The 41,140-nt window shown below is 68.3% G+C and carries 39 protein-coding genes, 1 tRNA gene and 1 pseudogene (1 of these 41 only partly in view); 28 read left to right on the top strand and 13 right to left on the bottom strand.

The genetic code is table 11. From position 1 onward, the window contains the following. The 3 genes and pseudogenes from QO010_RS21305 to QO010_RS21295 form a co-directional block, all read left to right on the top strand. Nucleotides 1-195: pseudogene (locus QO010_RS21305) on the top strand (IS481 family transposase); the annotation flags it as partial. 271 nt (nt 196-466) lie between these two features. Continuing rightward, a complete protein-coding gene (locus QO010_RS21300) occupies nt 467-1,936 on the top strand; it encodes an OprO/OprP family phosphate-selective porin (protein ID WP_307352572.1) in 1,470 nt (489 codons plus the stop codon). Between the two features lie 17 nt (nt 1,937-1,953). Then, complete coding sequence (locus QO010_RS21295; RefSeq protein WP_307352571.1) at nt 1,954-3,003, top strand: sulfate ABC transporter substrate-binding protein; 1,050 nt, start codon at nt 1,954-1,956, stop codon at nt 3,001-3,003. 58 nt (nt 3,004-3,061) lie between these two features. Here QO010_RS21295 and QO010_RS21290 read toward each other — a convergent pair whose 3' ends face one another. Further along, nucleotides 3,062-4,951 carry a methyl-accepting chemotaxis protein gene (locus tag QO010_RS21290; protein ID WP_307352570.1) on the bottom strand — a complete coding sequence of 630 codons (1,890 nt, stop codon included), beginning with the start codon at nt 4,949-4,951 and terminating at the stop codon, nt 3,062-3,064. Nucleotides 4,952-5,245: 294 nt separating this feature from the next. Between QO010_RS21290 and QO010_RS21285 the strand changes: the two genes are divergently transcribed. Then, entirely contained in the window at nt 5,246-6,700 is a 1,455-nt protein-coding gene (locus QO010_RS21285) for an OprO/OprP family phosphate-selective porin (RefSeq protein WP_307352569.1), read from the top strand. A gap of 269 nt (nt 6,701-6,969) precedes the next feature. Here QO010_RS21285 and QO010_RS21280 read toward each other — a convergent pair whose 3' ends face one another. From QO010_RS21280 to QO010_RS21265, 4 genes are all read right to left on the bottom strand, one after another. Next, nucleotides 6,970-10,197 (bottom strand): error-prone DNA polymerase, encoded by a 3,228-nt coding sequence (locus tag QO010_RS21280; RefSeq protein WP_307352579.1) that lies wholly within the window; start codon nt 10,195-10,197, stop codon nt 6,970-6,972. 199 nt (nt 10,198-10,396) lie between these two features. Continuing rightward, nucleotides 10,397-11,944 (bottom strand): Y-family DNA polymerase, encoded by a 1,548-nt coding sequence (locus tag QO010_RS21275; protein WP_370873833.1) that lies wholly within the window; start codon nt 11,942-11,944, stop codon nt 10,397-10,399. After that, complete coding sequence (locus tag QO010_RS21270) at nt 11,862-12,641, bottom strand: ImuA family protein (protein WP_307352568.1); 780 nt, start codon at nt 12,639-12,641, stop codon at nt 11,862-11,864. Before QO010_RS21270 ends, QO010_RS21275 begins: the two co-directional genes overlap by 83 nt. A gap of 72 nt (nt 12,642-12,713) precedes the next feature. Then, a complete protein-coding gene (locus QO010_RS21265) occupies nt 12,714-13,052 on the bottom strand; it encodes a winged helix-turn-helix transcriptional regulator (RefSeq protein ID WP_307352567.1) in 339 nt (112 codons plus the stop codon). Between the two features lie 73 nt (nt 13,053-13,125). On the opposite strand from QO010_RS21265, the gene QO010_RS21260 reads away from it, so the two are divergent. Together QO010_RS21260 and QO010_RS21255 are read left to right on the top strand one after the other, a co-directional pair. Next, nucleotides 13,126-13,464 carry an NIPSNAP family protein gene (locus tag QO010_RS21260; protein WP_307352566.1) on the top strand — a complete coding sequence of 113 codons (339 nt, stop codon included), beginning with the start codon at nt 13,126-13,128 and terminating at the stop codon, nt 13,462-13,464. A 9-nt stretch (nt 13,465-13,473) separates the two neighbouring features. Then, nucleotides 13,474-14,055, top strand: a complete 582-nt coding sequence (locus tag QO010_RS21255; protein ID WP_307352565.1) for a hypothetical protein — start codon at nt 13,474-13,476, stop codon at nt 14,053-14,055. Nucleotides 14,056-14,286: 231 nt separating this feature from the next. On the opposite strand, the gene QO010_RS21250 is transcribed toward QO010_RS21255, so the two are convergent. Beyond that, nucleotides 14,287-16,104 carry a response regulator gene (locus tag QO010_RS21250; protein ID WP_307352564.1) on the bottom strand — a complete coding sequence of 606 codons (1,818 nt, stop codon included), beginning with the start codon at nt 16,102-16,104 and terminating at the stop codon, nt 14,287-14,289. An 87-nt stretch (nt 16,105-16,191) separates the two neighbouring features. Between QO010_RS21250 and QO010_RS21245 the strand changes: the two genes are divergently transcribed. Beyond that, the gene (locus QO010_RS21245) at nt 16,192-18,066 is read left to right on the top strand and encodes a glycoside hydrolase family 5 protein (protein WP_307352563.1); all 1,875 of its coding nucleotides are present in this window, start codon (nt 16,192-16,194) and stop codon (nt 18,064-18,066) included. 12 nt (nt 18,067-18,078) lie between these two features. Here QO010_RS21245 and QO010_RS21240 read toward each other — a convergent pair whose 3' ends face one another. The 3 genes from QO010_RS21240 to QO010_RS21230 all read right to left on the bottom strand — a co-directional run bounded on the left by QO010_RS21240 (nt 18,079) and on the right by QO010_RS21230 (nt 20,400). Continuing rightward, nucleotides 18,079-19,317, bottom strand: a complete 1,239-nt coding sequence (locus QO010_RS21240; protein WP_370873831.1) for a molybdopterin molybdotransferase MoeA — start codon at nt 19,315-19,317, stop codon at nt 18,079-18,081. Next, a complete protein-coding gene (locus QO010_RS21235) occupies nt 19,289-20,104 on the bottom strand; it encodes a ferredoxin--NADP reductase (protein ID WP_307352561.1) in 816 nt (271 codons plus the stop codon). Before QO010_RS21235 ends, QO010_RS21240 begins: the two co-directional genes overlap by 29 nt. A gap of 134 nt (nt 20,105-20,238) precedes the next feature. Beyond that, complete coding sequence (locus QO010_RS21230) at nt 20,239-20,400, bottom strand: hypothetical protein (RefSeq protein WP_307352560.1); 162 nt, start codon at nt 20,398-20,400, stop codon at nt 20,239-20,241. 136 nt (nt 20,401-20,536) lie between these two features. Here QO010_RS21230 and QO010_RS21225 point away from each other — a divergent pair. From QO010_RS21225 to rplA, 7 genes are all read left to right on the top strand, one after another. Beyond that, nucleotides 20,537-20,612: transfer RNA gene (locus tag QO010_RS21225), tRNA-Trp, on the top strand. Between the two features lie 67 nt (nt 20,613-20,679). Next, on the top strand, nt 20,680-20,991 hold the full coding sequence (gene secE, locus QO010_RS21220; protein WP_307352559.1) for a preprotein translocase subunit SecE: 312 nt from the start codon (nt 20,680-20,682) through the stop codon (nt 20,989-20,991). Nucleotides 20,992-20,996: 5 nt separating this feature from the next. Then, nucleotides 20,997-21,566 (top strand): transcription termination/antitermination protein NusG, encoded by a 570-nt coding sequence (gene nusG, locus QO010_RS21215; protein WP_307352558.1) that lies wholly within the window; start codon nt 20,997-20,999, stop codon nt 21,564-21,566. An 871-nt stretch (nt 21,567-22,437) separates the two neighbouring features. Next, entirely contained in the window at nt 22,438-22,965 is a 528-nt protein-coding gene (locus tag QO010_RS21210) for an XRE family transcriptional regulator (RefSeq protein ID WP_307352557.1), read from the top strand. Continuing rightward, entirely contained in the window at nt 22,962-23,414 is a 453-nt protein-coding gene (locus tag QO010_RS21205) for a DUF6941 family protein (protein WP_307352556.1), read from the top strand. The genes QO010_RS21210 and QO010_RS21205 overlap by 4 nt, the downstream gene beginning before the upstream one ends. Nucleotides 23,415-23,637: 223 nt before the next feature. Beyond that, the gene (rplK, locus tag QO010_RS21200) at nt 23,638-24,069 is read left to right on the top strand and encodes a 50S ribosomal protein L11 (protein ID WP_307352555.1); all 432 of its coding nucleotides are present in this window, start codon (nt 23,638-23,640) and stop codon (nt 24,067-24,069) included. Between the two features lie 5 nt (nt 24,070-24,074). After that, nucleotides 24,075-24,761 carry a 50S ribosomal protein L1 gene (rplA, locus tag QO010_RS21195; RefSeq protein ID WP_307352554.1) on the top strand — a complete coding sequence of 229 codons (687 nt, stop codon included), beginning with the start codon at nt 24,075-24,077 and terminating at the stop codon, nt 24,759-24,761. A gap of 65 nt (nt 24,762-24,826) precedes the next feature. On the opposite strand, the gene QO010_RS21190 is transcribed toward rplA, so the two are convergent. Further along, nucleotides 24,827-25,096, bottom strand: coding sequence for a hypothetical protein (locus tag QO010_RS21190; protein WP_307352553.1), 270 nt, complete (start codon nt 25,094-25,096; stop codon nt 24,827-24,829). Nucleotides 25,097-25,324: 228 nt separating this feature from the next. Here QO010_RS21190 and QO010_RS21185 point away from each other — a divergent pair, with 228 nt between their 5' ends. From QO010_RS21185 to QO010_RS21170, 4 genes are all read left to right on the top strand, one after another. Next, a complete protein-coding gene (locus QO010_RS21185) occupies nt 25,325-26,098 on the top strand; it encodes a tyrosine-protein phosphatase (protein WP_307352552.1) in 774 nt (257 codons plus the stop codon). Nucleotides 26,099-26,353: 255 nt separating this feature from the next. Beyond that, the gene (locus QO010_RS21180) at nt 26,354-27,850 is read left to right on the top strand and encodes an MFS transporter (RefSeq protein WP_307352551.1); all 1,497 of its coding nucleotides are present in this window, start codon (nt 26,354-26,356) and stop codon (nt 27,848-27,850) included. Between the two features lie 40 nt (nt 27,851-27,890). After that, nucleotides 27,891-29,249, top strand: coding sequence for an aminodeoxychorismate synthase, component I (gene pabB / locus QO010_RS21175; protein WP_307352550.1), 1,359 nt, complete (start codon nt 27,891-27,893; stop codon nt 29,247-29,249). Continuing rightward, nucleotides 29,246-30,154 (top strand): aminotransferase class IV, encoded by a 909-nt coding sequence (locus tag QO010_RS21170; protein WP_370873829.1) that lies wholly within the window; start codon nt 29,246-29,248, stop codon nt 30,152-30,154. The genes pabB and QO010_RS21170 overlap by 4 nt, the downstream gene beginning before the upstream one ends. On the opposite strand, the gene QO010_RS21165 is transcribed toward QO010_RS21170, so the two are convergent. Genes QO010_RS21165 through QO010_RS21155 form a run of 3 tightly spaced genes read right to left on the bottom strand, consistent with a single transcriptional unit; the run spans nt 30,147 to nt 31,783 of the window. Continuing rightward, nucleotides 30,147-30,677 carry a TadE/TadG family type IV pilus assembly protein gene (locus QO010_RS21165; RefSeq protein WP_307352548.1) on the bottom strand — a complete coding sequence of 177 codons (531 nt, stop codon included), beginning with the start codon at nt 30,675-30,677 and terminating at the stop codon, nt 30,147-30,149. The two genes, QO010_RS21170 and QO010_RS21165, sit on opposite strands and share 8 nt — an antisense overlap. Next, entirely contained in the window at nt 30,674-31,237 is a 564-nt protein-coding gene (locus tag QO010_RS21160) for a TadE/TadG family type IV pilus assembly protein (RefSeq protein WP_307352547.1), read from the bottom strand. The genes QO010_RS21165 and QO010_RS21160 overlap by 4 nt, the downstream gene beginning before the upstream one ends. A gap of 36 nt (nt 31,238-31,273) precedes the next feature. Next, nucleotides 31,274-31,783: a pilus assembly protein N-terminal domain-containing protein gene (locus QO010_RS21155; protein ID WP_307352546.1), complete on the bottom strand. Its 510-nt coding sequence runs from the start codon at nt 31,781-31,783 to the stop codon at nt 31,274-31,276. Between the two features lie 254 nt (nt 31,784-32,037). On the opposite strand from QO010_RS21155, the gene QO010_RS21150 reads away from it, so the two are divergent. From QO010_RS21150 to QO010_RS21105, 10 genes are all read left to right on the top strand, one after another. Continuing rightward, nucleotides 32,038-32,202, top strand: a complete 165-nt coding sequence (locus tag QO010_RS21150; protein ID WP_307352545.1) for a Flp family type IVb pilin — start codon at nt 32,038-32,040, stop codon at nt 32,200-32,202. Between the two features lie 270 nt (nt 32,203-32,472). Next, nucleotides 32,473-32,637, top strand: a complete 165-nt coding sequence (locus QO010_RS21145) for a Flp family type IVb pilin (RefSeq protein WP_307352544.1) — start codon at nt 32,473-32,475, stop codon at nt 32,635-32,637. A 582-nt stretch (nt 32,638-33,219) separates the two neighbouring features. Beyond that, nucleotides 33,220-33,384 carry a Flp family type IVb pilin gene (locus QO010_RS21140; RefSeq protein ID WP_307352543.1) on the top strand — a complete coding sequence of 55 codons (165 nt, stop codon included), beginning with the start codon at nt 33,220-33,222 and terminating at the stop codon, nt 33,382-33,384. A 155-nt stretch (nt 33,385-33,539) separates the two neighbouring features. Continuing rightward, complete coding sequence (locus QO010_RS21135; protein ID WP_307352542.1) at nt 33,540-34,070, top strand: A24 family peptidase; 531 nt, start codon at nt 33,540-33,542, stop codon at nt 34,068-34,070. Nucleotides 34,071-34,231: 161 nt separating this feature from the next. After that, nucleotides 34,232-35,116, top strand: a complete 885-nt coding sequence (gene cpaB, locus QO010_RS21130) for a Flp pilus assembly protein CpaB (protein ID WP_307352541.1) — start codon at nt 34,232-34,234, stop codon at nt 35,114-35,116. Beyond that, nucleotides 35,113-36,681 (top strand): type II and III secretion system protein family protein, encoded by a 1,569-nt coding sequence (locus QO010_RS21125; RefSeq protein WP_307352540.1) that lies wholly within the window; start codon nt 35,113-35,115, stop codon nt 36,679-36,681. The genes cpaB and QO010_RS21125 overlap by 4 nt, the downstream gene beginning before the upstream one ends. 4 nt (nt 36,682-36,685) lie before the next feature. Next, the gene (locus tag QO010_RS21120) at nt 36,686-37,363 is read left to right on the top strand and encodes a CpaD family pilus assembly protein (RefSeq protein WP_307352538.1); all 678 of its coding nucleotides are present in this window, start codon (nt 36,686-36,688) and stop codon (nt 37,361-37,363) included. Between the two features lie 4 nt (nt 37,364-37,367). Then, complete coding sequence (locus tag QO010_RS21115) at nt 37,368-38,831, top strand: CpaE/TadZ family protein (RefSeq protein WP_307352537.1); 1,464 nt, start codon at nt 37,368-37,370, stop codon at nt 38,829-38,831. Further along, nucleotides 38,832-40,358 (top strand): TadA family conjugal transfer-associated ATPase, encoded by a 1,527-nt coding sequence (locus QO010_RS21110; RefSeq protein ID WP_307352536.1) that lies wholly within the window; start codon nt 38,832-38,834, stop codon nt 40,356-40,358. 5 nt (nt 40,359-40,363) lie between these two features. Next, nucleotides 40,364-41,140 carry the 5' portion of a type II secretion system F family protein gene (locus tag QO010_RS21105; RefSeq protein WP_307352535.1) on the top strand. Its footprint extends 210 nt past the window's final position, so 777 of the gene's 987 nt are visible here — the first part of the coding sequence; the start codon lies at nt 40,364-40,366; its stop codon lies off the right edge, out of view.

Raw genomic sequence — 41,140 nt, 5'->3', positions numbered from 1 at the left:
TACGTCAGCTTCCAGGGCCAGCTGTGGTCCGTGCCCAAGGCCTTCTGCGGTGAGCGCCTAGCCATACGGCCCATGAACACCGACGGCCTCTACGGTGTCTTCTTCGCAAGCCATCAGGTCGCAACCATCGACTTGACCCAATCGAAAAGTGTCAGCCATGTCTCCGAACAGGTGTCCGCTATGTCCCCGGGCTGAACAACAAGGCCTAGGATGACGGTGGTGGGGAGGGGTGTCTGCTGAGCCAAAACCGCAAAGTGCCGGCTTGGCGACATCGCTGAATGTCGATTGGCCCTAGGATGACGGGGAGGTTGGGCTGGGGTGACTCAATCCCAACGCCCCCAGTTTCCTTGAAACCGTCTTCGCCTTTTCCATATTGATCCAATAGGAATTAGATGGATTAATCCTTCCAACGCCTGCGGGGCGATGGAGGGATCGATCTATGAACGGCAGAAACTTGCGTCGGTTGTTGGCCTTGGGCGCCGCGGCCGTTCCCCTGCTGATCGGCGCGCCGGCCTGGGCGCAGGAGGCTGTGACCTCGACCGCGGCCGCCCAGGACAGCCTGCCGCCGCCGGACCCCGCGTCCCTCACGGCGGACCAGCGCATCGCTCTCCTGGAGGCCCAGCTGTCGGCTCTGCAGGCCCAGATCGAGGACCTGAAGACCCAGGCCGCCAGCGGCATCGCCGCCGTGCGCTCCGACCAGCAGGCGACCACCCTCACCCTGAAGAACGGCCGGCCGACCTTCGCCACCGGCGATGGCCAGTTCACCGCCTCGATCCGCGGGGTAATGCAGCTCGACACCGCCCAGTATTTCCAGGACGACAACCTGCCGGCCAGCGTCACCACCGGCCGCGACCTCAACAGCGGGACCAACTTCCGGCGCGGGCGCCTGGGCGTCGAAGGCCGGCTGTTCGGCGACTTCTCCTACAATGTCCTGCTGGATTTCGGCGGCTCGGGCACGGACGGTTCGACCACCCTGCACGAACTCTGGCTGCAGTATGAGGGCTTCAAGCCCTTCAAGCTGAGGGTCGGGGCCTTCCCGCCGAACCTCGGCCTGGAGGACGCCGCCTCGACCAGCGGTTCGCTCTTCCCCGAACGGCCCTCCTCGGCCGAGATCGCCCGGTCGCTGGCCGGGGCGGACAAGCGGATCGGGGCCCAGCTTCTGGCCAACGGCGACCGCTGGCTGGTCGCCGCCGCCGTCACCGGCGCCAAGACCACCGATGCGGCCACCTTCGACGAGCAGCTGGGCTACACCTTCCGCGTCGCCGGCACGCCGCTGAAGGGCTACGACTGGCGCATCCAGGTCGGGGCCAACGCCTCGGTCGTGGCCCAGCCGGCCCAGACCGCGCTGCTGGGCGCCTATCCCGTCACCCTGACCGACCGGCCCGAGCTGCGGGTCGATGGGACCCAGCTGGTCTCCAGCGGCGCCATCGACGCCTCGGGGGCCCGGCACTGGGGCCTAGAGGCCGCCGGCCAATGGAAGGGCCTGCTGATCCAGGGCGAGTATTTCGACTACAAGATCGACCGCCGCAATCCCGCGCCGGGCGTCCATGATCCGGCGTTCGACGGCTGGTATGTCGAGGGCGGCTGGGTGCTGACCGGCGAGACCCGCAAGTTCAATCCCGAGACGGCGGCCTTCGACGCCCCGCCGGTCACCAAGCCCTTCAACCTGAAGGAAGGGACCTGGGGGACCTGGGAGCTGGCGGCCCGCTATTCGGTGGTCGATCTCAACTCCGACCCGTTCGCGGCCCTGGCCGCCAACCGGGTGCGCGGCGGCGAGCAGACCATCACCACCCTTGGCGTGAACTGGTTCCTCAACCCCTCAGTCCGGCTGTCGCTCGACTGGCTCGACGTCTCCGTCGACCGCCTGACCGCCGGCGGGCTGCAGGCCGGCCAGGACTACCAGGCGCTCAACCTGCGCAGCCAGTTCGCCTTCTGATCCGGAAAGCCATCACCATGACCACCGATTTCACCCCGTCGCGTCGCGGCCTGATCCTGGGCGCCGGCGCCGCCACGCTCGGAGGCCTCGCCTTGAGCAACCAAGCCCTGGCCGCGGCCCCCGCCGCCAAGCCCGTCACCCTGTTGAACGTCAGCTACGACCCGACCCGCGAGCTCTATGCGGCGATCAACCCGGCCTACATCAAGTACTGGAAGGAGCGCACCGGCCAGACCCTGATCATCAACCAGAGCCACGGGGGCTCGGGCGCCCAGGCGCGGGCGGTGATCGACGGGCTGCAGGCCGATGTGGTCACCCTGGCCCTGGCGGCGGACATCAACGCCATCGCCGACCGGGCCAGGTCGATCGCGCCGAACTGGCAGTCGCGGCTGCCGGACAACTCCACGCCCTACACCTCGACCATCGTCTTCCTGGTCCGCAAGGGTAACCCCTGGAAGCTGCGCGACTGGGGCGACCTGGTGAAACCCGGCATCCAAGTCATCACTCCCAACCCCAAGACCTCCGGCGGCGCCCGCTGGGCCTATCTGGCGGCCTGGGCTTGGGCCCTCAAGCAGCCCGGCGGCAGCCCGGACAAGGCCAAGGCTTTCGTCCAGCAGCTCTACAAGAACGTGCCGGTGCTCGACACCGGGGCGCGGGGCTCGACCACCACCTTCACCCGACGGGGCATCGGCGATGTGCTGCTCAGCTGGGAGAACGAGGCCTATCTGGCCCTGGCCGAACTGGGGCGCGACAGGTTCCAGATCGTCTATCCGTCGCGCTCGATCCTGGCCGAGCCGCCGGTCACCCTGGTCGACCGCACGGTGGACCGCCGCAAGACGCGGACCATCGCCGAGGGCTACCTGAACTTCCTCTACAGCCCGCTGGCCCAGGACCTGATCGGCAAGAACTACTACCGCCCGCGCAACGCAGCGGCGGCAGCCAAATACGCCGCCCAGTTCCCCAAGATCCCGCTGGACACCATCGACGGAACCTTCGGCGGCTGGCGCAAGGCCCAGGCGACCCATTTCGACGACGGCGGCGTCTTCGACAAGATCTACCAACCGCGCTGAGATCCTCCCCGAAGCGACGGTTCACTGGGGCGCGGCCGACGAGGTCGCGCCCCTTTTTCTAGAACTCCTGCCAGTCCGCCGCCGCGCGCCCTCCGCTGGCGGCCCGCCTTGGAGCGGGTGGCGTCCGGACCGGTTCCGGCGTCGCGGCCGCCGGCGCATCGCCGATGCGGAAGCGCGAGACCAGGCGGGCCAGCTGGTCGGCCTCCTGGGCCAGGCCATGGCTGGCCGCGGTCGATTCCTCGACCATGGCGGCGTTCTGCTGGGTGGTCTGGTCCATCTGGTTGACCGCGGAATTGACCTCGGCCAGGGCCGTGGACTGCTCCTCGATGGCGGCGGCCATCTCGACGACCAGATCGCTGATCCCGGTCACCTGGCTGACGATGCGCCGCAGGGATTCGCCGGTCTCGCCGACGACGCTGACCCCGGCCGAGACCTGGCGCGAGCTGGTCGAGATCAGGCCCTTGATCTGCTTGGCCGCGTCGGCGGAGCGCTGGGCCAGCGCCCGCACCTCGGACGCCACCACGGCGAAGCCGCGGCCGGCTTCCCCGGCCCGGGCGGCCTCGACCCCGGCATTGAGGGCCAGCAGGTTGGTCTGGAAGGCGATCTCGTCGATCACCCCGATGATCTGGCTGATCTGCTGCGAGGACTGCTCGATCTCGCTCATGGCCGTGACCGCGTCGCTGACCACCCGACCGCTGGTCTCGGCGTCGCCTCTGGTGGTCGCCACGGCGCTGCGGGCGCGGCTGGCCCCGTCGGCCGTGCGGCGCACGGTGGAGGTGATCTCGTCCAGGGCCGCGGCGGTCTCTTCCAGGGTGGCGGCCTGCTGCTCGACCCGGCGGGAGAAGTCGTCGGCGGCGCGGCTGATCTCGCCGCTGCCGGCCATCATCCCCCGGGCATTGCCGACGATAACCGTCATGGCTTCTTGCAGCTGGCCCATGGCGGCGTTGAAGTCGTCCTGCAGCTTGCGGTACTCGCCCGGGAAGGGCTGGGTCAGGCGGCAGGTCAGGTCGCCCGCGGCCAGGCTGGCCAGGCCGCCGGCCACGGCGGTGACCACGAACTGCTGTTCCTCGGCGGTGGCCTTGCGGGCCGCGTCATGGCGCTGGCGTTCCTCGGCGGTCTCGGCCTCGTGGCGGATCCTGTCGCGGTTGGCCTGGCCCAGCGCCAGGGCGTTGTCCTTGAACACCTGCACCGCCCGGGCCATGGCCCCGATCTCGTCGCGCCGGCCGCCGCCGGCCACGGCGGTCTCCAGATCGCCCTCGGCCAGACGGGCCATGGCCGAGGTCATCAGCCGCAGCGGCGTGGCGATGCCGCGGGTCAGCAGCCAGCCCAGCAGCATCGCCAGGCCGGCGGCGCAGACGACGCTGGCCAGGACGACGGTGGTCAGCAGGGCGACCTTGGCGTCGGTCTCCTGGCGGTGGGCGGCGCGGTCGGCCTTGGCGCGGGCGTCCACCTGGTCCAGGGCGTCTTCCACCGATCCCATCAGATCGTCGGCCAGGGCGTCGTGGCCGACCATGGCCACGGCCTGGCCGTGGCTGGCCGGGTCCTGGGCCAGGCGGATGGACTCCTCGGCGGCCTGGGCCCGCCAGGCGGCGTAGGCGGCCTCGACCTTGTCTATGGCCTGGGCGTAGCCGGGCTGGTCGGCGGTCAGCTTGCGCAGGTCGGCGGCGTCCTTGGCGAATTTGACCGCGTGGGTGTTGCGCAGGCGGCCGGTGTAATAGGCGTCGCCCGACAGCAGGAAGCCCCGCAGCGAGTTCTCCTGGCGCGCCAGGCGGAACTTGGCGTCGGCCACGGTCTGGACGATGGTCTCGTCCCGGTCGTCCCGGGCCAGGGCGTCCTTGGACACCCGCTCCTGGATCATCACCAACGCCGCCACGCCGATGACGAAGGCGCAGAGAACGGCAAAGCAAACAGCGATCTTGTGGGAGATCCGCAGGCGGTCCAGGGTCATCTCAGGGTCTCGAATTCTGGCGGACAGGCTGCGCCATCTCGCCGTTGGTGTTGTGTCCTTCGATTTGAGCCTGGTGTTGTCTCTGTAAAATTTGCCTTACGGTGGGTGCGACAAAATGCGCCATGCCGATGATTGGTCATCACAGTCCTGGCATCGGGCGGACAACTCAAATAGCGAGGTTATCTACTGTCGCCCGTCTGGGCGTCCAGACATTGTTCACCATTCTATCCCTTCCTGAGGCCCGGGCTTGCTGATCGCCGGACGCCGGCGCGGGGCTCCGGGGAGATTGGGCGGATGAAGAGGCGGACCCTGCAAAGCCTGCTGGCGACAGGCGTTGCGACCTGTGCGGTGCTGGCCGGTGTTCCGGCCGGGGCGCAGGAGACCGGCGACACCCAGGCGCGGATCGCGGCGCTGGAAGCGCAGCTGGCGGTCCTCAAGGGCCAGATCGACGACCTCAAGGGCCAGCTCCAGAAGCCGCCGCCCGCCGCCGCCGCGCCGGCCTCCGCCGACCCTTCGGCGGTCAAGGCCACCCTGAAGAACGGCCGCCCGACGCTGGCGACCGGGGACGGGCAGTTCACCGCCTCGATCCGTGGGGTGATGCAGCTGGATACGGCGCGGTATTTCCAGGACGACAATCTGCCGGCCAGCGTCACCATCGGCCGCGATCTCAACAGCGGCACCAACTTCCGCCGGGGCCGCCTGGGCGTCGAGGGCCGGCTGTTCGGAGACTTCAGTTACAATATCCTGCTGGACTTCGGCGGTTCGGGCACGGACGGTTCGACCACCCTGCATGAGCTCTGGCTGCAGTACGAAGGCCTCAAGCCCTTCAAGCTGAAGGTCGGCGCCTTCCCGCCGAACCTCGGCCTGGAGGACGGCGCCTCGACCACCGGTTCGCTGTTCCCCGAGCGGCCGTCCTCGGCCGAGATCGCCCGCGGTCTCGCCGGGGCCGACAAGCGGATCGGCGCTCAATTGTTGGCCAACGGCGACCGCTGGCTGGTCGCCGCCGCCGTCACCGGGGCCAAGACCACCGATGCGGCCACGTTCGACGAGCAGCTGGGCTACACCTTCCGCGTCGCCGGCGCGCCGCTGAAGGGCGCCGACTGGCGCATCCAGATCGGAGCCAATGCCTCCATCGTCGCCCAGCCGGCCCAGACAGCCCTGGCCGGGCCCTATCCGGTCACCCTGTCGGACCGGCCGGAGCTTCGGGTGGACGGCAGCCAGCTGGCCTCCACGGGCGCCATAGACGCCGGCGGCGCGCGCCACTGGGGGCTGGAGGCCGCCGGCCAGTGGGGGGGCGTGCTGATCCAGGGGGAATATTTCGACTACCGGATCGAGCGCCGCAATCCGGCCGCCGGGGTCACCGATCCCCGCTTCAATGGCTGGTATGTCGAGGGCGGCTGGGTGCTGACCGGCGAGGCCCGCAAGTTCAACCCCGAGACGGCCGCCTTCGACGCCCCGCCGGTCACCAGGCCCTTCAACCTGAAGAACGGTGGCTGGGGGACCTGGGAGCTGGCGGCCCGCTATTCGACGGTCGACCTGAACCATGACGAGACCGCCCTGCTGGCCGCCGACCGGGTGCGCGGCGGCGAGCAGTCCATCACCAGCCTGGGGGTGAACTGGTTCCTCAACCCGACCGTCCGCCTGTCGCTCGATTATCTGGACGTCTCGGTCGACCGCCTGACCGCCGGCGGCCTGCAGGCCGGTCAGGACTATCAGGCCCTCAACCTGCGCAGCCAGTTCGCCTTCTGATTGGGGGGATTCCCCCTTTAGTGCAGGGCCATCGCATAAGATGAGGAAGCGCGCTTAGCTCTCCTCACCCGTAGGGGGAGGTGGCCCGGAGGGCCGGAGGGGGGAGCACGCGCGGCACTTCGTTTCCGGACTTGGCGGTGCAGAAGATGGGGGCGTGCCTGAGAGGATGTGCCGGTGGCGCTCCCCCCTCCGTCGCTCCGCGACACCTCCCCCTACGGGTGAGGAGAGAGCAGAGCCGGCTGCTCTGCATAGGCGATGGCCCCGTCCTTTCAGTGGAAGTCCCGGCTCTTGATCAGCCGGTCCTTGATCTCCTGGCTGGGCATGGGGACGCGGCCCTCCTCGCGCATCTCGACCAGGTCGCCGCTGAGGTCGGTGAATTTCTCGGCCACCACATGGACCACCCCCTCGGCGATCTGCAGCCGGCCATGGACGACCAGGAAGGACGCGCTCATCACCGTGCGGCGGTTGGCCGTGAAGCGGTCCTGCCAGACCACGGCGTTGGCCGGGCCGGTCTCGTCCTCCAGGGTGATGAAGACCACGCCCTTGGCGGTGCCCGGCCGTTGGCGGATCAGCACCAGCCCGCCGACCTTGACCTTCTGGCCGTCGCGCATGCCGGCCAGGGCGTCGCAGGGCACGCAGCCCATCCGCTGCAGCTTTCCGCGGAAAAACGAGACCGGATGGGCCTTCAGCGACAGGCTGGTGGTGCGGTAGTCCTCGGCCACATGCTCGGCCAGGCCCATGCCCGGCAGGCTGGGCTGGCTTTCCGAGACATCGAGGCCCGCCAGCAGCGGCGCGTCCCGCTCGATGCGGCCCTCGCCGACCATGCCCTTGACCGCCCACAGCGCCGCCCGGCGGTCCAGGCCCAGCGAGCGGAAGGCGTCGGCCTCGGCCAGCAGTTCCAGGCTGCGCTGTGAGAGGCGCGCGCGCCGGGCCAGGTCCGACAGGCTGGCCGCGCCATGCCTGCGCGCCCACATCAGGGCCTCGACCTCGCTGTCCTTCAGCCCCTTGACCTGCCGCAGGCCCAGCCGGACGGCCTTGATCGGCGGCAGGACCTGGCCGGCCTCCCAGCCCTGGCGGGGCTTCGGCTGGCTGGGTTCCTCGAGCGTGCAGTCCCAGTCGCTGTGCATGACGTCGGGGCCGCGCACCTCGACCCCATGGTCGCGGGCGTCGCGGACCAGCTGGGCCGGCTGGTAGAAGCCCATGGGCAGGGAGTTGACGATGGCCGCGCAGAACACGTCCGGCCACCAGCATTTCAGCCAGGCCGAGACATAGACCAGGATGGCGAAGCTGATGGCGTGGCTCTCGGGGAAGCCGTAGGAGCCGAAGCCCTCGATCTGCTTGAAACAGCGCTCGGCGAAGTCCTGCTGATAGCCGCGCCGGGTCATGCCCTGGACGAACTTTTCCCGGTAGGTCCATAGCGTGCCGTCATTGCGGAAGGTGGCCATGGCCCGGCGCAGGCCGTTGGCTTCCTCGGGGCTGAACTTGGCGGCCTCGATGGCCAGCCGCATGGCCTGTTCCTGGAACAGCGGCACGCCGAAGGTCTTGCCCAGCACGTTCCTCAGTTCGTCCGGCGGTCCGTGCTCGGGCGAGGGCTTGGGGAAATCGACCGGCTCCAGCCCGTTGCGGCGCTTGAGATAGGGATGGACCATGTCGCCCTGGATGGGCCCTGGCCGCACGATGGCCACCTCGATGACCAGGTCGTAGAACTTCCTGGGCCTCAGCCGGGGCAGCATCGACATCTGGGCCCGGCTCTCGACCTGGAACACCCCGACGGAATCGGCCCGGCCCAGCATCTCGTAGACGGCGGGGCATTCCTGGGGGATGTCGGCGATGTCGGGGTAGTGCAGGCCATGCCGGTCCTTCAGCAGGTTCAGGGCCCGCTTGATGCAGCTCAGCATGCCCAGGGCCAGGATATCGACCTTCATCAGCCCGACCGAGTCGATGTCGTCCTTGTCCCATTCGATGAAGGTGCGGTCGGCCATGGCGGCGTTGCCGATCGGTACGGTCTCGTCCAGCCGGGTCTGGGTCAGCACATAGCCGCCGACATGCTGCGACAGGTGGCGGGGAAAGCCCATGATCTCCTCGGCCAGGGTGACGGCCTGCTTGATCTGCGGGTTGTCGGGATCCAGCCCCGCCTGGCGGATCTGCTCGCCGGGCATGCTGGAGCCCCAGCTGCCCCAGACGGTGCCGGCCAGGGCGGCGGTGATGTCCTCGGTCAGGCCCAGAGCCTTGCCGACGTCGCGGATGGCGCTGCGGGGGCGGTAGTGGATGACCGTGGCGCAGATGGCGGCCCGGTCGCGGCCATAGCGCTGATAGACATACTGCATCACCTCCTCGCGCCGCTCATGCTCGAAGTCGACGTCGATGTCGGGCGGCTCGTCCCGCTCCTTGGAGAGGAACCGGGCGAACAGCAGGTCCTGGTCGGGCTTGGTCGGATCGACCGCCGTCACGCCCAGGCAGAAACAGACCACCGAATTGGCCGCCGAACCCCGGCCCTGGCAGAGGATCTGCTGCTGGCGGGCCCAGCGGACGATGTCGTGCACGGTCAGGAAGTAGTGGGGATAGTCCAGCTCCTCGATCAGGCTCAGTTCGCTGAGGATGGTCTGGCGCACGTCCTCGCGGATGCCGTCCGGATAGCGCCATCTGGCCCCCTCCCAGGTCAGGTGGGTCAGCCAGGCCATGGCCGTCCAACCCTCGGGCACCGGCTCGTCGGGATACTGGTAGGAGAGCTGGCCAAGGTCGAAGCCGATGCGGTCGGCGATTTCCAGGCTGACGTCCAGCGCCGCCGGCCAGGGCTTGAACAGCCGGGCCATCTCCTGCGGGCTCTTCAGGCAGCGTTCGGCATTGGCCTCCAGCCGCAGGCCCGCCTGGGTGATCGTGCAGCCCTCGCGGATGCAGGTCAGCACGTCCTGCAGGGGCCGCCGCTCGGGGCCATGATAGAGGACATCGCCCACCGCGCACATCGGCGCGCCGCTGGAGCGGGCCAGGGCGTCCAGCCGGGACAGCCGCCGCAGATCGGTCGGGCCATAGCCGCGCGAGGCCGCCAGCCAGACCTTGCCAGTGAGCTCCCCGGCGAGGCGGGTCAGGTCCTGCTCGAAGGCCTCGTCCAGCCGGGCCGGAGGGACCACCAGCGCCACCTGCCCCTGCGCATGCTCGAGAAAGTCGCGCCAAAACAGGTGGCATTCGCCCTTCTCGGCCCGCCGCTGGCCCAGGGTCAGCAACCGGCTCAGCCGGCCATAGGCGGCGCGGTCGGTGGGGTAGCAGATCAGGCTGGGGAAGGGCTCGGCGAAGTCCAGGCGCGCGCCGGTCAGGGCGCGGATGGTCTTGCCCTTGGCCTCGGTCCAGGCCCGCACCACCCCGGCCAGGGTGTTGCGGTCGGCGATGCCGATGGCCTTCAGCCCCAGCGCCTGCGCCCCCAGCACCAGCTCGCCCGGATGCGAGCCGCCGCGCAGGAAGCTGTAGTTGGAGGTGGCCTGGAGTTCGGCGTAGGCGGTCATGAAGTAGGCCCGCCACATCTCTTGTTTCTCCCTTCCTCCTCGATGGAGGAAGGGCGGGGATGGTGGTGGTGGCAAAGCGCTTCCGGAAGAACGCGGGGGGGCGACCACGCCACCCTGAGTTTTTCACCCAGGCTCCGAGCGCACACCACCAACCCTGCCCTTCCTCCATCGAGGAGGAAGGGTTCAAGATAAAAGCTGATCATGCGAACAACCCGTGCAGCCACCAGCGGGGCATCGGCTCGCCGTCGACATAGAGGCCCTCGCGGAACAGCCAGTAGCGGCCGCCGGCCTCGTCCTCGACGCGGTAATAGTCGCGCAGGGCCATCGGGGTGACCTCGCCGATGGGCCGGCCCCACCATTCCTCGGCGATGCGCTCGGGCCCCTCGGCCCGGCTGACCCGGTGGGGGCGGCCACGCCAGGTGAAGGTGCGGGGCGGGTCGTCGGGCAGCTTGGCGATGACGGTGATCGGTTCGGGCCGGCGGAACAGCCGCAGTGGCCGGGGGCGGTCGGGGTCCCAGGCCGTCCCACTAACGACGCTGAGGGCCGGCCGCGTCGCCACGGCCTGTTCGGGCACATGGCTGGCCCGGGGCTCGGCCCGCCAGACCCGGTTCTCGCCCAGGCGGTTGGTCAGACGGTCGACCAGGGGGGCCAGGGTCTCCTCGCGGGCGGCGGCCCCATATCCGTTTTTGGCCCCTTCCAGCTGGCCCTGGCGGCCGGAGAGCGGCTCGACCTCATGGGCGGTCAGCGTCACCACCTCGATGCCGAAGCCGGGGTCGATGGCCTCCAGCTTGGGGGCCAGCAGCTTGACCAGGCGTTTGGTGTCGCGTCCGGCCAGCGAGAGCCGCACCTCCTGCGCCGGCGCCGCGCCGTCCAGCCGGTGGTAGGTGAAGACGAAGCGCCGGGCGCCCTGGCCCTCCAGCGCCATCCGGGCGCAGAGCTTTTCGGCCACGTCCTGGGCGGCGCGGACCAGGTCGTCCAGCACGCTGATCGGCTCGGCGAAGGCGACGCGGCCCCACCAGGGGCTGGGCGGGCGGCGATAGGTCAGGGCCTCCTCGGCCTGGCCCAGGGCCTGGTCCAGCCGCAGCATGACATGAGCGCCGAACCGCCGGGCCAACTGGCCGCGCGGCAGGTCGATCAGCCGGCCGATGCGGGTCAGGCCCAGCCGCGGCAGCTGGGCGGCGGCGGTCTCGTCCAGCCGCAGCCCCGCGATGGGCAGGCCGGCCAGCAGCGGCAGCTGGCCGCCGACCGGGGCGATGGTCCGGTCCGGGCCATAGCGGGCCAGGGCCCAGGCCGCCCCGGCGGTGTCGGCGATGGCGCCCCGGGCCGGGACGCCATTGGCCGCCAGCCGGGCCAGCAGGTCGTCCAGCATCGCCGCCTCGCCCTGCCACAGGTGCGAGACGCCGGTGATGTCCAGGATCAGGCCGTCGGGGGCGTCGACCGCCACGGCCGGCGAGAAGCGCACGCACCAGTCGGCCAGGGCCTGCAAGGCTTCCAGGTCGCCCTCCGGGTCGGCCTCGGCTGTGACCAGCTCCGGGCAGAGGGCCCCGGCGTCCGTGGCCTTCTGGCCGGGATACAGACCCAGGGCCGCCGCCCCGGCGTCGACCGCATAGAGCCGCCGCACGGCCCGTTCGGTAGTCAGCAGGGCGAACGGGGTCGGAAAGACCTCAACCGGCGCGACGCACGGGTTCCGCCGCCGCCAGGTCGCCACCGGCCAGGTCGGCGACCACACGGAGAGCATGCGGGCCATGGCTTTCGTCCTGTTCCAAGATCCATGCGCCGGGCCGCCCGCCCCGGCTGCGTTCCAGTTCCACCCGCCAGCAGGGCGGGCCCAGCAGGCCCAGCGCCTCGTCCGGCGAGCGGCTGGGGGCCGGGGCGATCCGCCAGCGGCTGGCCGCCGCCGAGCCGCCTTCCTGGGTGGTTCGCCCGGCCATCGAGCCATAGGGCCGGCGGCGGATGAGAAAGCCGGTTCCGCCCCGCTTCTCGCAGGCCAGCTGCAGGCGGCGCCCGGCGGTCAGGTCGATGGCGTCGACCTCGCCCAGCACCGCCGATACCCCCTGGGTCCCCAGGGCGTCCTCCATCACCGCCAGGGCCTCGGCGTCGTCCCGGGCCTGGACCTGGATCAGGGCCTGGGCCGCGAAGCCCAGTCCCTGCAGGCCCGGCGCATGCAGGTCGCCGCGCCGGAACACCCAGAGCGCCGCGCCCTTCGCCGCCAGCGGCCGGGCCATCAGGGCGGCGACGGCGGCCGGAGCGATGGCGGTCTCGATCTCCAGCCCCTCGCCGACCAACTCATGCCAGCGCCCCAGCGGCAGGCCGCCGCCGGCCAGGCAGTCGTCGATGCGGGAATCACCGAAAGCCAGGATGGAGGTTGGAGTCCGAGTCCCCGCTTCCAGAGCGGCGATCTGGGCCCGCATGGCCGCAAGTCGCACGGGGGGCGACACCGGCATTGTCTCACATCCTCTTTATGTTCCGCTTTTGTTCCACGTGAAACACTGCCGAGTCAAGACCGGTTCCGTCTTTCAGGCCTCGAAGCGCTCGATATGGCCCCGTCCCCAGGTCCGCACCGTCTCGACCAGCGGCAGCAGCGAGCGGCCATAGTCGGTCAAGGCGTAATAGACCGGGGCGGGGGCCGGGCCGGTCTCGTCGCGGCGGACGATATCGTCGGCCAGGAGTTCGTTCAGCTGCTGGGTCAGCACCTTGGCGGAGATGGAGGACATCTCCTGGCGCAGGCCGGCGAAGTGCCGCCGCCCGTCCGCCAGCCAGTAGATGATGATCAGCTTCCATTTGCCGCCCACCGCGGCCAGGGCGGCGGTGAGGGGACAGTCACTGATGGGATTGCGTCTGCGGATGGCGGGCATCGTTACCTGAAGGTGCCTTCTGGCGCCGCCCCGGGGCGCCGCCTAGGAGAGGCGTGCGGCCCGGGAGACGGCGATGATCGTGGAAATTCGAACATACCGGATCAAGCCCGGGTTCCGACAGCCGTTCCTGGACCTGTTCACCGCCCGCACCGGCCCGCTGCTGCGGAGCCTGGGCATGGGCGTCGTGGGTCCCTTCGTCGACCTGGAAGACGAGAACGTCTTCGTCTGGCTGCGCAGCTTCCCCAGCCTGGAGGCGCGACAGCGGCTGAAGGCGGCCTTCGACACCCACCCTGTCTGGAGCGGCGAGCTCGAACCCCAGCTGCTGCCCCTGCTGGAAGACTACCAGGTCATCCTGACCAGCCCGCCGCCGGGCTTCATCGACGCCCTGACGCCGCTTTCCATCGATTCATAGGACATGCCCATGCCTCCGCCCGCCCGACGCATCGCCCTGGCGCTTGCCGCGGCCGTCATCCTGACCGGCGCCCCGGCCCCGGCGGCGGAGCGGCCCCCGCCCGTCACCGCGCCGGCGGTCGCCGATCACAGCCATGACTTCGACTTCGAGTTCGGCGACTGGCGCGCCCATATCGCCCGGCGCCTGCGCCCGCTCACCGGATCGACCGACTGGGTCGAGTATGACGGCGATTCCATCGTCCGGCCGGTCTGGAGCGGCAAGGCCAACCTGGGCGAACTGAACGTCGAGGGCCCCGCCGGCCGCATCCAGGGGCTCAGCCTGCGGACCTATGACCCGGCCACCGGCCAGTGGTCGATCCGCTGGGCCAACGCCGCCGACGGCGACCTGGGCCAGCCGATGATCGGGGCGTTCAGCAACGGACGCGGCCTGTTCTACGACCGGGAAACCCTGGCCGGCCGGGCCATCCTGGTCCGGTTCATTTTTTCGGATGTGGGGGCCAAGTCCTTCCATCTCGAACAGGCCTTCTCCGCCGATGGCGGGGTAACCTGGGAGGTCAACTGGATCGCCGACTTCGAACGGCGGACGGTGTGAGGACGCTCTAAGCCGCCTCGACTTTCAGACGCCGAAGGCTCCAAACCACCCTTCAACCGTCATCGCCGGGCTTGTCCCGGCGACCCATAGACACCGGCAATGATGGTTGGCCGCGGGCCTGTCCGAGGGCGCCTTGACGCACCGAGTCTATGGGTGGCCGGCACTCCGGCCGGCCAGGACGGAATTTAGGTGGGAGCTTAGATCTCTGAGACCGATGAACGTCGATCAGCTCTAAGCCGCCTCGACCTCACGGGTCTCGGCCCGGTTCGCCGCCGCCCGGATCGCGCCGAACAGTTCGTCCAGGTCGATGGGCTTCCTCAGCACCCCGTCGGCGCCGGCGGCGCGGTAGCGGGCGACGTCTTCCTCGAAGACGTTGGCGGTCAGCATCCAGACCGGCGTGGCGGCCGTGAGCCCACCCCTGGCGCGGATGGCCTTCAGCGCGGTCAGGCCGTCCATCACCGGCATGTTGGCGTCCATCAGCACCAGGTCGAAGACGCCGGCGGCCATGGCCTCCAGGGCCTGGGCCCCGTCCTCGGTCAGCACCAGTTCGATCGGCAGCGGCTCCAGCAGGGCGCGCAGCACATGGCGGTTGGCGGCGTTGTCCTCGGCGGCCAGCACCCGAAGGGGCCGGCCTTCCTGCAGGTCGAGTTCGCTGTCGGCGGCGTCGGCCGTCGTCTCGGCCTGGGCGATCGGGGCCTCGAAGCTGAAGCCGAACAGGGCCCCGCCGCCGGGCGCCTCGCCAACCGAAATGGCCCCGCCCATCAGGGAGAGGTTGCCCGCGCAGATGGCCAGGCCCAGGCCCGCCCCGCCGGAGCCGCGGCCCAGGTCGGTCTGCTCATAGGCCTCGAAAATCCGCTCGCGGTCCTCGGCGGAGACGCCGGGTCCCTGGTCGGCGACACTGATGTCGAGGGCCAGGCCCGCCTCGGTTTCGCGCCCCGCCAGGGTGATGGCGATCTCGCTGTCGGCCGGGCTGAACTTGACGGCGTTGGAGACCAGGTTGACCAGGGCCTGCTCGATCTTGCCGCCGTCGGCCCGCACCACGCAGGGCTCGGGCAGGTCGGAAAGGTCCAGCACCAGCAGGATGCCGCGCTCGCTGGCCCGGGGCGTCCAGACCTTGACCAGGGTCTCAGCCATCCGCCGCACATCGAAGGGGGCGGCGGCCAGGGTCATCTTGCCGGCCTCGATCCGCGAGATGTCGAGCACGGCGTTGAGCAGGCGGGTCAGCAGGGCCCCGGCCTCATGGATGCCCTCGGTCAGATCGCGCTGGCGGCCGCTGAGCGTCTCGCGGCGCAGGGCCTCGGCCAGGCCCAGCACGGCGTTGAGCGGGGTGCGGATCTCGTGGCTGGTCACGGCCAGGAAGTCGGACTTGGCGCGGTTGGCGGCCTCGGCGGCGGCGCGGGCGGCCTGCGCCTCCGCCACCATCTCGGTCAGTTCCTGGTTCTTCTCCTCCAGCGCCATGCGCACGTCGGAGAGGGTGCGGTCGGTGGACTGCTGGCGCAGGGTGGCGGCGACCACGGCGATGACGAAGATCAGCAGGGCGCCGACCAGGCCATGTCCCGGGCCCTGGAACCGGCTGTCGATGCCGATCCACAGCATCGAGACGATCGAGGGGGCAATGGCGGCCAGGTAGTTCAGCCGGCTCATATGCACCTGCAGGGCGGTGAACATCAGCACCCCGATCAGCAGCAGGCCGGCCTCCATCCTGACCGCCCCGCTGGTGGTGTGGATGCGGACGTCCAGCGCCATCCAGCAGGCATGGATCGAGATCAGCGCCACGATCAGGCCGGTGCGCACCGTCAGGGTCTTCAGCGCCCGGGCGGCGTCCGGGTCGCGGGCCGCGACGGCCACCGCCCACATCAGCACGCCATAAAGCGAGGCGTGCAGCACCCCGAACCAGGCGACATAGGCCGGGCTGGCGACCCGGCTCAGGATGGCGACGATGCCGGCCACCATGCCGAACCGGACGATGGCCATGCCGCGATAATGGCGGATGAAGCCATCCAGCTTCATGGCTTCACGGGTGGTTCGGGGCGCGGCGGGCTGTGTCATCGCGCCGCACATCATCAGAATGAGGTGAAGATCGCCCTAAGCTTAACGGGGTGGCGGAGGCGGGCTTTTGGCGGCTAGGCTGGTGGCATGACCCAGCCCGACATCCGCGTCTCCGGACCCTATTTCCTCGACCGCCACGGCCGCCAGATGACCCTGCGCGGCGTCAATCTGGGCGGCGACTGCAAGGTGCCCTGGCCGGGCGGCGGCACCGAGAACCCCAGCGACTTCTCCGACCACCGGACCGTGTCCTTCATCGGCCGGCCCTTCCCGCTGGACGAGGCCGACGCCCATCTGGCGCGGATCAAGGGCTGGGGGTTCAACACCCTGCGGCTGCTGACCGTCTGGGAGGCGGTCGAGCACGCCGGGCCGGGTCAGTATGACGAAGCCTATCTCGACTATTTCGCCGCGGTCGTCCGCAAGGCCGGCGAGCATGGCCTGGCCGTCTTCATCGACTTCCACCAGGACGTCTGGGCGCGGATGAGCGGGGGCGATGGGGCGCCGGGCTGGACCTTCGAGGCGGTGGGGCTGGATTTTGGCCGCTTCCACGCCAGCGAGACGGCCATCGTCATGCAGAACGCCTACGACTACGGCGATCCGACGGGGCGGCAGGCCAGCTATCCGACCATGGTCTGGAGCTCCAACTACCGCCTGCCGGCCAACGGGGCGATGTGGAGCCTGTTCTGGGGCGGGCGGACCTTCACCCCGGAATTCGAGATCGATGGGGTCAATATCCAGGACCATCTGCAGGGCTGCTACCTGGGGGCCATGGACGCGGTGGCCGAGCGGGTGGCGGGCCTTTCCAACGTCATCGGCTTCGACAGCCTCAACGAGCCCGGCACAGGCTGGGTCGGCCTGCCCCTGACCCGCCGCCATCTCGAGCGCGACGCCATCAACCCGCTGCCCCCGCCGCAGGGGCCGGCCCTGTCGCCGCTGGATGGGCTGAAGATGCTCAGTGGACAGAGCGTCACCGTGCCGCTGATCGGCCGGGGCGAGGACGGCAAGGCCGCCGTGGTCGGCGAGCGGACGCTGAACGCGAAGGGTGTGCGGGCCTGGGCGGACGGTCGCGACTGCCCGTTCCAGGCGGCCGGGGTCTGGGAAAACGAGGAAGCCTTCCAGGCGGTCGACATTACCGAAGACGCCTATGCGCCCTTCTTCGCCAAGGTGGCGGCGACCTTGCGGGCCCGCAACCCGGGCTGGGCGCTGTTCGCCGAGATGGACCCCTATGCCAGCATCGTCGGCCGCACCTTCCCCAAGGCGCTGCCGGAGAACACCGTCAACGCCAGCCACTGGTACGACAGCCGCCTGCTGCATTCGAAGGACTACGACGCCTCGACCGACCCGGCGGTGACCTCGGCCCGCTACGTGCGGCAGATGAACCATTTCCGCCAGGAATCGACCGAGATGAACGGCGGCGCCCCGACCCTGATCGGCGAGTTCGGCATCCCCTACGACCTGGATCACGCCGAGGCCTACCAGGCCTGGGACCGCGGCGAGCGGGACGGCATCTGGGCCAAGCACGAGGCGGCGCTCAGCGCCATGTACGATGCGCTGGATCAGCTGCAGATCCATTCGACCCAGTGGAACTACACCGCCTCCAACGGCAACGATCTGCGGATCGGCGACCGCTGGAACCAGGAGGACCTGTCGATCTACTCCGCCGACCAGGTCGAGCAGGGCAAGGACGGGGCGCGGGCGCTGGCGGGCTTCTGCCGGCCGTATGCGCAGGCGGTGCAGGGGCGGCTGGTGGAGGTGAAGTTCGATCGGGCGACCGGGGAATTCCGGCTGACCTGGGACGCCGATCCGTCGATTGCTCAGCCTACGGAGGTTTACGTGGCGGCGGTGCAGTTTCCGCGCGGGTTTGAGCTTGAGGCGTCGGGGTGCGAGGCGAAGATCGAGGGGAACAAGGTGTTCGCGACCGCTTCGGGAGCCGGGCGAGCCGAGTTGGTGCTGCGGCGCAAATAAACCCCCGAAAAGTTAGCCCCGCTCCAGCCGCAGGATTTCCACCAACTCCCCTTCGCCCGCCGCCGGCGCATTGGCCGCACGGCGCAGCAGCGCATCGGCCTGGGCGAACACCGTGACCAGCGAACTGTCCTGGTCGGCGAAGGCGCGGACCCCCCCGGGCGTGATCCGGGCGCGGGCCCAGTGTTCGCGGGGACCATTGGCGGGGAGGGACTGGGCCAGGGCGATGAGTTCGAGGCGCGGCGCGGGATCGGCGCCCAGCATCGCCAGGACCAGGGACTTCAGGAACAGCTCGGCGCAGACGAAGGCCGAGGCGGGGTTGCCGGGCAGGCCCAGGACCCGCCGGCCCCCTCCTGGTGTTTTGGCGCCCAGGGTTCCGAACCAGGTCGGCTTGCCGGGGCGGATGTTGATGGTCTCGACCGCCAGGGTCAGGCCCAGGGTCTCCAGGGCCGGCTTGACCAGGTCGTGGTCGCCCACCGAGGCGCCGCCGACGGTGACGATCAGGTCGGCCTGAACCTCGCGCACGGCGTCGGCGATGGCGGCGATGTCGTCGCCCGTGGCGGCCAGTCGGTGCGGCTCGCCGCCCCAGCGCCGGATCATGGCGGCCAGGCCCACCCCGCCGGATTCGAAGATCTGGAAGGGGCCGGGGGTGTCGCCGGGCTGGGCCAGCTCCTCGCCGGTGGCCAGCAGGACGATGCGCGGTCGGCGCGCCACGCTGAGGGCCGCCTGGCCGGCGGCGGCGGCCAGGGAGAGGCGCCAGGGGTCGAGCTTGACGCCGGCGGCCAGCAGGGTCTCGCCGGTATGGAAATCGCCGCCGCGCGGCCGCACATGGTTGGGCTGGCCGGCGGGGCCCAGGCGCACGGTCTCGCCCTCGCGCACCGCCTCTTCCTGGATGACCACCAGGTCGGCGCCGGCCGGGATCGGAGCGCCGGTGAAGATGCGCACCGCCTCGCCGGCCTTGAGGGGCTGGACATAGCCATGGCCGGCGGCGCTCTCGCCGACGATGCGCAGGGTGGTCTCGGCGGCCAGGTCAGCGCGGCGGACGGCCCAGCCGTCCATGGCCGAGGCGTCGAAGGGCGGCTGGTCGCGATGGGCGATGACCGGCTGGGCCAGGACCCGGCCGTCGGCTTCGGCCAGGGCGATGCTCTCGGCGGGGAGGGGCGTGACGGCGGCCAGCATGCGGGCGCGCGCCTCTTCGACGGTGAGGCCCTTCAGGCGCGGCGTGCTAGCCGACAAAGGCCCGTTCCAGGACATAGGCGCCCGGATCGGCGTTGGAGCCCTCGGTCATGCCCTGGCTTTCCAGCACCGCGGCCATGTCCTTGATCATCTCCATCGAGCCGCACAGCATGGCGCGGTCGACCTCCGGATCGAACTTGACCTGGTCGAGGCCCAGATCGGCGAACAGCTTGCCGCTGGCGATCAGGTCGGTCAGCCGGCCCTGGTTGTGGAAGGGCTCGCGGGTGACGGTCGGATAATAGACCAGCTGCTTGGCGGCCTCCTCGCCGACCAGCGGGTCTTCGAAAATGTCCTGGGTGAAGAGCTCGCGATAGGCCAGCTCGTTCACTTGGCGCACGCCATGACAGACGATGACCTGCTCGAAGCGGCTGTAGGCGTCGGGGTCGCGGGCGACGCTCAGGAAGGGCGCCAGGCCCGTGCCGGTGCCGAACAGGAAGAGGCGCTTGCCGGGCTTGACGGCGTCCAACACCAGGGTGCCGGTCGGCTTCTTGCCCAGCAGCACCTTGTCGCCGACCTGGATATGCTGGAGGCGCGAGGTCAGCGGGCCGTCCTGGACCTTGATCGACAGGAACTCCAGCTCCTCGGCGAAGGCCGGGCTGGCGATGGAATAGGCGCGCAGGATGGGCTTGGTCTCACCCGGCAGCCCGATCATCACGAACTCACCCGAGCGGAAGCGGAAGCTGTCGGGCCGGGTGATGGCGAAGGAAAACAGCCGGTCGGTCCAGTGCTTCACCCACAGCACCGTCTCGACAAAGTTGTTGCCAACGTTGAGGACGGGCGCGTCGCTGGTGGCCGTGTCGGTCATCAAGTTAATCCCGAGAAGCGCGCCCACGCGCCGGTCAAGCGTCCCCAGGGACGATAGCCTAGCGACGGCTTGTCATTTGATGTTGCGGCGCAAAATGTCAACTTGCCGGCCTGCCAGGATGCCTGACAGCGGCCTTAGTTTTCGCCGGAGCCAGGATCGCTTTCGGTCTTTTGGTTGCGCGTCGAGCCCGCTGAACCGGGCGGCTCGGTCGCTGGCCGGGGCGGCTTGCCGTCCGTTCCGGGACGCAGGTTCTCGTTCTCGACTTCGCGGTTTTTCGGGCGGGGGTCGTCGGCCATGCGCTAGGCTCCTTCGGCATGGACAACGCACCGCTCTCCGCCTTGCTCCAAGCCATCGTCCCTGCTAAACGGCCCGGCTCTGGTCATGGCCATGCGCGCTGGTGGGTTCCCCTCCGGCGTTCTGGTCATTGGCTGAAGGAGTGTAGCTCAGCTGGTAGAGCGTCGGTCTCCAAAACCGAAAGTCGTGGGTTCGAGTCCCTCCACTCCTGCCACCCTATATACAGTGTCCCGGACGCGATGGTCGCGGCCGGATGCGTGAAGAAAGAGCCGACCGGTCCGATGGCCAGAAAGAAGAGCGACCTCGCCGCCATGAAGTCCCGCGCCGCGCGTAGCGCCGTGGTGGCTGGTGGGCCGGCGGCTGCCGCCCCGGCCAAGCCGGCGGCGCCCAAGAAGCCGTTCAATCCCGCCCGGTTCTTCCGCGAAGTGCAGGCCGAGGGTCGCAAGATCTCCTGGACCACGCGCCGGGAAACCTGGATCACCTCGGTGTTCGTGCTGATCATGGTGCTGGTGGCTTCGATGTTCTTCTTCGGCGTCGACCTGGTCCTGTCCTGGGCCATCAACCAGCTGCTCAAACTCGCTACTGCCGGATAATGCCGATGCCCGCCGAAGCCGCCGAAAAGCCCGTCTCCAATCCCCGCCACAAGTGGTACATCGTCCACGCCTACTCGAACTTCGAGAAGAAGGTGGCCGAGCACATCCGCGACCAGGCCAAGGCCCAGGGGCTGGAGGACTGCTTCTCGGAAATCCTGGTGCCGACCGAGGATGTCGTCGAGGTCCGCCGCGGCCGCAAGATCAACGCCGAGCGCAAGTTCTTCCCCGGCTATGTGCTGGTGAAGATGGAGCTGTCGGACGAGGCCTACCACCTGATCAAGAACACCCCCAAGGTGACCGGCTTTCTGGGTTCGGGCTCCAAGCCCATGCCGGTCAGCGAAAAGGAAGTTCAGCGCATCGTCGGCGCCATCGAGGAGGGGGTCGAGCGTCCGCGTCCGACCATCAGCTTCGAGATCGGCGAGAACGTCCGCGTCACCGACGGCCCCTTCGCCAGCTTCAACGGCTCGGTCGAGCAGGTCGACGAGGAACGGGCCCGCCTGCGCGTCACCGTCTCGATCTTCGGCCGCGCCACGCCCGTCGAACTGGAATACGCCCAGGTCGAGAAGGTCGTCTGAGCTACCGCCGCTTAGACGACGGGACCCTCGAGATTCACTACGAGCCGACCCGGGCAGAGGGCCGACGATTTTACGTCGTGGTCTGATTGCACGCGGCTGAAGAGGCGGCTGATTTTATCGCCATCGCGCGCAAAGGAATCGCCACCCTCCTACGCCTGCGCGGGGTAGGTGGCCTTCGCGGGGGTTGTAACCCCAAACCTCTAGCGCCATATTCGCAGGAAGGTCGACGTTCTGGGGGCCAACCTGGAAAGTTGAACTTAGGGTCGGAGGCGGTTGCCTTCGCCCCGACTTGGTGGAGCTAGTCGGAATCGAACCGACCGGGTGACGTTGGTAAGGCGCTGTCCCGGCGACCTGCTAGCCCCGCCGATCCAGTTGGGAGGCCCGCTTTCGTTGCCGCGAGGGCGGGCCTTCTTGTATGAGTCGGTGCCCAAATATCGCAAATTTGCGATACGACTTCAATGGCTTTCTGCTGGATTTATCGCAAAAAAGAGATACTCTTTGCCGGTCCTTTGGAGTTTCCGCTATTACGCCCCGGCGACCGGCAAGAGTGACGTGCGCGAAACTTATGAGTCGGGCAGTGCCCAACTCCGCGCCAGGTTTCGCTCTCGCATCACGGCGTTAGCGCAAATTCCTTGGCACGAATGGAATGAGGCTTTTCGGAAGTCTCTCAAGGGAACCTGCGCAGGCTTGGATGAGCTTCGGTTTAAGGCCGACAATGTTCAACAGCGCCCCCTTGGGTTTCGATCCGGCCATGCTGAGTTCACCATCTTGTATTGGGCGACAGAGAAGGGCGGTAAGTTTGTTCCTCTCTCGGCCTGTTCAACCGCCCTTAGCCGGAAGGCTGAGGTCTTAAGCGATCCGGAGCGATCAGATGCCCTTTGGCTTGCCTTGGAGTGAACAATTTATCGAGGAGCTTTCCGACAAGGAGCTTCGCGATGAATATGTCGCCGATCAGGTGCGTTCGCGCATTGCGCTCTCAATTCGTGCGCTGCGGGACCAGCGCGGCCTATCGCAAGCCGAAATGGGCTGCCTGTTGGGCAAGCCGCAAAGTGTGGTTTCTCGACTTGAGAATCCCGACTATGGCAAGGAATCTCTGCAAACGCTTCTTGAGGTCGCGGCGGCGCTCGACTTGCCCCTTCTTGTTGAATTTCCAGAATGGGATGATTGGTTCCGCCGCATTCGGGGCCTTTCTAAGTCAGAACTCCGCCGTCAAAGTTTCGACGCCGACCTGCTAATCGCTCGTGCACAAAACGCACGCGAAAGTTCCACTAACGGCAGCGTGCCTAGATTAGAAAGGGCAGTCGGAAGTGGTGCCTATTCAAGTGCTCAAAGTCAGCCTCAAGATTCTGTGGGTTCGACTGATAGCATCGATGTTACGAACTGGGCGGCCACACTATGAAAACGGTCACCTGGCCAGATGCATTTGGCTATACGATTTTCTGTGATGATATTAGAACAGAAAATAACAATAAGAACATTCTTATTGGCGTGTACAATAGCGAGATTATTTTAACCAGCCCCTTTCCAACAACATTGATGAAGTTGGTGATGGAGGTGCATTACGCGGAAAAGCCAAGCTCCAGCGAATTGCCCGTAGTGCTAAATATATACCTTCCGGGCGACCTTGAAGAAGCTCCGTCCATCGTCTCGGAGATAGGAAGCGATTTCAGGAAGATCGACCTTCCAGACGTGGATGACCCACGTTGCGGATTCATTCTTGCAATCGCCCTCTCGCCTGTGGAGTTCAAACAAGAAGGCCAAGTTAAAGTTCGGGTGACCCGTGGTGACGAAGTCATCCGCATCGGCGCGATTATGGTTCGCTCGGTCGCGGATGCTCCAGCCACCTGACCGGGCACTCGCTCGATCCGGCTAGAGTATATTTGCCGGTCGGACAGCGCCGCTGACCCGGCTGTTTGCGATTCCACTAGCACCCTGCTAAAGGAGCGCCCCCGCACCTAATCCGTGCGGCGTTCGCCGTTTGGGGAACGAAATCCGTGGGAGGCGCGCCAACGCCGCACCACGGCTCATCAACCGAGGGCGGTACGAACCCCGCTCTCCAGAGAGGACAGCTATGGCCAAGAAGATCCTAGGCTACATCAAGCTTCAGGTCGCCGCCGGCTCCGCCACGCCTTCGCCGCCCATCGGGCCGGCTCTGGGCCAGCGCGGCGTCAACATCATGGGCTTCTGCAAGGAGTTCAACGCGCGGACCGAGAAGGAAGTGAAGGGCACGCCCCTGCCGACGGTGATCACCGTCTATCAGGACAAGAGCTTCACCTTCGTCACCAAGACCCCGCCGGCGACCCACTACCTCAAGCAGGCGGCCGGCATTAAGTCGGGCTCGGCCAAGACCGGCCGTGAGACCTCGGGCGAGGTCACCCGCACCCAGCTGCGCGAGATCGCCGAGAAGAAGATGAAGGACCTGAACGCCAACGACCTCGAGTCGGCGGCCCGTATCATCGAAGGCTCGGCTCGCGCCATGGGCCTGCGCGTCGTGGAGGCCTGATCCCTATGAGCAAGCAAGCCAAGCGCGTCAAAGCCTGGACCGGCGACCGTGACGCCGTCCACACCGCCGACGCCGCCATCAAGCTGGTGAAGGCCAACGCCACCGCCAAGTTCGACGAGTCCATCGAGATCGCCATCAACCTGGGCGTCGATCCCCGTCACGCCGACCAGCAGGTCCGGGGTGTCGTGGCTCTGCCGTCCGGCACCGGCCGCGACGTCCGCGTCGCCGTCATCGCCAAGGACGCCAAGGCTGACGAAGCCCGCGCCGCCGGCGCTGAAGTGGTCGGCGCCGAAGACCTGGTCGAGCGCATCCAGGGCGGCTTCATGGAATTCGACCGGGTCATCGCGACCCCCGACATGATGGCCCTGGTCGGCCGTCTGGGTAAGGTGCTGGGCCCGCGCGGCCTGATGCCCAACCCGCGTGTCGGCACCGTGACGCCCAACGTCGGCCAGGCCGTCAAGGACGCCAAGGGCGGCTCCATCGAGTTCCGCGTCGAGAAGAATGGCATCATCCATGCCGGCATCGGCAAGGCCAGCTTCACCGACGAGGCCCTGCTGGCCAACGTCAAGGCCATGGTCGACGCCCTGAACCGGGCCAAGCCGGCCGGCGCCAAGGGCACCTACATGAAGCGTATCTCGGTCTCCTCGACCATGGGCCCGGGCTTCAAGGTCGACACCGCCAGCGTCGCCTAGTTTCAGGCGCCAGCGTTTTAGAGTTGCGACGGGCGGCCCTTGGGGCCGCCCGTTTGCGTTTGGGCTCAGGGCAGCGGCGCGAAGGCCTCTTCGGTCCGCCAGATCCTCGCCTTGCTGAGCGCCGAGGGGGCTACCGCCTTCCAGTATTCGGCGTCCTCGCAGCGGTCGCGGCCGGCGCGTTCGGCGGCGCGCAGCCGGCGGGCGGCGGCGATGGTCAGGAGGCGCGCGTGTTCGCCCCGGGGCGTTGGCTGGGGCAGGGGGCGGAAGGCGCGCAGGCGGCGGGCGTCGGCGGCCTGCCAGACGATGGCTTCCAATTTCTCGGTCGACAAAAGCATGGGGATACTCGCTCTCCCGCGCCGGCGGCTTCTGCGTCGGTCCGGGCCTCGAGTGGGATCGGCTTCGCGATCACCGGGAATAATTCGCCTGGGGAGCGAACGGTTCCGATATGGGGATAAATTGTGGAGGAATAAGGGCTTGGTTGGTTAACTCGCTGAAATCTCTTGCCCTAGGGGCAGGGTCAGAGCCGTCTCGCCTTTGTCGCGAGGCTCGGCTAATGAGCCGCCATGACCCGCAAGATTCCCTTCGAAGCCATCGAGAACTTCCGCGATTTCGGCGACTACGCCGCCGGCCAGAAGCGCATCAGGAAGCGGCTGCTGTTCCGTTCCGCCCACCAGGCCGAGGCCAGCGAGGCCGATCTGGCGGCCATGCGCGAGCTGGGGATCAGGCTGATCCTCGACCTGCGCCGGCCCGGCGAGCGCGAACGGATGCCCAGCCGCCGCTATGCCGGTTTCGACGGCCAGGTGATCGAGAACCATGAGGGGACCGACGGCGACGATCCCTGGCATGTCTTCCTCAAGGACTCGGACCTCTCGGTCCAGGCCATGCAGGACTATCTGCGGGTCTATTACGACAACGCCCCGCATGAGCCGCGCCACATCGACCTGTTCAGCCGCTGGTTCGAGACCCTGGCCACGGGACCCGGTCCGGCCCTGGTCCACTGCGCGGCGGGCAAGGATCGCACCGGCATCGTTTGCGCCCTGACCCACCACATCGCCGGCGTGCACCCCGACGAGATCGTCGAGGACTACCTGCTGACCAACGACCCCGAACGCTTCGCCCGCCGGGGCCCGGGGTTCGCCGACCACGTCCAGGAACTGACCGGCCGGCGGCCGACCGAGGCGGCGATGATCGCCGCCATGGGGGTCGAGGCGGAGTACCTGCACAAGGCCTTCGAGGCCATGAAGGCGCGGCACGGCTCGATCGACGGCTATCTGGAACAGGTGCTGGGCGTCGACGCCAAAAGGCGGGCGGCGATCGAGGCCCATATCCTGGCGTAAGGCCTAAAACCCCTTTTCTCCGCTCATCCCCGCGAAAGCGGGGACCCAGGTGTTTTTCGTTGCAGCCTTGCAGCCGCCCAGACCCGTCAGAACCGCCCTCAACAGCAAAAAAGCCTGGGTCCCCGCTTTCGCGGGGATGAGCGGAATTATGTGTGACCTTGGCAAAGCCAAACGCTCGTTTGACACCCACCGCCAGCATCGGCAGGGTGACGGCGGGGACGACGGGCTGCAACGACGGCTCACCGGAGGATGGTTTTGAATCAGCAAGCGAGTGCGCCCGAGGTCGCCGGGGCGATGGGTGGGCCTTTGCCCGGCAGTCTTGAACCCAATGCCGAAGCCGGCGCGGACGCCGCCGCCCTCGCCGACCTCAAGCCGGTAAGGCTCAGCAAGGGCGCCCTCAGCTGGTCCCTCTATGAGGGCGGGCGCGATCCTTACGTGATCCTGGTCAGCATCTATATTTTCGCCCCCTATTTCTCGAGCGTGATGGTCGGCGATCCGGTCAAGGGCCAGGCGCTGGTGGCCACCATCACCACCACCTACAGCCTGTTCGTCGCCTTCACCGCCCCGTTCCTGGGGGCCTCGATCGACAAGTTCGGCGGGCGCAAGCCGCTGCTGATGCTGATCACCGGCCTGATGGTCCCGATCATCGGCGCCCTGTGGTTCGCCAAGCCGGACGGCAGCGGCCTGTCGATCCTGACCGTCTCGATCATGCTGGGCGTGATCGGCGCCCTCTTCGCCTATGGGGAAGTGCTGCACAATTCCCTGCTGACCCGGGCGGCGAGCCATCGGGAGGCGCCCTACGCCTCGGGCCTGGCCCTCTCGCTCGGAAATTTCTTCTCGGTGCTGGTGCTGACCTTCGTGCTGGTGGCCTTCGCCCTGCCGGGCACGGTCGACTGGGGCTTCGTGCCCAAGGAGCCGCTGTTTGGCCTCAGCAAGGCGCTCAACGAACCCGATCGTATCGTCGGCCCTATCGCCGCCGGCCTGCTGCTGTTCGGCGCGATCCCGCTGTTCCTGTTCACCCCCGACGCGCCGCACACCGGCGTGAAGCTGGGGGAGGGCCTCAAACAGGGCGCCATCAACCTCTGGGTCACGCTCAAGAGCCTGCGCGGCGAGAAGGACGTGGCCGTCTATCTGGGCTCGCGCATGCTGTTCACCGACGGCATGACCTCGCTGCTGGCCTTCGGCGGCGTCTATGCGGCCGGGGTCATGCGCTGGGGCGTGCTGGAGCTGACCGCCTATGGGGTGCTGCTCAGCATCTTCGCCGTCGCCGGCGGCTTCATCGGCGGCTGGATGGACTCGGTCTTCGGCCCTAAGCGCGCCGTGCAGGTGGCGGTCGGCGCCTCGATCGTCTGCCTGATCGGCCAGCTCAGCATGGGCCGCGAGAAGATCTTCTTCCTCTTCCCCTATGACCCGGCCCAGCACGCGCCGATCTGGAACGGCCCGATGTTCCGCACCCTGCCGGAAGCCCTCTACCTGCTGGTCGGGTTCGGCACGGCGATCTTCGTCACCGCCCACTATGCTTCCAGCCGCACCCTGCTGACCCGGCTGGTGGCGCCCGAGCGGGTGGCCTCCTTCTTCGGCCTCTACGCCCTCTCCGGCACGGTGACGGTGTGGATCGGCTCGCTGCTGGTGGGCATCGCCACCAACACCTTCAAGACCCAGCAGGCCGGCTTCCTGCCCATCGCCTTGCTGCTGATCCTGGGGTTCATTGGCATGCTGTTCGTCAAGGGCGGGCTCAAACAAGACCGCTGAGCCTCTTGCCCCCGCCGCGCGGCTGAGCCATCAGCCGCCCATGCGCTGCGTGGCGATCATCGAACGCCCCTGGCGGGCTCCGGACGAGGTCCTGGCGGCCTTTGCCGAGGAGCCCTGGGCCTGCGCCTTCCTGTCGGGGGGCGGCAGCGCGCGGGCGCGCTGGTCGTATCTGCTGCGGCAGCCGGTCCAGACCCTGGCCCTGGCCGGCGACGACCCCGCCGACGCCTTCGAGGCGCTGGAGGCGCTGCTGGGCGAGCCGCTGCCGGCGGGGGATGGTCCGCCGTTCCAGGGCGGCCCTCCTTTTCAGGGCGGATTGGCGGGGCTGGCCTGCTACGAGCTGGGCGACCGGGTCGAGCCCCTGGCCCTGGCGCGCCGGGGCCAGTGGCCGGACCTGGCGGTGGGGCTGTATCCGGCGCTGCTGGCCTTCGACCACGAGCAGGGCCGGGTGCTGGCCATCGGCCGGGGCGGCGATGCGGGCGAGGCCCGGGCGCGGGCCGAAGACGCCGCCGGCTGGCTGGACCTGGCGGCGCCCACCCGCCGGGAGGGACCGCTGGCCGTTTCGTTCGAGGCGCCGCTGCCGGCCCAGGCCTATGAAGAGGCCGTGGCCGAGGTGGTCGGGCGGATCGAGGCCGGCGAGATCTTCCAGGCCAACATCGCCCGCATCTGGCATGGCCGGCTGGCGCAGGGCGCGGCGCCCGTTGACCTGCTGCGGCGGCTGACCGGCGACAGCCCCGCGCCCTTCGCCGCCTATCTGCGGCTGGAAGACCGGGCGGTGGTCTCCAATTCCCCCGAGCGCTTCGTCACCGTGGCGGGCGGGGCCGCGCCGGTCGTCGAGACCCGGCCGATCAAAGGAACCCGGCCGCGCGGTCGCGACGCCGCCGAGGATACGGCCCTGGCCGCCGAGTTGCTGGCCAGCGACAAGGACCGGGCCGAGAACCTAATGATCGTCGATCTGATGCGCAACGACCTGGCCCGGGTCTGCCCGGCCGGCAGCGTGGCGGTCCCCGAGCTGTTCAAGGTCGAGAGTTTCGCCAACGTCCATCACCTGGTCTCGACGGTGACCGGCCGCCTGGCCCCGGGCCTGACCGCCGCCGACCTGTTGCGGGCCGCCTTCCCGCCGGGCTCGGTGACCGGGGCCCCCAAGGTGCAGGCCATGAAGGTCATCGCGGGCCTGGAGCCGCCGCGCGGGCCCTATTGCGGGGCGATGTTCTGGGCGGGCTTCGACGGCGGCTTCGATTCCAACGTGCTGATCCGCACCGTGGCCCTGACGCAGCAGGGGGACGGCTGGCGGTTCGAGGCCCGGGCCGGCGCCGGCATCGTCGCCGACAGCGACCCGCATGCCGAGCGGCTGGAGACCGAGGCCAAGATCGCGGCGCTCAAGCGGGCGTTGACGTCGTGATCCCGTACGACGATCGCGGGCTGACCCTGGGGGATGGGTTGTTCGAGACGATGCTGGTCCGCGACGGCGAACTGGTGCTGTTCGATGAGCACCTGAAGCGGATGGTCGCGGGCTGCCGGGTGCTGGGATTGCCGGCGTCGGACGCGGCGGAGGCGCGCCGGGTATGCGAGGACGCCCTTCATTTTCCTTCTCCCCTTGCGGGAGAAGGTGGCCTCCGAAGGAGGTCGGATGAGGGGTCCCATCCACCTGTCGGACTAGCGTTAAGGTCCGCAGCGTCAGATCGCCGTGCGACCCCTCATCCGTCAGCTTCGCTGACACCTTCTCCCGCAAGGGGAGAAGGAAGGCGCTTCGCTGTCCGCCTGACCCTGACGGCCGGCTCCGGAGGCCGGGGGCTTGATCGTCCCGCCCTGCCCGAAGCCCGCCTGTTCGCCACCGCCGCGCCCGCCCCCAGGTCGGAAGGCCCGGTCACCCTGACCACGGTCTCCATCCGCCGCAACGAAGGCTCGCCCACCTCCCGGCTGAAGACCCTCTCCTACCTCGACCCAATCCTGGCCCGGCGCGAGGCCGGCGCCGGCGAAGCGCTGATGCTCAACAATCGCGGCGAGATCGCCTGCGCGGCGGCCGCCAACCTCTTCTGGCTGACGGACGGTGTGCTGCGCACCCCGGCCCTGGCCTGCGGGGTGCTGGAGGGGATCATGCGCGGCCAGGCCATCGCCGCCGCCCGGGCCCTGGGCATGCCGGTCCAGGAGGTCGCCGCCCCGCGCGCGGCCCTGGACGGCGCCCAGGCGATCTTCCTGACCAACAGCCTGATCGGGCTTCGCCGCGTGGAGAGCCTGGATGGAATTGCCCTGGGCGACGCGCCGCAGGTTTCGGCCCTGGCGCAGGCGCTGAGCGCCGTCAGCTAGACTTGGTCACCTGGTCCGACTTGCGGGGCCGCAGGTAGAACTTCTTGGTGAAGGTGATCGAGCCGGGAATGAACTGGTCGACCGGCGAGTCGTAGACATAGGTCACTTCCGACATGATCACGCTCTGGCCGGCCGTCACCAGGCCGGTGGGCAGGGTGACCGTCGCGCCGTTGGTCAGGGCGGTCAGGCCCGAGCCCTTGGACCAGTCGACCTTGGGCGTGCCGCTGGAATTGGCGGTGACGCTGGTCAGCCGCATCTTCAGGGTGCTGGTCGGGAAGGGGCTCATGATGGTGGTGCCGATGGTGAAGATATCGGTCAGGGTCGAGTCCGAGATCTGGGTCGACTGGGCCACCAGATCGCCCATCGAGGCGGCCACGTGGCTGGCTCGGCGTTCGGCCATCATCGCCTGGGTGAACTCGGCCAGGCCGAAATAGAAGGCGATCAGCGCCGGGGCGATCAGGGCGAATTCCACGGCCGAGACGCCGCGGTGGTCGCGCCGCAGACGGGCGAACAAACCGATCATGACGTATAGGGCTCGTTTCTGAAGGTGGCCGTCGAGGTGATCAGCCGCTTGTTGCCCGACAGATTGACCAGGCCGGCGTTGAGCAGCGGGGTGAAGATCTGCCACTGATAGAAGGTGCGGACCAGGACGATGTCCTCGGGGCCGCCGGTGTTGAAGGCCTGCTTGGCCGGGTCGACCGCGCCGTTGGTCAGCACGCTGGTCGAGCTGACCGAGCTGAAGGTCGAATAGACCCGGACGTCGACGCTCAGATTGCTGCTGCAGTCGCTGCCCAGCCAGCTCATCTGGGCGCAGACGGCGGTCTTGAAGGTCGAGGCCGAGCCGCCGGCCTGCTGCAGTTCGCCGGTGCGGATCTGGCGGGCGGCGATCTCGGTGGCGTTTTCCAGCGTGGTGCCGACCAGGAACACCATGCCCAGCTCGACCACCGCGAACAGCAGGGTCAGGAAGGGCAGGGCGACGAAGGCGAATTCCACGGCCGTCGCGCCACGCTCGCCACGAATGAAGCGGGCCAGAAGGCGTTTCGCCGGAAGGCGCTTCGTACGGGCGTGGTTGTCGCGGGCCATGAGCGCGACTCTAGCCTGCCGACCTTAAGCGGCGGTTTATTCGCTGCGCTTGGGGGCCGCGCTGGCCGAAGCCTGGCTGTCGGAGGCCTGGCCGGCGGCCGCGGCGTTGCGGGCGCGGTCGGCATAGGTGGCGGCCGGGGCGGCCCAGGGGCCATAGGCGGTGTCGGTCTCGCCCGGCAGCGGCTGGCGCTGGCAGCGGGGCGAGCAGGCATAGTTGTAGACGCTGGCGCCGCGATAGAAGCTGACCTGGTCGCCGTCCGGCCCCGAGACGACGATCTGGCGGTCGACGATGGTGCGGCCGGCCCGGTCGACGACGATCAGGTTGGTGACGCCATAGCCCTTGCCGGTGATGATCAGGCTGCGGCCGTCGATCACCGTGACGTCGGCCACCGCCGGGTTGCCGATGATGACGTCGCGGGCGGGAGAGGCCAGCATCAGCCGGGCGGCCTGGTCGATACGGACCTGCAGGCTCTCGGCCAGGGCCGGCTGGGCCAGGGTCGAGGCCAGGGCGAATGACAGGGCGAGAACGAGGGGCAGGCGGCGCATGGCGAAAGTCCTGATCGGGGCGTTGCGCACAGACTCGGCCTGAATGGTCAACAAAGCTTGAAGGCGACCGGTGTTCGGCAGGGGTCCGGTAGACAAAGTAAATACGCTGTTTACTGTGGAAAACTGAGATTTCAATCTCGGTTTTTACTTGGCGTTAATTTGACGCACGACAATCTGTCCCTGCATCAACCCTGGGGAGGGCAGTCGGGCGCTCGTGTCCGATGCCGCCGCATCGACACAGAGGAATTCGCAGAATGTCGACTTTCGTCTCGCGCTTCATGAAGGATGAGTCCGGCGCCACGGCCATCGAATATGGCCTGATCGTCGCGCTGATCGCGGTGGTCATCATCACCGCCGTCACCACCCTGGGCACCAAGCTCAACACCGGCTTCGAAACGGTGAACTCCAAGCTTCCCTAGGATCTGGGATTTCCATCCGCCTTCCTGCGGGAAGGCTCCCGGCAGGGCCGCGGCGCAAGCCGCGGCCCTTTCGCTTTTGCCCCCCTCTTTATAGACTCCTGGACAGCGCCGGCCGCGCAAGGTTTCATTTACTCAAAATAATTTGCGATTCATCTTCGCTTTACTGCGTTTTAAGAGCCATCGATGCATGGTCTCAGGGTGATCTACGACTTCCACCTGACCGCCAGGCCCCAGCGCCCCGGCCGTCGCGCAGACCCCAAGGAGACGACCATGAGCAAGTTCGTTACCCGCTTCGTGAAGGATGAGTCCGGCGCCACGGCCATTGAATACGGCCTGATCGTCGCCCTGATCGCCGTGGTGATCATCACCGCCGTGACCACCCTGGGCACCAAGCTCAACACCGCCTTCACCACCATCAACAGCAAGCTGCCGTAAGACACAGCTCGACTGTCGAAACCGGAAGGGCCGCGGCGCAAGCCGCGGCCCTTTCTCTTTGTAATCCTTCCCAGAGGGGCCATCGCCTGTGGAGGCGAGGCTGTGTCGCTCCCCTTCAAATCCTCACCCGGAGGGGGAGGGGGACCGCGCCGAAGGCGTGGTGGAGGGGGTTGAAGCTACAATCACGTCTGCTTGTAAGGACGCGGCTGATCGGCCGCGCTCTATCCTGACGCCTGGATGCAGCGTCTGACCCCCTCCACCATGCTCCGCATGGTCCCCCTCCCCCTCCGGGGGAGGATTTGAAAAAGCCGCCTCTGCCGCGATTCCAAAAGCTGCTGCCTGCGCTGCGCGGGTGCGAAGTCCCCCACCCTGACCCATTTTGAGACAAATCGCCGCCCAAAATGGGCATGGTTAAAGGAAATTAGTGGTAAACCAAAATAAACCAAACAAAAAAATCGAGCAATACTTCGATGTTTACTTGCAATTAAGCCAAGCCTCGCAAGATGGCCTTGTTTTCGGGGGCGAGCAGGCCAAGCGGCCTAATCCCGCAACCGCTGGTCTGCTCAGCAAAGGAGATTCCAAATGAGCAAGTTCGTTTCGCGCTTCGTGTCGGATGAGTCGGGCGCCACGGCCATTGAATATGGCCTGATCGTCGCCCTGATCGCGGTGGTCATCATCACCGCCGTCACCACCCTGGGCACCAAGCTCAACACCGCCTTCACCACCATCAACAGCAAGCTTCCGTAAGACGAAGACTTCGCCTGATGAAAACGGGGGGGCCGCAGCGAAAGCTGCGGCCCTTTCCGCTTTTGGGCGCCCCGTCTCGCACCCGCGTCTCGCGCCAGCGTTTTCGGCCGCTCATCAACGTTTAGTTCACCGCCTTGCGGGCAATGTCGCGTCCCATGCTCCAGACGATCACGGCCATCCTGATCTTCGCCTTTCCCGCCCTCGTCGTCGTCGGCGGGCTGCGGGACGCGACCAGTTTCACCATCCCCAACTGGATCTCGCTGGCCCTGATCGCCCTCTTCCTGCCGGCCGCCCTCATCGGGGGTGTCACCTTGCCGCAGATGGGCGTGGCCGCCCTGATCGGGGTCTTCGCCCTGTTCGCCGCCATGGGCATGTTCGCCATGGGCTGGATCGGCGGGGGCGACGCCAAGCTGTTCGCGGCCTCGGCCCTGTGGCTGGGTTTCCCGGGCGTGGTCAATTTCGTGCTGATCACGGGCCTGGCCGGCGGCGCCCTGGCGCTGGCCCTGCTGGGCCTGCGCTCGATGTGGCTGCGGCCGATCGCCGAGCGGGGGCCGGCCTGGTTCAGCCGGCTGGCCAAGCCCGGGGGCGATGTCCCCTACGGCGTGGCGATCGCCTTCGGCGCCCTGGCGGCGTTTCCCGACAGCCTGTTGGGCAGGGTTTTTCCGCTGGGCGGACTTGCCGGCTGAGAATGGGCCGGCTGAGGCGCGCCGCTTAGGCGGGCGTTAACCATGGGCGCTGCTTAAGTAGGCCTGACGCCAGAAGGGCGAGTCGCGAATCGAATCCGCGCGAGGACCGCGAAGGTCCTCACGTCCCTAGTCACCCCGCCCCGCGGGAGCGCTTTTAGCTCATGAACGCCGTCCGTCTGATCATTCTCCTCGTCGCCATCACGGCCTCCATCGGTCTGGCCGTCGTGGTCCGCGGGGTTGTTGTCGGCAAGAAGCCTTCGACGGCCGCCGCCGCGCCCATGGTCACCCCCGCTTCCAAGCCGATGGCTCAGGTGCTGGTGGCCAAGCGCGACCTGCCGGTCGGCGCGCGCCTGACCCCGGCCGATGTCGACTGGCAGGCCTGGCCGGCCGACAGCCTGAACTCGGCCTTCATCACCGACGGCGCCCCTCCGGCGGCCCCCGAGACCGGCGCCAAGGGCGCGGTCGACAAGGCCAAGAAGACCGCCTCCACCCTGTTCGGCGGCGCGGCCATGCAGCAGGTGGTCGGGGCCATCGTCAAGGAACCCATCCTGGCCAACGAGCCGATGACCCTGCGCAAGCTGGTCCGCAGCGGCGAGGGCAACTACATGGCCGTGGTCGTGCAGCCCGGCATGCGGGCCATGAGCGTGTCGGTGACGGTCGATACCGGGGCCGGCGGCTTCATCCTGCCCGGCGACCGGGTCGATGTGATCCTGGCCACCCAGGTCGAGGGCGGCCGCGGCTTCACCAGCTCCACCGTGCTCAAGAACATTCGCGTCCTGGCCATCGACCAGGCCTCCGAGCCCGACAAGGACGCCAAGACCATGGTCGGCGCCGTCGCCACGCTGGAGATCGCCACGGGCGACACAGAAGTCCTGACCAGCGCCCAGGCCGCCGCGAAAACCCAAGGCCTGCTCGTCCTGGCCCTGCGCTCCTACGCCGACGCCGGCGCCGCCTCGGGCCGGGTGGCCCAGGGGCCGGTGGAAGACACCAGCACCGTGCGGGTGTTCCGCAACGGCCAGTCCAGCGAAGTCACGGTGACCCGATGAGCAGAACCCTTCGTCTGGTCGCCGTCCTGAGCGCCGCCCTGCTGCAGGCGGCCGCGCCCGTCGCCTGGTCCCAGACCATGCCGACCGACGTCCAGAGCTTCGGCCTGGCCGGCGGCCCCGGCTCCGGGACCACGATGCGCATCGACCTGGCCGGCGGCGGCGCCAGCCAGTCCCTGTCCCTGCCCAAGGGCAAGTCGGCGATCATCGAGCTGCCCGTCGACGCCCGCGACGTGCTGGTGACCAACCCGACCGTCGCCGACGCCGTGCTGCGCACAGAGCGGCGCATCTATGTGCTGGGCCTCAAGGAAGGCCAGACCGACGCGGTGTTCTTCGACGCCGCCGGCCGCCGCATCCTGTCCCTGAACATCCGGGTCGACACCGATGTCGGCGCCCTGGCCGACACCATCCAGCGGGTCATCCCCGGTTCGCGCATCAAGATCGAACCGATCAACGACAGCGTCATCCTGACCGGCCTGGTGCTCAACGCCGCCGACTCGGCCAACGCCCAGGCCATCGCCACCCAGTTCGTCGACAAGCCCGAGAAGGTCATCAACCTGCTGCAGATCGCCGCCAAGGACCAGGTGATGCTGAAGGTCCGGGTGATCGAGGTGCAGCGCAGCGTCATCAAGCAGCTGGGCTTCGACGCTTCCAGCCTGGTGGGCAAGATCGGCGACGACCAGATCAGCTTCGCCCAGAGCGCCACCTTCGGCGTCAACGGCGCCCTGCTGGGCGGCCTGACCGCCTCGGCCATGCGCGACACCACCACCCAGGCGGTGCTGCCCGGCACCGGCGGCTGCGACACCCCGACCAACACCCCCAGCACCGGCAACCCCGCCGACTGCGTGGCCACCGGCCGCGCCGGTTCCGGCGGGCTGGCCAAATACCTGACCGCCCTGAAGGCCTTCGAACGGGTCGGCCTGGTCCGCACCCTGGCCGAGACCACCCTGACCTCCACCTCCGGCGAGGCGGCCCGCATGCTGGCGGGCGGCGAATTCCCGGTCCCGACCGGCCAGGACACCACCGGCAAGGTGACCATCGAGTTCAAGCCCTATGGCGTGGGCCTGGGCTTCACCCCCATCGTGCTGAGCGGCGGCCGCATCTCGATGAAGGTCTCGGTCGAGGTCTCGGAACTCACCAACACCGGCTCCTTCACCCTGGCCACCGGCACCGGCTCGTCCCTGACCATTCCGGGCCTCAATGTCCGCCGGGCCGAGAACACCGTCGAGCTGCCCTCGGGCGGGGCGATGATGATCGCCGGCCTCTTGCAGGAGCGGACCGCCCAGAACCTCGACAGCGTCCCCGGCCTGATGACCGCCCCGGTGGTCGGCGCCCTGCTGCGCAGCCGCGACTTCCTGTCGGGCCAGACCGAGCTGGTGATCATCGCCACGCCCTACATCGTCGACCCCAGCCGGCCGCAGGATCTGCAGACGCCCGCCGATGGCCTCTTGATAGCCAACGACTTCGAGACGGTGCTGCTGGGCAAGCTCAACAAGACCGTCAAGGCGCCCCCCGGCGCCAACGCGGACCGGACCTATCAAGGGCCGGTCGGTTACGTGATCGAGTAGGTTCATGCGCAGACTGTCAGCCCTTACCGCCCTCGCCACCGCCACCCTCCTGGGGGCCTGCGCCCACGGGCCGCAGACCGACCTGACGGCGGCGACGCCCCTGGACGCCTGGGAAAAGAAGATCGTGGTGACGCCTCAGGCCGACGAGATCCGGCTGGGCTCGCACCCCACCGGGCTTTCGGGACCGCAGGCCGCGGCCCTGACCGCCCTGGCCGATCGCTGGCTGCAGGCCGACGGGCGGGAAATCCTGATCCAGACCCCGGACAAGTCGACCGACCCGAGCGGCGCCTATCGCGTCTCGACCGAGTCCCGCGACTTCCTGGTTCGCCAGGGCGTGCCCTATGGCCGCATCCGCATCGTCGGCTATCCCGCCGATGACGCCTCGGCCCAGCCGGTCATCGTCGGCTTCCAGGTCTATACGGCCCAGGGCCCCACCTGCGGCGCGTTCGGCAACCTGGCCCGCTCGGCCGGCAACGCCCCTTACGACAATTTCGGCTGCGCCATGGCCGCCAATATCGCCGCCCAGGTCGCCAATCCGCAGGACCTGCTCACCCCCCGCGACATGACCCCGGCCGACGCGGCCCGGCGCGGCGTGGTGATCGGCAAATACCGCGCCGGCGAGCCGACCTCGAGCACGGCCGACAAACAGGCCAGCGGCCAGGTTTCGCAGGTGGTGAACTGATCTCATGAGTGGCCGTCCGGCAGATCAAGACCCCTTTGACCTCGGCTTCGACGCCGAGGACGACTTCGGCTCGCCCGCCACCCGGGATCCCTGGGCCGAAACCGGCGCCCCCGCCGCGGGAGCGCCGTCGCGCGCCGACGATCCCTTCGCCGATTTCCCGCCGGCCCGTCCGTCCGGCTCGCCCGGCGAGGCCGACCCGTTCGCCGGTATGCCCGCCGCGTCCGGTCACAACCCCGTCGCCGACCTGATCGCCGGGGCCGAGGCGGCCCTGGGCGATGTCAGCGTCCCGCGCATCACCATCCACGCCTTCTGCGCCCGGCCCGAAACCGCCGAGACCATCGAGAAGGCCTCCACCGACCGGCGGATGAGCCGGGCCTCGACGGTGGTCAAGGCCGGCGGCCTGTCGGCGGCGGTCGACTACTACCAGAACCAGCCCACCCCCTCCCTGGTCATGGTCGAGAGCCTCGACTCCGGACCGGAGCTGATCGCCGGCCTCGACAGCCTGGCCGAGGTCTGCGACCCGGGCACCAAGGTGCTGGTGGTCGGCTCGGCCAACGACATCGCCCTCTATCGCGAGCTGATGCGGCGGGGGGTCAGCGAATACCTGGTGCCGCCGCTCAACCCGCTGCAGATCATCCGCTCGATCACCACCCTCTATGCCGATCCCTCCGCGCCGTTCGTCGGCCGGCAGATCGCCTTCGTGGGGGCCAAGGGCGGCTCGGGCGCCTCGACCATCGCCCACAACTTCGCCTGGTCGCTGTCCGAGCGCATGCAGGCCGGCACGGTGATCGTCGATTTCGACCTGCCGTTCGGCACCGCCGGCCTCAACTTCAACCACGACCCGCTGCAGGGCGTGGCCGACGCCCTGGGCCAGCCGGACCGGCTGGATCCGGTGCTGATGGAGCGGATGATGGTCCGCTGCTCGGACCGCCTGTCGCTGTTCGCCGCCCCGGCCAATCTCGACAACGACTGGGACATTCATTCCGACGCCTTCGAGGAGGTGGCCCAGAAGATCCGCGCCGCCGCCCCCTATGTGGTCATGGACCTGCCGCACAGCTGGAGCACCTGGAAGCGCAAGATCCTGCTCAGCTCCGACGATGTGGTGATCGTGGCCACGCCTGACCTGGCCTCGCTGCGCAACGCCAAGAACATGGTCGACCTGATCCGCCAGACCCGGCCCAACGACGCCCCGCCGCGCCTGGTGGTCAACCAGGTCGGCGTGCCCGGCCGGCCCGAGATTCCGGTCAAGGACTTCGGCGAAGCCCTGGGGCTGGACCCCTCGCTGGTCATTCCCTTCGAGCCCAAGACCTTCGGCCAGGCGGCCAACAACGGCCAGATGCTGTCCGAGGTCGCCGGCAAGTCCAAGGTCGCCGAGGGCATCGACAACCTGGCCCAGATGATCAGCCGGCGCGATCCGCCGGTCATCCAGAAGACCTCGATGCTCTCCAGTCTGTTCAGGAAGAAATAGGTGTTCGGTAAGCGCTCTGGAGACGGCGGCGATGGCCGACGGGCGCCGCCACCGGCCCCCGCCGGCGGGGCCGCGATCGCCACCCGGCCTCAGCGTGTCGAGCCGGCCGCCACGCCGCGCCCGCCCATGGGGGGCGGCTCGCCGGTGCCCGACCCGTCGGCCCGGCCGGCCACCAAGGTCCTGCCCAGGAACACCGACGGCCTGGCCCAGCTGCACGCCGCCCAGGGCCCGACGACCGAGATCGTCCGGGAAGAGAGCGACTACTACCACGCCACCAAGACGACGATCTTCAACGCGCTTCTGAACACCATCGACCTCTCCCAACTGGCCCAGCTGGACGCCAAGTCGGCGGCCGAGGAGATCCGCGACATCGTCGCCGAGCTGGTGGCGATCAAGAACGTCTCGATGTCGGTGGTCGAGACCGATCACCTGGTGCAGGACATCATCAACGACGTCCTGGGCTACGGCCCGCTCGAGCCGCTGCTGGCCCGCGACGACATCGCCGACGTGATGGTCAACGGCGCCAACCGGGTGTTCATCGAAGTTTCCGGCAAGGTCCAGCTGACCAATGTCCGCTTCCGCGACAACGCCCAGCTGATGAACATCTGCCAGCGGATCGTCAGCCAGGTCGGCCGCCGGGTCGATGAATCTTCGCCGATCTGCGACGCGCGCCTGCCGGACGGCAGCCGGGTCAACGTCATCGCCCCGCCGCTGGCCCTGGATGGCCCGACCCTGACCATCCGGAAATTCAAGAAGGACAAGCTGACGATGAAGGACCTGGTGTCCTATGCATCGATCAGCCCCGAGGGCGCCCGGGTGCTGGGCGTCATCGGCGCCTGCCGCTGCAACATCGTCATTTCCGGCGGCACCGGCTCGGGCAAGACCACCCTCCTGAACACCATGACCGCCTTCATCGACCCGACCGAGCGGGTGATCACCTGCGAGGACGCGGCCGAACTGCAGCTGCAGCAGCCGCATGTGGTGCGCCTGGAAACCCGGCCGCCGAACCTGGAAGGCTCGGGCATGATCACCATGCGCGACCTGGTCAAGAACTGCCTGCGGATGCGTCCCGAGCGGATCATCGTCGGCGAAGTCCGCGGCCCCGAAGCCTTCGACCTGCTGCAGGCCATGAACACCGGCCACGACGGCTCGATGGGCACGCTGCACGCCAACAGCCCCCGCGAGGCGATCAGCCGGATCGAATCGATGATCACCATGGGCGGCTACGGTCTGCCCTCGAAAACCATCCGCGAGATGATCGTCGGCTCGGTCGACGTGATCATCCAGGCCGCCCGCCTGCGCGACGGCAGCCGCCGCATCACCCACATCACCGAGGTGGTGGGGCTGGAAGGCGAGGTCATCGTTACGCAAGACCTCTTCGTCTACGAGATGACCGGCGAGGACGAGCACGGCCGCGTTCTGGGCCGCCACCGCTCGACCGGCATCGCCCGGCCCAGGTTCTGGGACCGGGCCCGCTATTACGGTCTGGAACGGGAACTGGCCGAGGCCCTGGACGCGGCGGAGTAGACGCCATGATGACCATTCTCATCGCCGTTCTGGGCTTCGTCACCATCGCGGGGCTGGGCCTGGCCTTCGCCGGCAGCGGCAATTCCAACGCCAAGACCGTCAAGCGCGCCCAGGCCATCGTCAGCGGCAATCAGGCCGGCGAGAAGCGTGGGGCCAAGACCGCCCGCTCGGCGGTCAACAACCAGGAACTTCGCCGCAAGCAGATCCTCAAGAACCTCAAGGACGAGGAAAAGCAGCAGAAGGCCAAGACCGTCACCCTGACCGCCCGCCTGCAGCAGGCCGGGCTGACCCTGACGGTGCGCAATTTCTGGATCATCAGCAGCGCCCTGGGCCTGATCGTCGCCGCCATCGGCCTGCTGTTCATCCACAAGCCCTGGGTCGGGCCGGTGCTGGGCGTCGTCGCGGCGGTCGGCCTGCCGCGCTGGATCATCAACTTCCTGGCCAAGCGGCGGACCAAGAAGTTCACCGAGGCCTTTTCCGACGCCATCGACATCATCGTGCGCGGCATCAAGTCGGGCCTGCCGGTCCACGACTGCCTCAAGATCATCGGCCGCGAGAGCCCCGAGCCCCTGGCCGGCGAGTTCCGCCGCCTGGTCGAGAGCGTCGGCATGGGCGCGCCGATGGATCAGGCCCTGGAGAAGATGTTCGAGCGCATGCCCACCTCCGAGCTGCGCTTCTTCTCCATCGTGCTGGCCATCCAGGCCAAGACCGGCGGCAACCTGGCCGAGGCGCTGAACAACCTCTCGGTCGTGCTGCGCTCGCGGAAACTGATGCGCGAGAAG

Origin of the sequence: Caulobacter ginsengisoli (genome assembly GCF_030814835.1) — a bacterium.
In the GTDB taxonomy this organism is placed as follows: Bacteria; Pseudomonadota; Alphaproteobacteria; order Caulobacterales; family Caulobacteraceae; genus Caulobacter; species Caulobacter ginsengisoli.
The sequence above is the reverse complement of the archived record's forward strand: the minus strand, read 5'-3'. Positions and strand labels throughout refer to the sequence as shown.

Coding starts and splice junctions, on each gene's coding strand:
- QO010_RS21295 (WP_307352571.1), top strand. CDS start 1,954: ATGACCACCGATTTCACCCCGTCGCGTCGCGGCCTGATCCTGGGCGCC.
- QO010_RS21290 (WP_307352570.1), bottom strand. CDS start 4,951: ATGACCCTGGACCGCCTGCGGATCTCCCACAAGATCGCTGTTTGCTTT.
- QO010_RS21285 (WP_307352569.1), top strand. CDS start 5,246: ATGAAGAGGCGGACCCTGCAAAGCCTGCTGGCGACAGGCGTTGCGACC.
- QO010_RS21280 (WP_307352579.1), bottom strand. CDS start 10,197: ATGACCGCCTACGCCGAACTCCAGGCCACCTCCAACTACAGCTTCCTG.
- QO010_RS21275 (WP_370873833.1), bottom strand. CDS start 11,944: ATGGCCCGCATGCTCTCCGTGTGGTCGCCGACCTGGCCGGTGGCGACC.
- QO010_RS21270 (WP_307352568.1), bottom strand. CDS start 12,641: ATGCCGGTGTCGCCCCCCGTGCGACTTGCGGCCATGCGGGCCCAGATC.
- QO010_RS21265 (WP_307352567.1), bottom strand. CDS start 13,052: ATGCCCGCCATCCGCAGACGCAATCCCATCAGTGACTGTCCCCTCACC.
- QO010_RS21260 (WP_307352566.1), top strand. CDS start 13,126: ATGATCGTGGAAATTCGAACATACCGGATCAAGCCCGGGTTCCGACAG.
- QO010_RS21255 (WP_307352565.1), top strand. CDS start 13,474: ATGCCTCCGCCCGCCCGACGCATCGCCCTGGCGCTTGCCGCGGCCGTC.
- QO010_RS21250 (WP_307352564.1), bottom strand. CDS start 16,104: ATGACACAGCCCGCCGCGCCCCGAACCACCCGTGAAGCCATGAAGCTG.
- QO010_RS21245 (WP_307352563.1), top strand. CDS start 16,192: ATGACCCAGCCCGACATCCGCGTCTCCGGACCCTATTTCCTCGACCGC.
- QO010_RS21240 (WP_370873831.1), bottom strand. CDS start 19,317: ATGTCCTGGAACGGGCCTTTGTCGGCTAGCACGCCGCGCCTGAAGGGC.
- QO010_RS21235 (WP_307352561.1), bottom strand. CDS start 20,104: ATGACCGACACGGCCACCAGCGACGCGCCCGTCCTCAACGTTGGCAAC.
- QO010_RS21230 (WP_307352560.1), bottom strand. CDS start 20,400: ATGGCCGACGACCCCCGCCCGAAAAACCGCGAAGTCGAGAACGAGAAC.
- secE (WP_307352559.1), top strand. CDS start 20,680: ATGGCCAGAAAGAAGAGCGACCTCGCCGCCATGAAGTCCCGCGCCGCG.
- nusG (WP_307352558.1), top strand. CDS start 20,997: ATGCCCGCCGAAGCCGCCGAAAAGCCCGTCTCCAATCCCCGCCACAAG.
- QO010_RS21210 (WP_307352557.1), top strand. CDS start 22,438: ATGCCCTTTGGCTTGCCTTGGAGTGAACAATTTATCGAGGAGCTTTCC.
- QO010_RS21205 (WP_307352556.1), top strand. CDS start 22,962: ATGAAAACGGTCACCTGGCCAGATGCATTTGGCTATACGATTTTCTGT.
- rplK (WP_307352555.1), top strand. CDS start 23,638: ATGGCCAAGAAGATCCTAGGCTACATCAAGCTTCAGGTCGCCGCCGGC.
- rplA (WP_307352554.1), top strand. CDS start 24,075: ATGAGCAAGCAAGCCAAGCGCGTCAAAGCCTGGACCGGCGACCGTGAC.
- QO010_RS21190 (WP_307352553.1), bottom strand. CDS start 25,096: ATGCTTTTGTCGACCGAGAAATTGGAAGCCATCGTCTGGCAGGCCGCC.
- QO010_RS21185 (WP_307352552.1), top strand. CDS start 25,325: ATGACCCGCAAGATTCCCTTCGAAGCCATCGAGAACTTCCGCGATTTC.
- pabB (WP_307352550.1), top strand. CDS start 27,891: ATGCGCTGCGTGGCGATCATCGAACGCCCCTGGCGGGCTCCGGACGAG.
- QO010_RS21165 (WP_307352548.1), bottom strand. CDS start 30,677: ATGATCGGTTTGTTCGCCCGTCTGCGGCGCGACCACCGCGGCGTCTCG.
- QO010_RS21160 (WP_307352547.1), bottom strand. CDS start 31,237: ATGGCCCGCGACAACCACGCCCGTACGAAGCGCCTTCCGGCGAAACGC.
- QO010_RS21155 (WP_307352546.1), bottom strand. CDS start 31,783: ATGCGCCGCCTGCCCCTCGTTCTCGCCCTGTCATTCGCCCTGGCCTCG.
- QO010_RS21150 (WP_307352545.1), top strand. CDS start 32,038: ATGTCGACTTTCGTCTCGCGCTTCATGAAGGATGAGTCCGGCGCCACG.
- QO010_RS21145 (WP_307352544.1), top strand. CDS start 32,473: ATGAGCAAGTTCGTTACCCGCTTCGTGAAGGATGAGTCCGGCGCCACG.
- QO010_RS21140 (WP_307352543.1), top strand. CDS start 33,220: ATGAGCAAGTTCGTTTCGCGCTTCGTGTCGGATGAGTCGGGCGCCACG.
- QO010_RS21135 (WP_307352542.1), top strand. CDS start 33,540: ATGCTCCAGACGATCACGGCCATCCTGATCTTCGCCTTTCCCGCCCTC.
- cpaB (WP_307352541.1), top strand. CDS start 34,232: ATGAACGCCGTCCGTCTGATCATTCTCCTCGTCGCCATCACGGCCTCC.
- QO010_RS21125 (WP_307352540.1), top strand. CDS start 35,113: ATGAGCAGAACCCTTCGTCTGGTCGCCGTCCTGAGCGCCGCCCTGCTG.
- QO010_RS21120 (WP_307352538.1), top strand. CDS start 36,686: ATGCGCAGACTGTCAGCCCTTACCGCCCTCGCCACCGCCACCCTCCTG.
- QO010_RS21115 (WP_307352537.1), top strand. CDS start 37,368: ATGAGTGGCCGTCCGGCAGATCAAGACCCCTTTGACCTCGGCTTCGAC.